The following is a 57,671-nucleotide window of genomic DNA, read 5'->3' as shown; positions in this document are numbered from 1 at the left end:
CCCGTCATGGTCCAGGATGCGTTTGCGGCCCAGCACCGAGAGCACCGAATCGAGCAAGGTCGACGGCGAGACGGGCTTGATCAGGAAACCGTCCACGCCCGCTTGCTCGGCCAGCCGGAACACATCTTCGCGGCCATAGGCGGTGACCATGACCACCTTGGGCGCGAAGGCGATGCGGCTGTCGGCGCGCATATTGCGGATCACTTCGTCGCCGTTCATGCCGGGCATGCGCCAATCCATCATGACCAGGTCGAACGGCTGGTCGTTCGAGGCGGCCAGCGTGGCCAGCGCCCGCACCCCGCTGGCGGCCACGGTCACGTCAAGCTGGAGGAAGCGCAGCATGTCGGCCATGATCTCGCGCGCCGATTCGCTGTCGTCCACCACCAGCGCCCGGATTCCCTTGAGCAGGGGGCCGACCGGATCGACCAGCGCCTGCGCTGCCTGCGCATCGGGCGCGGGCCGCGCCAGGGTGAGTTCGAAGCACAAGGTGCTGCCCTGGCCCGGCGCCGAGTACCCAATCCAGATGCGCCCGCCCATCAGTTCGACCAGCTCCTTGCTGATGGCCAGGCCCAGTCCGGTGCCGCCGAAACGGCGCGTGGTGCTCTGGTCGGCCTGGGTGAACTTGGCGAACAAGGTCTGCTGCACGTGCGGCGACATGCCGATGCCAGTGTCGCGCACCGCCATCTCGATGGTGACATCGCTGTCGCTGGCGGCCACCGCACGAAAGCTCAGTTCGACTTCGCCCTGCTCGGTAAACTTGATCGCGTTGCCGCACAGGTTCAGCAGGATTTGGCCCAGGCGCATCGGGTCGCCCACCAGCTCGGCCGGCATGGCCGGGTCGTAGCGGATCAGGAATTCCACCCCCTTTTGCTCGGCTTGGTACGCGACCGCGTCGGTCAGTTGTTGCAGGACGGCGTCGAGGGTGAACGGGATGTTTTCGATGTCGAGCTTGCCCGCTTCGATCTTGGCGAAATCGAGGATATCGTTAATGATGCCCAGCAGCGACAACGCGGCGCTCTGGGCCTTGCCCAGGTAATTCTGGAGCGCCGGCGCCGGCTCGGTTTTCAGGGCCAGGTACAGCATGCCCAGCACCGCGTTCATGGGGGTGCGGATTTCATGGCTCATATTGGCCAGGAATTGTCCCTTGGCCAGGTTGGCTGCCTCGGCGGCATCCTTGGCTTGCTGCAATTCGCAAGTGCGTTCGGCCACGCTGGCTTCGAGGTTCTGGTTGATATCCTTCAGTTGTTGCAGCGATTCATAAAGCTGCGCATGGCTATCGTTGAGCGCGCCCACTAGCTGGCCGAGTTCGTCATGGTAGGGGTAAGACAGTTCCCCGCCCGTGCTCTCGCCGCGCAAGCTACGCCAGTGCGCCACCCCACGCGCCACCTCGGTCACGCTGTGCGACAGGCGGTAGCTGATGGTCCAGGAAACGATCAGCCACAAGAAAGTGCTGCCGAGTACGGAATTGAGCAGCACCACAAAGAAGCTGGACTTGATGCGGTCCCACAACACATCTCCGTTGGCATACAGTTCGAGGTAGCCGATCAGGCGCTGCTTGTTGTCGCGTTCCGTGTAGTGCAGGGCCACCGTATCCTGCTGGTACTGGCGCGATGCCTGGGCTGTCGGACTGGAGCGAAGGCCGGGAAGGTCGCCGTCGCCGACCAGCTCGTCGTCATCCGCGTTGGTGATGCGCACGCCGGTGACGATGGCATTCTGGCGCACACCGCGCGCCACGGCCGCCAGGCGGGCGGTATCGAGTTCCCACAGCGCCTGCGCCGCGCCCGGTTCCACGGTGCGGCCCAGCGAGGCCAGGTCATCGGCGATGGCGCGGCTGACCGCGACATACTGTATTCCTAACTGCAACAACGTCATGCTGACCGACAGCAGCAAATACCACGGCAGCATGGTGTAGAGAAGACGGCTGGCAAGCGTTTGCGTGCTGAACATCGACCCTCCGGTCAAGGGAAATCAGGCTCCGGCATGCCCATGCGGCCGCAGTTCCTTGCGATTGCGCAGCATCTTGCCCGGCGCGCCATGTTAGCGCCCTGACATTCATTCTAGTCGGATGGGATGCCTGCATGCAAGCGCCGGTTGCCACTGTACGTTCGCGCAAAAAGTTGCGCTGATCGGACAATCGCGGCAACGGCGCCAGCACCAGCATGGGCGGCCCGGTCGACATCCCGCGTAGAGGAATCATTCGAAGATGACAACAAAGTGGCCGAGATTGCCACATTCTCTTGAAAAAGTTCCCGGCTCAGCTGGAATTCGTTGCCGCAAACAACATTAGAGAGAAAAATTGCACTCCGAGAAACGTTAACTGGCTGTGTTTCCTGACGCAGAGGATAATTGCCCGCCAGAATTATTAACTTCTCAACTGTCAGGAAAACACCATGTTCCCCAACGTCCGCATCGGATCCCGCCTTGCGATCGGTTTCGCCATCGTGCTGGTCCTGTCCATCCTGCCCTGATCGCCCGCAGCACCGACGACACGCTCTCGACCACGTTCGCGGTAACCATTGCCGACAGCGTCAAACGCAGCACGGAGCTGATCAGGCAGATCGAGCCGCTCCTCACCAGCGACGAAGAAAAGGCGACGATGCAGGCCATCCTGGCCCAGCGCGCGACCTACCAGGCGGCCAAGGAAAACGTCATGGCCGCCAAGAAGGCGGGCGACAGCGCCGCCACCGGCCTGGCCTTCAACGCGACCTTCCTGCCCGCCGCCAGCGCCTACCAGAACAGCATCCAGGCCATGCTGGCGATGCAGCGCAAGAGCATCGACGACACCGCCATCGCCATCGAACAAGCCAACAGCCGCACTGTCGGCCTACTCCTGCTGCTCGGTACCCTGGCCGTGCTGACCGGCGCCGTGTGCGCCTTGCTGATCACGCGCTCCATCACCGGCCCGCTCAAGGCCGCCGTGGCGGTGGCCGGCACGGTGGCCAGCGGCGACCTGAGCACCGAGTTCGGTCACGCCGCGCGCGATGAAATCGGCGATTTGATGCGCGCCCTGCAGGCGATGAACGACGCGCTCACGCGCGTGGTGTCGCAAGTCCAGAGCGGCACCAAGGCGATTGCCATCGGCTCGACCGAAATCGCAGCCGGCAACCTGGACCTGTCGGCCCGCACCGAGCAGCAAGCCAGCTCGCTCGAAGAAACCGCCGCCTCGATGGAAGAACTGACCTCCACCGTGCGCCAGAACGCCGACAATGCGCACCAGGCCAACCAGCTCGCGCTGGCCGCGTCCCAGGTGGCGCGCAAGGGTGGCGTGATCGTCAGCCAGGTGGTCGACACCATGGGTTCGATCGAAGCGTCGGCGCGCAAGATCGTCGACATCATCGGCGTCATCGACGGCATCGCGTTCCAGACCAATATTCTCGCGCTCAATGCGGCCGTGGAAGCGGCGCGCGCCGGAGAACAGGGGCGCGGTTTTGCGGTTGTCGCCGCCGAAGTGCGCACCCTGGCCCAGCGCTCGGCCGGCGCGGCGAAGGAAATCAAGGGGCTGATCGGCGACTCGGTGGCCCAGGTCAGCAACGGCACCCGCCTGGTACGGGAAGCCGGCACCACCATTGGCGACGTGGTCGACAGCGTGGCGCGCGTGACCGACATCATGTCCGAGATCACCGCCGCTAGTCACGAGCAGCGCGTGGGGATCGACCAGGTCAACGAAGCGATTGCGCAGATGGACCAGGTCACGCAGCAGAATGCGGCGCTGGTGGAAGAAGCGGCAGCGGCAGCCGGGAGCCTGGAACAACAGGCGGCGCGGCTGGCCGCTGTGGCGGACGGGTTCACGCTGGCGGCCACGTCGACTGGCCGGCGGCAGCGGGTGGTGGGCAAGATGCCGCTGGAATTGGCGGCCTAGGCTCCATCCCATCGCCGTCGTTCCCACTGCCCCCGTCGTTCCCATTACCTCTGTCGTTCCCGCGCAGGCGGGAATGCATGCGTTCCCCCCCAAGTTCGTTAATCCGCTACTGGCTACGGTACGAAATTGGGTTCCCGCCTGCGCGGGAACGACGGGGCTGGGTGGAACGACGCAGCTTACGCCGACAAAAACATCTCCTGCAAATCATTCAAAAAGCGCTGCCCCAACTCCGTCGGCCGGATGATCTTGTGGTCGCGGTAAATCAAGCCCTTGGCTTCGGCCGCATTGAGCGTCTGCTCGATCGCGTTGATCCCCATGCCGGTGCGTTCGCCGAACAAATTCGGTGAAAACCCTTCGGTCAGGCGCAAGGTATTGAGCATGAACTCGAACCCCATATCCGCGCGCCCGATCTCGCGTTCTTCCTGCACCGGATTGCCGGCCCGCGCCGCCTCGATAAACGCCTTGGGCTGCTTGTAGCGCGCCTGGCGCAGCACCCGGTGCGGGAACGAGATCTTCGAGTGCGCACCCGCGCCGATCCCGAGATAGTCGCCAAACTCCCAGTAATTCACATTGTGCTTGGCACGCCGTCCCGGCTGCGCATACGCCGACACTTCGTAATGCCCATACCCGGCCGCCGCCGTCTCCAGCGCGATCATGTCCTGCATGTCGGCGCTGGCATCGTCGTCCGGCAGTGCCGGCGGATACTTGGCGAACAGCGTGTTCGGCTCCATCGTCAGGTGGTACAGCGACAAATGCGGCGGCGCGAACGACAGCGCCGTTTCCAGGTCGTGGCGCGCTTCTTCCAGGGTCTGCGACGGCAAGGCGTACATCAGGTCGAGATTGAAATTGTCGAAGTTCGCATGCGCGATCTCGACCGCCCGGCGCGCCTCGTTGTCGTCGTGGATCCGGCCCAGCGCCTTGAGGTGCTTGCCGCTGAAACTCTGGATCCCGATCGACAGGCGGTTGATGCCGCTGGCGCGGAACGATTTGAACTTCTCGGCCTCGAACGTGCCCGGATTGGCTTCCATCGTCACTTCGGCATCCACGTCCAGCGGCAGCAGGGTGCGCACGTCCGACATCAGGCGGTCCAGCCCCTTGGCCGACATCAGGCTCGGGGTGCCGCCGCCGATGAAGATGGTGTAGATCTTGCGGCCCCAGATCAGGGGCAGCGACTGCTCCAGGTCGAGCCGCAGCGCGTCCAGGTATGCCTCTTCCGGCAGTTCGCCGCGTGCCTCGTGCGAATTGAAGTCGCAATAAGGGCACTTCTTCACGCACCACGGATAATGGATGTACAGCGACAGCGGCGGCAGCGCGGCCAGGTTCAACGCGCCCGGTTGCAGGTATTGCAGGGCGCTGGCGGCCGGCGAGCGCGGCTCGGTCTTGACGGCGCTGCCGGCGACTTTGATCGGAATCATTTCAGTTTCTCTACCAGCGCGCGCAGGGCCTGGCCGCGATGCGACAGCCCGTTCTTTTCAAGCGGCGTCAATTCGGCGGTGCATTTGCCCAGCGACGGAATCCAGAAATGCGGATCGTAGCCGAAACCGCCCGTGCCGCGCGCCTGCGCGACGATTTCGCCGTGCCAGCGGCCGTCGGCGATGACCGGCTGCGGGTCGTCGGCGTGGCGCACGAACACCAGCACGCAGTAGTAGTATGCCGACTTGTCGGTGTGGGCGGCCAGGTCGGCGATGAGCTTCTCGTTGTTGCGCGCGTCCGATTTGGGTTCGCCGGCAAAGCGTGCCGACCATACGCCAGGCGCGCCGCCCAGGGCGTTGACGCACACGCCCGAATCGTCGGCCAGCGCCGGCAAACCGGTCAGGCGCGATGCGTGACGCGCCTTTTCGAGCGCGTTTTCAACAAACGTGGCAAACGGCTCGTCGGCTTCGGGCACGTCGAATTCGCCCTGCGCATGCAGGGTAAAGCCGATCGGGCCGAGGATTTCGCCAAACTCCCTGAGTTTGCCGGCGTTGTTGGAAGCGAGGATGAGGCGTTGGGTCATAAGAGTCTGGTCTGGCGGGTGATGGATGCCAGCGGCATCCGCAAGTGCGTATTTTAGCGCCATTGGCCGCCCGGCTGGCGCGAGCGGCGCTTTCGCGGGATTTTGCGGGGCAAACACTGTACTATATCGGCATCCTGAATTGACGGAGGAAACCCGATGGCGACAGCAGCACAATCCGACTATGACGCAAGCATGCGCCCCGGGGGCTGCCTTGCTTGATATCGACAAGGTCGAAGTGAGCTACGGTTCCGATCCTTCGGGGCTGGTGTGGGGCTATCTGTTCGGTGTCAGTCCGGAAGCGCTGGCTATCGATTCGGCGGCGGCGCTGGCCTGGATGCGCGACCACGCGGCCAACAATCCATCGCAATTCATCTGGCTGCACTTCAACCTGTCCAACGCCGCCAGCGAAAAGTGGCTGACTACGCACGCCAACCTGGCCGATGAATTCTACGAAACGCTGCACACCGGCTCGCGCTCGACCCGCATCGAACTGGCCGAAGACACCCTGATCGCGGTGGTCAACGATGTGCTGCACAATTTTTCGTTCGAAGAGTCGGACATTTCGACCCTGTGGGTCAGCGTGGCACGCAATGTCGTCGTCAGCGCGCGCAGGAAGCCCTTGCAGTCGATCGAACGCGTGCGCCAGGCCGTGCGCCAAGGGGAGCCGGTACGCTCCTCGGTCGAACTGCTGATCCACCTGCTGCGCGACCAGGCCGACGTACTGGTCAAGATCGTGCGCGACGCCGTCGAACGGGTCGACGATATCGAAGACAAGCTGCTGGCCGACCGCCCTACCGCCAGGCGCGAAGACCTCGGCGCCATGCGGCGCGTGCTGGTGCGCCTGCAACGCCTGCTGGCGCCCGAGCCGGCCGCCCTGTTCCGACTCCTGCAACGCCCGCCCTCGTGGATGGCCGACCTGGACACCCAGGAACTGCGCGAGGCGACCGAGGAATTCTCGGTGGTGCTGAGCGATATGTCGTCGCTGCAGGAACGTATCAAGCTGCTGCAGGAAGAAATCGCCGCGCGCGTCAGCGAAGAGACGGGCCGCAGCCTGTTCATCCTGACCATCGTGACTGTGCTGGCCCTGCCGATCAACATCATCGCCGGCATGCTGGGCATGAACGTGGGCGGCATTCCGCTGTCGCACCACCCGGCCGGTTTCTGGATCATCGCGGCCGTCATCGCCACCTTCACGGTGGTGGCGGGCTGGCTCGTCACGCGCGCGGCACGGCGCCTGCGTTAGCCTCTATCATGGCGTTTTTGACAAACGCAGCGGAGAACAGTATGAGCAAACACCGGGAACCGGCCAGCGCAACCCTGATCGCGGACGCGCTGCACGCCAAACTGGAAGATCATTTCGTTTATCGCGGCATGTGCGATGCCTCGGCCGCCGCCGCGCTCGGGGAAGACCTGTTCGTGGTCGCCAACGACGAACGCAACCAGCTGAAGATCTACCAGCGCGGCGTAGCCGATGCGGTGGACGTGGTCGACCTGTCGGAGTTCTTGGGCACCAAGAAGAACAAGGAGTCGGACCTGGAAGGCGCGGCTACCATCGGCGAGCGGATTTACTGGATTACCTCGCACGGGCGCAACAAGAAGGGCGAGGTGCAGGAACGCCGCTTCCGCTTCTTTGCGACCGAGGCGGGCAAGGCGAATGGCAAAGGAAAAGCGCGCCTGGAACCGGTCGGCAAGGCCTACAGCGGCCTGCTGGACGATATGATCGAGTCCGAACAGCTGAAAAAATATCCGATTGCGCAGGCGTCCGGAAAGACGCCGGAAGCCGATGGCGCTTTCAACATCGAAGGACTGGCGGCCACGCCGGAAGGGACCTTGCTGATCGGGTTGCGCAATCCCGCTCCGGAAGGCAAGGCGCTGGTGGTGCATTTGCTGAACCCGCAGAAGGTGATCGAGGGCGAGCGGGCCGAGTTTGGCGAGGCGTTCGAGCTCGATCTGGGCGGCCTGGCGATCCGCAGCATGGAGCTGGTGGGGCTGGCGTACATGATCGTGGCCGGGCCGCCGGCCGATCATGGGGAGTTTGCGCTGTATCGCTGGTCAGGCAAGAAGGACGATGCGCCGGAACAGCTGGTGCATGAGGATCTTGACGATGTGCGGCCGGAGGCGCTGTTTGCGATTCCGGGGACGCGCAAGGTGCAGATCTTGAGCGATGACGGCGGATCGCATGTGAAGGAGATGCCGGAGGAGGAGCAAACGTTCCGGAGTATTACGGTGGCGCTGTAAGTACTCGTAAATTTGAAACCGTCGTCCCCGGCCTTGGCGGCCCCCTTGGCGGGAACCCAAGGCCGGGAACGACAGGTGGAGGATAACGGGGGAGCGATTAAAGTCCCAGCGCTTTCTTCTGCAACGCGATAATGTCCGCAATCCCCGCCTGCGCCAGATCCAGCAAACGGTTCATCCCCGCGCGGTCGAACGCGGCGCCTTCGGCCGTGCCCTGCACTTCGATAAAGTGTCCGGCTTCGGTCATCACCACATTCATATCCGTGTCGCAGCCCGAATCTTCGACGTAATCGAGGTCCAGCACCGGCATGCCCTTGTACACGCCGACCGAAATCGCCGCCACAAAACTCTTCACCGGCACTGCCGGAATCGCGCCGCTGGCCACCAGTTTGCTGAACGCGTCATACGCCGCCACCATCGCACCGGTGATCGACGCCGTGCGCGTGCCGCCATCGGCCTGGATCACGTCGCAATCGAGGTTCAGGGTACGCTCGCCGAACGCTTCCAGGTCGAACGCTGCGCGCAGCGAGCGCCCGATCAGGCGCTGGATCTCCTGCGTGCGCCCGCTTTGCTTGCCGCGCGCCGCTTCGCGGTCCATGCGCGTGTGCGTCGAACGCGGCAGCATGCCGTATTCGGCCGTCAGCCAGCCCTGCCCTTTGCCCTTCAAAAAGCCCGGCACCTTCTCTTCGATGCTGGCCGTGCAAATGACCTTGGTGTCGCCGCACTCGATCAAGACCGATCCTTCGGCATGCTTGGTGTACTGGCGCGTCAATACGATGTCGCGCAGCTGGTCGACGGCGCGGCCGCTCGGACGTGATTCAAATGTCATGATTACCTTGTAAAAGCAGGCCTTACTTAAGAACCTGGGATGATTTTTCGATGGCGTCGCGGATCTCGGCGATCGCCTTTTCGATCTCGTCGTCGTTGAAGGCGTCGATTTCGAGCGGCTGCTCCGGCTCCGGGGCGCTCAGGATCGTGGTGCTGACCAGGTTCTCGGGCAGCATCATGGTCGAAATGACCGCCGCGCTGCCGTCCGTGTTCACGCCCGCCGTCTCCACTTCGGGCGAACCTTGCCACATGATCGCCAGCGCGGTCGTGTTGTCGCACGTCTCGCCGCCGATGGTGATCGCGGTGCTGATCATGTCGGGAATGGCGCGCACGATGGTCTGGGTCGACAGGCGATGGACGATTTCCTCGTCCGGCAGCATCGACCACAAGCCGTCGGAGCACAGCATGACCACGTCGCCGGTCAGCAGGCTGACCTGGCGCGACACTTCGATCTTCGGCAGGGAGCTCGCGCCGATGCAGTTATACAGCTTGTTGCGGTCCGGGTGGGTCGCGCGTTCGGCCGGATCGGCCAGGCCCTGGGCGATCAAATGCTCGATGTGCGAGTGGTCGCGCGTGCGTCCCAAAATCTGCCCGCGCCGCAGCCAGTACAGGCGCGAATCGCCGCAGTGGGCCCAGATCGCCGTGTTGTGCTGGATCAGGCAAGCCACCACCGTGGTGCGCGGCGTGTCCGGCATGTTGTTGGCGATGCGGTAGCGGTGGATCTCGTCGTGCGCTTCGAGGAACGCCTCTTCGAGGAAGCGTTCGGGCTTTCTCACATACGGCGTGGCATGCTGCTGGAACATGCTCGACATGGTTTGCAGGGTGATGGCCGCGGCCATTTCGCCGCGTAGATGGCCGCCCATGCCGTCGGCCAGGACCAGCAGCAGCGCATCGCGCGTGAAGCTGTATCCCATCCGGTCCTGGTTGACCTTGCGGCCGCCGAGCTGGCTTTCCTGATAAACGGAAAATTGCATAGATATCTTTCTGGATCAGGTGTTTTTATCGTTGACTTTTTTGCGGCCGAGACTACCCAAACGGTCGACCAGGCCGCGGACCTGGCCGCCGAGCTTTTCCAGACCGCGCGGCGCTTCCGACTTCTTCGGTGGCGGCAGCGCCAGTTCCTTTTGCAGCGCGAACAGGCTTTGCGGCCGCGCCAGCGGGTCCATGTCGAGGCAGTTCTTGACCATGCTGATCAAGGCCGGCGAAAAACTGCCTTCGAGCTTGGCGTAATAGCCCGGCATCTTGTCTTCGGTCTTGCGCTGGTCGGCCGGCTGCGGCGGCGCCCCCGCCATGCAGGCGAAGATGGTGGCGCCGATGCTGTAAATATCCGACCATGGTCCCAGCGCCGCCGTTTTCGAGTACAAATCCGGCGGGGCGAAGCCCGGCGTGTACATCGGCGTGAGCTTCGGGATATCGGCGTTGATGGTCTGGCGCGCGGCGCCGAAGTCGAGCAGGATCGGCGAACCATCGGTGCGCAGGTAGATATTGGCGGGCTTGAGGTCCAGGTGCAGCAGCTTGTTGGCGTGCACCTCGCGCAGGCCGCCGCACACGCCCAGGAAAATCTGGCGGATGAAGGCTTCGGACAAGCGGCTGCCCTTGCTGCCGAGCCGGGCGATGTGTTCCTGCAGCGAGTGGCCCGATTCATAGCCCATCACCATGTACACCGTATCGTTGGCGCGGAAGAAGTTCAGCACCCGCACCACGTTCGGGTGGGAGATCAGCGCGAGCGCCCGTCCCTCCTCGAAAAAGCACTTCAAGCCGATGCGGAACACCGGCAGATTGGGCGGTGAAATCACCGGAACGAGCTCGCCAGGTTGCCGCAAAGCGAGGGAGCTCGGCAGGTACTCTTTAATGGCGACCGCGTTCCCCTCGGCGTCATAAGCGAGATATACAATACTGAACCCACCGGACGCAATTTTCTTTACAATGCGATATCCGGCAATTTCAAGACCATCGGGCAGGGGAGCGTTATTTTGTGCAGCCATCTGTGTGTTCCTTGCTTAACACGGCGATTGTGTGGATAAATCACGGCTTTGTAAAGAAAAGATAAAAATACCGGGGACTCCATTGAGCATTTCTAGCATGACAGGTTACGCGGTGGCCACCAGCGAAGGCGCGGCGGGCACCCTTACAATTGAAATCAAGAGCGTTAATTCGCGCTTTCTGGACCTGCAGTTCCGCATCAACGATGAGCTGCGCGCACTCGAACCGGACTTGCGCGCCGCGATCATGGCCGCCATCACGCGCGGCAAGGTCGAGGCACGCCTGAGTTTCGGACGCAAGGTCGCCGGCGGTTCGCAGGCCCTGAATGCGTCCTTGCTGGCCGATCTGGCCCGTTTGCAGACCGAAGTGACCAAGCATTTCGTCTCGGCGCCGTTGATGACGGTGGCCGAGTTGCTGCGTTGGCCCGGCGTGATCGAGGAAGCCCAGGTTGGCCAGGAGTCGCTGCAGGCCGACGTGGCCGCGCTCACGGCCACCACCGTGGCGGCGTTTGTCGACAGCCGCCGGCGCGAAGGCGCGGCCCTGGAGGCAATGCTGGTATCGCGCATCGATGCGATGGACGTGATTGTCAAGCGCATCACGCCGCTGATTCCGCAAGTGATCGCGCAATTCCAGCAAAAGGCGGTCGAGCGCATGCAGGATGCATTGGGGTTGGCCGGGCACGGCACGCCGTCGACCCTGACGCGCCAGGAAGCGTTCGAGCGGATTCGCCAGGAAGTGACCTTGTACGGGATCCGAATCGACGTGTCGGAGGAGCTGTCGCGCCTGTCCGCGCACCTGACCGAGACCCGGCATATCCTCAAAAAGGGTGGCCAGGTCGGCAAGCGCCTCGATTTCATGATGCAGGAACTGAACCGCGAAGCCAACACCCTGGGCGCCAAGGCGTCGGTGAAGGAACTGGCCGATGCGTCGATGGAATTGAAGCTGCTGATCGAACAGATGCGGGAGCAGGTGCAGAATCTGGAGTAGTTTTTAGCCGACACCCTCACCGCCGCCCGCTAGCCCGTCGTTCCAGCTAGCCCGTCGTTCCCGCGCAGGCGGGAACCCAAGTTCGTCACGTAGCCATTGGCTGCGCAATCAACTTGGGTTCCCGCCTTCGCGGGAACGACGCTTTGGGGGTGGCGCAACGAGCAGGCGCAACCTGTATTTTTATCGTTTTTAACCGCAATAACGCACCAACACGTATCCGAGAAAGACACCCATGCCCACTCCTACCTTCGGTTTTTCAGGCAGCCTGTTCGTCGTCGCCGCGCCTTCCGGTGCCGGCAAGTCGACCCTGGTCAACGCCCTGCTCGCGCAGGAACCTGGCATCAAGCTGTCGATCTCGACCACCACGCGCCCGCCCCGCCCCGGCGAGCAGGACGGCCGCGAGTACCATTTCACCACCGCCGCGGACTTCGTCGAGCGCGCCGGCCGCGGGGAATTCCTCGAATGGGCCGAAGTGCACGGCAATTACTACGGCACCTCGCGCCTGATGGTCGAAAAGGAAATGAAAGCGGGCACCGACATCCTGCTCGAGATCGACTGGCAGGGCGCGCGCCAGGTGCGCAAGCAGTTTCCACAGGCCGCCGGGATCTTCATTTTGCCGCCCTCGATCGCGGCCTTGTCCGAGCGCCTGAACAAACGCGGCCAGGACGAACCGCACATCATCGAACGGCGCCTGCTGGCCGCCGGCGGCGAGATCGCTCACGCTCCGGAGTTCGAGTATGTTATTATCAATGAAGAGTTCAACGTCGCCTTGTCAGAGATGAGCGCGATTGTCAGAGCGACACGCAGCCGATTTGCCCAACAAGCTGCGCGTAACGCCTCGCTATTTGCCCAACTGGGTATCCATGCGCAACAATCGTGACACGGCACACACCGTCATATTGAGGAAATTACATGGCCCGCATTACCATTGAAGATTGCTTGAAGCACATCCCTAACCGCTTTCAGCTGACCCTGGCCGCGACCTATCGCGCGCGTCAGTTGTTGCAAGGCCACACTCCGAAGGTGGAAGCCAAAGACAAGCCAACCGTCGTCGCCCTGCGTGAAATCGCAGCCGGCAAGGTCGGTATCGAGATGCTGAAAAAGGTTCCGATGTAAGTGTTTTTCGTGCCCGAACGGTGTCAACAAGCCATCCTGATTTTCTTTTTTCACATTTCGGCTGATTGACTTTGCGTATGAATCTGACTCCTCCGGATACGACACTCTCAGGCACACCCAAGACCCGGTCTTCGCGCGCCGCCACCAAGGCGCAAGAGGCCGCAGTCCCTGCCGCTCCCGCACCGGGCGTGGCATCGGTCTCCCAGCTGTCGGCCAAGCTGACCGAGTACCTCACTCCCTCCGAACTCAAGAAGGTCAAGGAAGCGTATCGTTTTTCCGACGAGATGCACCTTGGACAAGTCCGCAAGTCGGGCGAACCGTATATTTCCCATCCCATCGCCGTGGCTGAAATCTGCGCCGACTGGAAGCTCGACGCCCAGGCCATCATGGCCGCGCTGCTGCACGATGTGATGGAAGACCAGGATGTCAAGAAGGATGAGCTGATCGAGCGCTTCGGCGCCCCCGTCGCCAGCCTCGTCGACGGCCTGTCGAAGCTCGAAAAAATCGAATTCCAGACCCTGATCGAAGCGCAGGCGGAAAACTTCCGCAAGATGCTGCTGGCCATGGCGTCGGACGTGCGCGTCATTCTCATCAAGCTGGCCGACCGCCTGCACAATATGCGCACCTTGGAGCACATGACGCCGGCCAAGAAGCGCCGCATCGCATCCGAAACCATGGAAGTGTACGTGCCGATCGCGCACCGCCTGGGCCTGAACAATATTTACCGCGAATTGCAGGACCTGGCGTTTTCGCACCTGTATCCGGTGCGTTACCGCACCCTGTCCAAGGCCGTCAAGGCGGCGCGCGGCAACCGCCGCGAAGTGGTCAAGAAGATCCTCGAATCGGTCAAGAACACGCTCGCCATCGCCGAGCTGCCGGCCGAAGTCTACGGGCGCGAAAAAACCCTGTACGGCATCTATAAAAAGATGCGCAGCAAGCATCTGTCGTTCTCGCAGGTGCTCGATGTGTACGGCTTCCGGGTCGTGGTCGACAGCTTCGCCAATTGCTACGTGGCGCTGGGGACCCTGCACGGCCTGTACAAGCCGATGCCGGGCAAGTTCAAGGATTACATCGCGATTCGCAAGCTCAACGGCTACCAGTCGCTGCACACGACCCTGATCGGCCCGTACGGCACGCCGGTCGAGTTCCAGATCCGCACCCAGGAAATGCACCGCACCGCCGAGTCCGGCGTGGCTGCGCACTGGCTGTACAAGAATGGCGAGTCGAACCTGTCGGACTTGCAGCAAAAGACCCACGCCTGGTTGCAGTCGCTGCTCGACATCCAGCAGCAGACCGGCGACTCGGCCGAGTTTTTGGAGCACGTCAAGGTCGACCTGTTCCCCGACTCGGTGTACGTGTTCACCCCCAAGTCGAAGATCATCGCCCTGCCGCGTGGCGCCACGGCGCTCGATTTCGCGTACACGATTCACACCGGCATCGGCGACCATACGGTATCGGTCAAGATCAACAACGAAGCGGCATCGCTGCGCACCGAGCTGCGCAATGGCGACATTGTCGAGATCGTTACCAATCCGGATTCGCGGCCGAGCCCGACGTGGCTGGCGTTCGTACGCACCGGCAAGGCACGTTCGGCGATCCGCCACCATTTGCGCACCATCAACCTGAACGAATCGGTCGAGCTGGGACGCGAGTTGCTGGCGCAAGCATTGACGGCACTGAATATCCAGCCGGATTTACCCGAGCCCACGGTCGAGAAGCTGCTCAATGAATCGTCGGCCAAGTCGATGGATGAGCTGTATGCGGACATCGGCATCGGCAAGCGCATGGCGGCGCTGGTGGCGCGGCATATTTTCGGCCTGGTCGATGACGATCTGGTGAGCCTGCCGGCCAATCCGAATGCGACGCCGGGCGAACTCGATCCGGTCACGATTTATGGCAGCGAAGGCGTGTCGGTGCAGTTGGCGCCATGCTGTCTGCCGATTCCGGGCGACCAGATCATTGGGCAACTGCGGCGCGACCAGGGCTTGATCGTGCATACCAGCGATTGCGTCGGCGCCAAGCGGCTGCGCGGCAAGGAACCGGATCGCTGGATCGCCGTGCAGTGGGGCGGGGAATTGAACCGCCGCTTTGACTGCCGGATCAGGCTGCTGATCAATAATGAAAAAGGCATCCTGGCGCGCGTGGCGGCCGAGATTGGCGAATCGGATGCGAACATTTCGTATGTGGGCATGGACGAGGATGAAGAACACGTCATGACGCAGCTGCGGTTTACGATCCAGATCAAGGACCGCGTGCATCTGGCGCATCTGATCAGGAATCTGCGGCGCGTGGTGGGCGTAACCAGGGTGGAACGCGAGCGCAATTAGTTTGCTTCGTTTGCGCTGACCTTTTCGCTATCCCCCAAACCGTCATTCCCGCCGAGTGCCGCCTTGCTGCGGGAATGACGATACTGCCCCTACCTCATCGCCAAAATCCGGTCGAACGCATCGCAAGCCCCTCTGCACGCCTCGGCAATCTCCCCTTCGCTTTTCACGCCCTCCCGCAGCGCCAGCATGAAGCTGCGCCAGCGCGGACCCGGCCCCTGCGCCCCACTGCGCAGATAACGCAGCGGATGCGGCGCCAGCGGCCCCGCCAGGCGCTGATACAGCACCGCCCCGCCCAGTTGCGAGCCTTCGATCACATACGTCACGCCCCAGCGGTACGCCGCGCTGGCGGCACTCGGCCACACGGTGTCGTCGTCAGGGCGCGGATCGGCACGCACCCCGCCCAGCGCCGGATCGGCCAGATCGGCATCGATCAGCGCAACCCGCGCCACCGCCGGCAAGCTGGCCTCGCCTTGCGGACCATCGCTGTAAGGCGCCAGCCAGGCTTCCAGGGGAGACAACCAGCGGCGCAGCATGTGCAAATGGTCGCTGTAGTGCTGCAAGCCGGCGTCCGGCTGGGCCAGCGGCATGCCGGCGTCGAGCACGGCATGACGGTCGGCCGTGGCGATGCGCAACGCGCTCAGTGCGTCGGCATGCGCGCGGTTGGGATGTTGATTGATAGATTCTTCCTGTTCTGTAAGGCATGTTCATCACAGTCTATCAGTCTTGTTGCTGCGCACGCCTCAAAATGAGGAACTCAGCGTCAGCCGGAACGAGCGCGCTTCGGTCGGGTGGAAATGGATGTCCTCGACCGCCCCGGGCTCGCCTTGCAGGCGCGATGCGTAGAAATAATCGATCGCCGAACTGCGCCGCTTGGCCAGGTTGAAGCCTTCCAGTTCGAGCTTGAGGCGCTTGCCCCGCTTGTAGCCGATGCGCCCGTTCAGGGTCGTGGCCGGCTGCGAGCGCACACTGTTGTCTTCGATCAACGGACGCGGGCCGACATAACGCAGCTGCAACGCCCCGGACCACGGCCCCAGCTTGTCGAGCGCCAGCGCCAGCGAGGCCACGCGCGCCGGGGAATCTGGTCGCTGGCGTTCCAGCGCCCCCGGTAAGCCATGGCCGTGAGGTCGAAACGGGTGGCGGCGTCGCCCTGGCTGAACCGCAGCACGCCGTTGAGCTTGTTGTAATCGTCGCCGCGCGTAAACGGCCCATCGTGATGGAACGATTCGAGCGCCTACAGCAGCTTGCCCTTGCCGAGCACGGGCGAATCGGCCAGCAGCGCGCGCCGGTAGCCATTCTGGCCCAAGCCCAGGCTGGCGATGCCTTCCGGCAGCGTGTCGGCGTAGCGCACCGCCAGCGCGCCGGCGGCGGCGAAGTCGCCTTCGTCGGCGTAGTACGGCCCCGTGCGGTAGTCGAGCCGGTTGGCCAGTTCGGGAATCAGGAAGTTCAGGTCGGTCCAGCCCTGGCCGTGGGCGTGGCTGCGCTGGTTGACCAGCATGCCGTCGACCGTGGTGCGCAGGCCGGTGCCATGGTCGAGGTTAAAGCCGCGCAGGTAAAACTGCTTGGCCTTGCCTTCGCCGCTGTGCTGGCTGACGATCAGGCCGGGCGTCGCTTCCAGCAGTTCGCCGGGACGGTACGCCGAGCGCGCCGCCAGTTGCTGCTGGGTGAGCACGCCGGCATTGGCGGAATCGCCCCCCCAACTGGCTCATGCGCGAGGCGGCCACCACCACGTGCGGCAAGGCTTGCAGCGGCTCGCCGGCGTGGACCACGGCCGCGGCGCCCAGCAGCAAGGCGCTCAAAGGATGGCGTACGAGTCGGTAGTCGTGCATGGGCAGGCCTGTCGTGAAAAAGCGAGAGGCGCATAGACAAAATCGCGGCGCATTCCTTCATCGGCGGCTGCATGATTTCGGATTCAACTTCGCTTCAGAAAATTTCAAATAATCAACATTAATATTTTATTCATCGGCGCGCGCGTGTTAACATCACGCCCGGATCCAGCACCAGTACCTGCCCTTACCACCTCTCAGGAAGCACTTCATGGGATATCGCCGTTTTGCGAACACGCTCCCCTTCTGCCTTGCCGTTGCGTTCATGGGGAACGCCAGTGCCGTCGAGCGCACCGAAACCGTCGAATGCGAGCTGGCCGATGGCAGCGCCTTCGTCCTCCAGGCCAAACATAGCTGGATCCCGCTGGCGGTGTTCGCGCGCCATGCCAACGCGCGCGAGGACCAGGATGACTTCAAGGTGTACTACCGCGCGCGCGGCGCCGCAGAACTGGTGGACGCGGGCGCGAAAATGGAACATCAGCATCTGGAGCAAGGCGCCAATATGGAAGTCCTGTGCGCCCGCCTGGGCCTGTACGAAGGCCAGCCGGGCACCGGTGCTTCCCTGCGCATGCCGGGAGAAAAACGCTTCTGGGTACCGGCGCCCCGCGTCATAGGCAAGCGCGACGAGGTTCAACAGCAGCGCGTCGATGCGCAGTTGAAGCAGCGCGGCTTGCACGTGATGGATGAAAACAGCGCCATGGCCATCCGCCAGGGCAAGCTGGTGCGGGAACTGCCCTTGTACGCGGCCAAGGCGCCGGCCTGCGCCGAACGCAACGGCCAGCAGTGCCCGGTGAGCGCCGTGCTGCGCACGACCTCAAGCGATCGTGGCGAAACCTGGCAGCCGGCCAGCATCGAAACGGCGCCCTATTTCTTCAAGACCGGCATGGCGCTCGCGCGGCAAGCCGGCGTGGCCCACCCTTCCGCGCGCAGCCTGCGCAATTACCGTCACCGCGACGAGAACGGCGCCAAACCGCTTGAGCAGCCATGTCCGAAGGAATGCACCGAATGAAAACTACGCTGGTGACCGCAATGGTGCTGAGCCTGCACGCCCAGTCCGGCTTTGCCCAGGACCGCCTGGAATGCCTGCTGCCCCAGGGCGGCCGGATCGTGATGGAGGGCAGCTGCGAAGCCCCCTACGGCAATCGTCCGGAAACCTGCGATACGCGCTACGCCACGCGCTACCTGGGACCGGACGGCGCCGCGCAGGTCGATCTGGGCATCACCTCGCTGCGCCGCACCGACGACTCCGGCACGCCGGCCGAGATGTGCGCCCATTTTTATGTCAAGGGTGACACCGTGCATGCGCCCGGCACCGACTCGGAGCATTTCCGGATGCTCGCCAAGGGACAAGTCGCAACGATTACCGCCAAGCCCCGTTACGATAAAGCCGTCGAAGCCGAGGCCAACCGCGAATCGGCGCGCCACGCGCTGAGCGATCCCGGCTATACGCGCATGGCGGTGCAAGGCAGCACCTGGGTGCTCGAAGAAGCGCTGACGCGCTGGCACTGGGGCCACTATGCCGATGCCAATTTTTACCGGCAGCCGGTCTCGCAGGTGTCGCAAACGCTGTCCACCGACCAGGGCAAGAGCTGGAGCGCGCCGCTCATCACCAGCGCGTCCCGCTTGTTCACCATCGGCACCTCGGCACTGGACCAGCCGGACGCCGCCAGGCCCGGCGCCGTCAGCATCGCCGACAAGCGCCTGGAACGGCGCGCGCTGATGGCACGGGGCAAGCAACTGGTACTGCGTTGCCGCCTGCCCGATCAATCCGAGTTTGTGCTTTCCGGCATGCTGCCGAACGAGGAAGACCTCCAGCGTCAATCCGCCGGCGAACTGCCGCCCTTCGTGCCGCTCGTCTCGATCAGCTATGTCGGCGCGCCGGGCCGGGCCGCCATCGACGTCGATGGCGACATGGCCATGCTCACGGGCTTGCCGACGAGCGCCGCAGGTCCCCTGCAGGATCAGGTCTGCAACAGCGCCGGCCTGGCCAACGGCGTTCCCTACATCGGCATCACCATGCTCGACCAGGATGGCAAGCGCTTCACCCGATTCGCGTATCCGGACAAGATCTGGTTTCCGAGCCACCCGCCGCGCCAGCTCGGCGAATTGCTGATGCGTCAGGACCTGATTATGGGCTACAACGTTGCGCTCAGCCGTCGCGGCAAGCTGATCGGGCTGGAATACCCGCTCGTATCGCGGCAATGCGCCAGCGCTGGCCGGGTCGACAAGGCTCCCGTCTGTCCGGTTGGCGGCGTGCTGCGCAGCGAATCGCAGGACAACGGGGCCAGCTGGTCCGATCTCGCCTTCTCGAGAGCATCCTGGATCTTCACGCCCGGCAAGCCACTGGAGCAGCAGCCCGGACGCGCCACGCTGCAACGCCGCTAAGCCCGCCCTCCTCCATCACCTTTCCGGAAGCAACTCCATGCGACATCGCCGTTTTCTGCACACGCTCTCCTTCTGCCTTGCCGCCGCCTTCATGGGCAAGGCCTGCGCCGTCGAGCTCACCGAAACCGTCGAATGCGAACTGGCCGACGGCAGCGCTTTCATCCTGCAGGCACAACATGACTGGGCGTTTCCGAATGAGCTCACGCGCCGTCGCGCCAACCGCGCTGACCAGCAAGATTTCAAGGTGTACTACCGCGCGCGCGGCACCGGCAATCTGGCATACACGGGCGCCAGCCTGGCATACCTGAATTTGCAGCAACGGCCGAACCTGGAAGTCCTGTGCTCCCGCCTGGGCCACCACCTGGGCCAGCCGGGTACCGGCCTGTCCCTGCGCATGCCGGGAGAAAAACGCTTCTGGGTGCCTGCGCGCACCGGCAAGGACAATCTCGACAAACAGGAACAGCGCCGTATCGATGCACTGTTAACGCAGCGCGGCTTGCGCGTGATGGGGAAAAACAGCGCCCTGGCCATCCACCAGGGCAAGCTGGTGCAGGAGCTGCCCTTGTACGCGGCCGACGCTCCCGCCTGCGCCGAACCCGACGCCCAGCAATGCCCAGTAAGCGCCGTGCTGCGCATGACCTCAAGCGACCGGGGCGACACCTGGCAGCCGGCCAGCATCGAAACCGCGCCCTACTTTTTCGACACCGGCATCGCGCTCGCGCGGCAAACCGGCATCGCCCACCCTTCCGCGCGCAGCCTGCGCAATTACCGCAACCGCGACGAGCAGCCATGCCAGACCAAATGCACCGAATGAACATCGCCTTTGTGACCGTGCTGGTGCTGGGCCTGCATGCCCGGTCCGGCTTTGCCCGCGACAGCCTGGAATGCGTGCTGCCCCAGGGCGGCCGCATTGTGATGGAGGCACACTGCAAGGCGCCGGCCGGCGTGAGTGGGGACTGCGATTCCCGATACGACACACGCTACCTTGCACCCGGCGGCGGCGCACCGGTCGAGCTGGGCGAGACATCGCTGGACAAGCCCGACGACTCGGCTACGCCAGCAGCAATGTGCGCCCGGTTTTATGCCAGGGGCAACAGCGTCCATGCCCCCGCCTCCGACGATGGGCAGTACCGGAGCATCGCCAGGGGCCAGGTCGCCTCCGTGCAAGCGCATCGCCCAGACAATGAAGAGGTGGAAACACAGGCCAATCGCCAATCCCCGCGCGAGGCCCTGAACTATAGCGGCTACAGCCGCATGGTGGAGCTCGGCGGCACATGGGTGCTTGAAGAAGCGTTCACGCGCCGCTACCGGGGCCACTACGCCGATGCCGATGTTCACCGCGCGCCACTGTCGCACGTGCTGCAAATGCAATCGAGCGACCAGGGGGATACATGGAGCGCGCCAGTTCTCACCAGCGCGTCCAGATTGTTCACCATCGGCAAACCGGCGCTGGACCAGCCGGACGCCGCCAGGCCACGCTTTGCGCCCGCCGAAGACAAACGCCGCGACCGGCGCAATGTGCTGGCGCAGGGCAAGCCGCTGACGATGCGTTGCCGCCTGCCCGATCACTCCGAATTCATTCTCTCCGGCAAGCAGCCGAGTGACGAAGAACTCAAGCGCGAATGGGGCGGCGAAAGGTCGGTTTTCGTGCAGCTGGTCTCGATTGCCTATGTCGCCGCGCCCGGCCGGGCCGCCATCGACGTGGAACCCGAACTGTCCAGGCTCAGGTTCCTGGCGGATGTGCCGCGTCCCAAGCTCGACGAGGTCTGCGGGACCGCCGGCCTTGCGAATGGCGTTCCCTACATCGGCATCACCATGCTCGACCGGGACCGCAAGCGCTTCACCCAATTGACGTATCCGGACAAGATCTGGTATCCGGGCGAGTTGCCGCGCCAAATCAACGAGTCGCTCAAGGGCCAGGACCTGACCTGGGGCGAGCAAACCGAACCGCCTGCCGCAGTGACCCGGCGCAACAACGTGCTTGCGCTGGAATATCCGGTCGTACCGGAGGGCTGCGGCGGCAGCGACCCGCGCCACATCAGGCCGCCCGTCTGCACGGTCAGCGCCGTGCTGCGCAGCGAGTCGCGCGACAACGGCATGAGCTGGTCGGACCTGGCCTTTTCCACCACGTCCTGGATCTTCGCCCCAGGCAAGCCAGTCGACCAGCAGCCGGGCCGCGCCACACTCAAGACCGAATAGCCTGGCGGCTCACATGGTGATGCATGCGGCGCAACCCCAGCCAGACAATGGCGAGCATCACCGGCATGGCGGCGCCGGTCACCATGTCCGGATTGATCGGCACGCCAGCCGCCTTCATGGCCTTGCCCGCATACGCGATCAGCCCGATCGAATAGTAGGAAATGGCCACCACCGACAGCCCCTCGACCGCCTGCTGCAAGCGCAGCTGCTGGGCCGCGCGCGCGTTGAGCGACTCCAGGATGCGCCGGTTTTGCTGTTCCTGCACGATGCCCACGCGCGTGCGCAGCAAGTCATTGGTGCGGCCGATGCGCTCGGCCAGCGCTTCCTGGCGCCGCACGGTCGACTCGCACGTGTTCATGGCCGGGGCCAGGCGCCGGTCCATGAATTCGCGGATGGTCGGCACGCCCGGAATGCGCGCTTCGCGCAACTCCTCGATGCGCGCCTGCACCAGCCGGTAATAGGCTTTTGAAGCGGCGAAACGGTAACTGTTTTCCAGCGCCAGCTTTTCCATGCGCGCGGCCAGCACCGTGATTTTTTGCAGCAAGACTTGCTCGCCGTCGGGCGCATCCGGCGTATCGGGAATCGCATCGCTCGCATCGGTCATGCCGGCCGAGAGGCGCGCCAGGTCGGCCTCGATGCCGTTGAGCACGGGCGCGGCCAGCTGCGCTTGCGGCAAGCCCAGCAGCGCCATCATGCGGTAGGTTTCGATTTCCAGCACCCGCTGCACCAGGCGCCCGGCCTGCTGGTACTGCATGCCCAGGTCCTGGATCACGACCCTGCCGAAACCATCGGGCGCGATCGCGAAATCGGTCCAGACCTTGGCAAAATTCTGGCTGTCGCAGCCAACCAGCAGATTGCCGCCAAACACGTGGCGCATCTCGGTCAGCGACGCGCTCACCTGCTGCAAGGTCACGTGGGTGGCGGCCATCACCTTGCCTTCCAGGCTCAGCAGCCACTCATCGGGAACATGGCGCAGCGGCACCTGCTCGAACGCGTGCTCGGCCGCGACAGGCTGGGCGCGCTGTTCGGCGAAAGTGTAGGTGGAAAACTCGGTATGCGACTCCCATTGCAGGCGAAAATTGCCGAAATCGTGGAAAAAATAGCGCGCTTCCGGGTGCGGCGGCGCCACCCCGAAATAGCGGCACAGCCCGGCCAGCAACTGGTTCTGGCACGCCAGCTGATGCGCATCGGCATCACCCTCGTCGCGCGCGTAGACCGCCAGGTGGGTCAGCGTTTCGGGGCCGTTCAGGCGCAGCGACGGGCGCGAATGGACTTCGGCCGCCAGCGGTATGCGCAAGGCGTGGTTGAAAGTGGCATGGGAAATCGACATCGCTAACTCGCTAAAATGGAAAATCAATCCGCGGCCGGGGCCGGATAGTGCACGCTGAGCACTTCCAGCTCATCCGGGCCGAGTGGCGTCTGCAAGGTGATCAGATCGCCTTCCCTGGCCTTGGTCAGGGCGCGCGCCACCGGCGAGACCCAGCTGATCTTGCCGTTCAGCGGGTCCAGCTCGTCGATGCCGACGATGGTGACGGTGTGTTCCTCGCCCGCGCTGTTGGCATAGGTGACGGTGGCGCCGAAGAAAATCTGGTCGTTGCCATGCTGGACGCTGGGATCGACCACGGCGGCCGAATCCATGCGCTTGGTCAGGAAGCGGATGCGCCCGTCGATCTGGCGCAGGCGCCGCTTGCCGTAGATATAGTCGCCGTTTTCGGAACGGTCGCCGTTCGAGGCCGCCCAGTGCACCACCTTGACCACCTCGGGCCGCTCGACATCGATCAGTTGCAGCAGCTCATCCTTGATGCGCTGGTAGCCGGCCGGCGTGATGTAATTCTTGGCGCCCGCGGGAATGGCTTGCGCCAGCGCGATGGCTTCCTCGTCGTCGTTATCGGCTTCTTTGACAAATGCTTTATTCATGCGTCTCATTGTAATGGCGCGCGCGCTTCCTGTCCGGGCGATACCCGATTTAAGCGGCGCCGGGGTTTTCACGTATCATGAAACCAAAGGGAGGACCATGACACAAGCCAAGCGACGCCGCTATCGACTGCTCGCCCCGCTGGTGTACCTGGCGGCGCTGATCCTGCTGCTGGAAGAATGGCTGTGGGATATCGGCACCCGCGTCGGCGCCGTGATTGCGCGCTGGCCGCCGGTGCGCGAGTTCGATGCGCGCATCCGGGCGCTGCCGCCCTATTGGGCGCTGGGCGCGTTCGCCCTGCCCGCTGTGCTGCTGTTTCCGGTCAAGCTGCTGGCCCTGATCGCAATTGCCAACGGGCATCCTGTGACGGGCGTGATGGTGATCCTGCTGGCCAAGATCGGCGGCGCGGCGGCGGTCACGCGCCTGTACTCGCTGACCCTGCCCAGCCTGCTGACCCTGGCGTGGTTCGCCCGCTGGCATGCCGTGTTCATGGCGTTCAAGGACAAGTGGGTAGGCAAGCTCAAGGGCACCCTGGCTTACCAGCGCACCAGCCGCACGGCGCTCGCGTTGCGCGGCCGCCTGCGCAGGGCGGTCAAGGCGTTCCGGCGGCGCGGACGGGGCGGCCGCCACAGCATGCGCCCGACCCGCATCCTGCGCCGTTTCGCGGCCATGTGGCGCGCCCGCCGCCGTTGAGGCCTGGCCTGCGCAGACAGGCGCTGTTTAAAACCGGCTGAAGAAATCACGCGCAGCAACTTCGCACGCGACGTTCGCCATGAATCCATGATAATTGTCGACCGTCGTGGGGTCGTCGCCGCTATCGATCACCGCTTGCCTGATTGTCGCGAAGATGGTTTTCGAGCGCGCATACGGATCGTTCTGCGTGACAGGCGAATCGACGTCGAGCAGCTGCGCCGCGCCGCCGTGGGCTAGAAAATAGGCCTGCGTCAGGCGCGCATGAGCGAAACCGACTTCGGGATCGCCATTGCCGCCGCACAGCAACATCGGGGCACTTGGCACCCAGGTGCGCAAGTCGTTTTTCAACCATGCGGCGCGCATCGGATGGGCCGGCGCGCAGGCCAGCGGCGCCTCGGGCGAGCTCACCGGGCAGGGATGGGCGGCGATATCGGCCAGCAAGCGGCCCAGGTAGCCTGCATTCATCAGGCTGTGCGCGGGCGTGCCGAAGTAGGCCTGTTGAGTGGCGCTCAGTGCGGCGTAATTGGCCATGTCCTGGCTCAGGAAATACATCGGGAATTTTCCCTCGGCCATCAGCGTAGTCAATGGCGTGGTGGTCGGCAACAGGGTTTCCATCGCACCGGCGTAGCTGCCGGAATAGACTTCCGATGGTGTCGCATACAGATTGCCATACGCTTTCTGCCACGCCGTTATCTGCATCACGAGCTGGAGCTGGGTCGACAGCGAAAAAGCGCGCGGGTCGTCAAACGCGCCGCTGCTGCCCAGGGCCTCGTAGTCCAGGCTCTCCGCATAACTGCCGCTTTGCGGCGCCGACGCCGTCACCTTGATGCCTGCCGCCTGCATGGCGCGGTGGGTGGCCATCGCGACATAGCCGCCTTCCGAATATCCAGTGATAAACAGCTTGCCGTTCTCGCCGGCCGGATGCGCCAGCCCCGCAAGCGCGGTGCGCGCGGCAGCGAGCGCGTCGATCATGTCTTTCGATTGCTGATCGGCGATATGGTGCGGATGGTAGTTCAAACGCGAGGTGTCGTAACCGGCATAATTGGGCGCGACGACAATATAGCCCTGGGCGGCATACATGGCGGCCGGCGTGCCGACCCTGCCCGCTCCTTCGTTCGTGACATCGCTGATGTCGGCCATGTTCAGCTTGCGCTGGAACGAACTGCCATGCCCGTACAACAGGACCGGGCGCTTGCCGCCACAGGCCGGAATGGCGCCGGTCGGGACCAGCAGTGCGGCGGATGCCGTCGTCGGTTCGCCCGCCGCGCCGACCGTGTTGTACTCGACATGATGAAAGTTGATACCGCACTTGGGCGCGCCGGCGACCACCAGCAACTGGGTGCCGAATTTGTTCAATTGCGTGCCGACGCCGGCCGCGTCGAGCGACAACAGGCGCGTCGGCGAATTGCGCAGCAGCGCGCCGCGCCCGGCCGCTGTATCGGCCGGGCCCTGGCTGGCTGGCGAACCGCCGCAGCCGGTCAATAGAACGGCCAGCGCGGCGCCGAGAGTCAGGAATCGGATAGATGGGATTGCGTTTGGCATGAGGCCTCCGGTGGATGATCACAATTGCTGGCCTGCCGATTGCCGGGCGGGAGCAGCATCGGCATTATGCAAACGCCAAGCTTCGGGTTTGCCAAAGACCGACGCCGCGGCCTTTGGCTGGCCTTAAGAATCGGCTCGGTATAATCGGGCGATGCACCTACTACTCATTGAAGATGACCTCGATTTCGGGCGCGCCTTGCAAGGCGCCCTCAAGGCCGAAGGCATCAGCAGCGAATGGCTGCGCCGCGCCGGCGACGCACCGCAGGGTTTTCACGACACGCCATTTGACTGCGTGCTGCTCGACCTGTCGCTGCCCGATGGCTGCGGTTTCGACTTGCTGGCGCGCTGGCGGCGCGGCGCCAGCACGGTGCCGGTAATCGTGATGACGGCACGCTCCGCACTCCAGGACCGGCTCACTGGCCTGGACGGCGGCGCCGACGATTTTCTCGTGAAGCCGTTCGCGACCGAGGAACTGATGTCGCGCATCCGCGCGGTACTGCGGCGCTATGCGCGCCAGGCCAGCGAGCAATGGGTGATCGGCGCCTTGACGATCGAGCCGCGCCGTCATCTGGCGCGGCTGGGCGATGACACGCTCAAGCTGTCGCCGCGTGAATTCCAGCTCTTGCTGGAACTGGCACGCGAACCCGGTGCGGTGGTCGCCAAGGGCACCCTCTCGCAACGACTCGATCCGCTCGGTGAACCGGTCGATTTCGCCACGATCGAAGTCCATATGTCGAATTTGCGCCGCAAGATCGGGGCCGAACGCATTCACACCGCGCGCGGCATCGGCTACGTGCTGGTGCCATGAGGCCATGGCGGCGGCCGACACTGGTGCGGCGCGTCATGGCCGCGCTCGGCATGGCCTTCCTTTTGGTGTGGGGCATGCTGCTCGGGTATGAATACATCCAGTTCAAACACGAATCGGACCAGAATTCAGGCATGCAAAAAATCGGTGCGGCCTTGTATGCGGCGCTCATCCGGCTCGAGCGCCCGGAGCAGGTACAAACGGCCGTCGCCACCACGGCGATCTGGCTCAATCAAGTGCGTCACGATGCGAACAAATTGCCTGACGATCTAGTGTTCGAGCTACGCGACCGCGCGGGCCACCTGGTGTATTCGTCGAGCGCAGCGGGCAGTCGTCCTCCGGCAAGGTTGGCGCGCCAGGCCGGCCACGGCGCTTACTGGATATACCAGCGCGACGCGCCCGATTGGTCGTTGCGCATCGCCGAACCCAAGCCGGAACGCTCGGACACCCTGGGCGGGCTGGGACGCGGACTGATTCCCTATCTGCTCATTTCCCTGCCCTGCGTGGTGCTGCCCTTGTGGCTCGCCGTGCACCAGGGATTGCGGCCATTGCGGCTGCTGGCCGAACGCATCGCGGCGCGCCAGCATGACGACCTGTCACCGATCGGGATGGATCCGAAATATAGCGAATTGCGGCCGCTGGTGGCGGCCTTCGAGGATCTGCTTGCCAAGTTGCGCAGCAAGGCGCAGCGCGAACGCGCGTTCATTCAGGATGCGGCGCACGAATTGCGAACCCCGATGGCGGTGATATCGACACAAGCCCATGTCATTGCGCGGGCCGCCGATCCGGCCCAGCGCCAGCAGGCGCAAGAGCATCTCAACCTGGCCATTGCGCGCGCCTCGCACCTGACCCGCCAGCTGCTTGAGCTTGCAACGCTCGATGAAATGGAGCCCGCCACATTCGCGACCGTCGACGTCGCCGACATCGTGCGCCAGCTATTGGCGCAACAGGTGCCCGGGGTACTGGCGCGCCGCATGGACCTGTCGCTCGATGCACCCGACACATTGCGCTGGCCTGTGGAAGTGGCCGCTTTTCAATCGATCGTCACGAATTTGCTCGACAACAGCCTGCGCTACGTGCCGCTGGGCGGCTGCGTGCTGGTCCGCCTGCGTAGCGACGAGACGGCCTTGATATTGTCGTTCGCCGACGACGGCCCCGGCATTCCGGAAGACCAGCGCGAGCACATCTTCGAGCGCTTTTACCGGGGACGCGGGCACGATACCCCCGGCTCTGGCCTGGGCCTGGCGATCGTCAGGCAAGCCGCCGCGCGCGCGGGCGGAAGCGTGCGGATCATCTCTGGCCTGCATGGGAAGGGATGCGGTGTCGAGGTGCGCCTGCGGTCGTTCCGGTAGGCAGTGAAGTGACATCCGGAACAATCCTGTTGCTTTATATGGCATATTGACTAAATGAAATGTATTCTAGTCAACGATCTGTCGATAGGCGACGGTCAACTTTCCATAAGGCATATATGCACGCGCACTTTCCCAGATTTTCTCTCTGCGCACTGACTTTGCTGGCGGCCGCGTGGGCGCCCGCCCATGCAGCGACCAGTACAGCGACAGCCGCGATCGCGCATTTCCGCTACGAGCTCATCGACTTGAACTTGTCCGATGGTATTACGCCATCCCTCACCTTTACCGAGCAGGCCTGGTCGAACGACACCCAGGGAGCGGGGCAACGCCAGACCCTCGACGAAGCCGGAACCACCTTGTTGGAGAACGTATTCGGGTCGGCCCGCGGCACGCTGTCCGACACCACAATGGTGTCCGCGGCCAGCCTCGATCATTCCGTGCCGCTTGATAACAGCTACCAGTCTTTCAAAAATGAAAACTTTCGCACCGCCGCGTTCACGCTCAGCCCGCATACCCTGTTGATTTTTACCGGCGTCGGCACGGTCTCGCAGGAGCGCGCAGGCTATTTCCGCCAGGCATCCAGTTTTATCGGCATGGACGGGTATATGTGGGGCGAGCCGGGGGGATACACCCAGCAATTCAGGTCCGAGTACCGCACCCAGGCAGGCTCGACCAGCATGAACCTGTACGGGCAATTGCGTACCGATGAACGGGCGGGACAGGGCCATCTCTCGCTGCACACCTACGCGATTCTTGCGGAGCCGCTCACCAGCCCCGTTCCCGAACCGTCTACCTACGGCATGCTGCTTGCGGGCACGTTCCTGGTAGGCGCCGTTGCGCGCCGTCAACGCCGGGCAGTTGCCCGTCAAGCGGCATGAACGCCGCCTCCACTGCGCTTCCCCACCCGCTCGCCACGCCCGGACACAGCCACCATCACCGAAAGACTTCCATGCCCGTCCTTCCATCCAAGCTTGTCGCCGGCCTGCTTGCAGCCGGCATGCTGGCGTGCGCCCCGGCCCAAGCCGCTTATAGCCATGCATCGGCCAACCTGAACAACTTCCAGTTTCAGCTGATCGACCTGGACCTGACTGACAATATCACCCCGAGCATCACGTTCAACTTCACGCAATTCGACGGCTACCTCACCTTCCTTTCCGGCAAGCAGGGTGGCACGCGCTACTTGCCGGATTACGGGACGATCAGCGGCGCTTACGCGACTGGCAGCGCCAGCGCGACCAGTGCGCCCACCGGCTTGCATGTGGAAGCGCATGTGAATTCGGTCCCGTCGAGCCTTTCGGTGCAGGTCCACACGGCGCAAAGCCTCTCCTTCACCCTGTCGCCTTCGACCAGGCTGATGTTCTCGGCACAAGCCGATGCTTTCCTGGACCAGAAGGGGATCGATCGGGCATCGTCGACTGCCCGTATGAGCGGCAGCTTGTATTCGACTATCAACGGGGTGGATGGATTCAGCGATTTTCACACGGCCCTCGATAGCAAGGAGGGAAAGGGCAGCCGCTTATTGGAAGGCGCGCTCAGTTCGGGAGCGGGCGTCGCCAGAGGAACACTTTCCGCCAGCACCACGATCAGCTTGGTCCACTCTGGCGCCACCTCGCCGGTACCTGAACCGGCAACGTACGGCTTGCTGGCGGCCGGCCTGCTGGTCATCGGCGCGGCGCGCAGGAAAGCGCGCAAGGCCTGATGCAGGCAGGCGCCAAGGCAGGCGCCAGCGCCTGCCTTGGCGCGGGGCCGGTTCCACCACGCCCAGGATCGGCCCCAGGGGCGGGCCGAAGCCGGCGCACCCCAGTTGGGTCGAGACCAGGCTCGATATCGAGCCGTCCAGATACAGTGCGTTCTTGCAATGGAGCGTCTCGCGGAAGCAGGCGGCGACATCTTGAACAGATTATTGCTTTACATGGCATATTAACCAAATGTCATGTATTCTAGTCAATAGTCTGTCCATACGCGACAGTCAACCTCCCAAAGGCACAAATGTACCCGCACCTGAACAAATTTTCTCTTTGCGCACTGGCGCTGGCCGCCGCGTGGGCGCCCGCCCAGGCGGCGAGCAGCACGGTGGCCGCCAGCATCGACCACTTCCAGTACCAGCTCGTCGACCTCGACCTGGCCGACGGCATTTCCCCATCGATCATCTTCGCCGACGAGCGCTGGTCGAGCGAGACCTACGGGGCGGGCCAGCACCAGAGCCTCGCTGCGCCCGGAACCACCTCGATCGTGACCGCATTCGGCACCTCCGGCAGCACGCTCTCGCGCGGCACCATGTCGTCCACGGCAAGCGTCAACTTCCCCGTTCCCGCCGATGGCGTCAAGCACAAGTACGGGAACAGCAACGCTTATTCCGCCTCGTTCACCCTCAGCCCCAATACCCGGCTGATACTTACCGGTGTGGCCAGGCTGTCCGAACAACTCGTGCAGAAGTTTGATTACTCTGACAGTCGTATCAAAATGCAAGGCACGCTGGGGGTCGAAGCTGATTGGACGAGTACGTTCGAGAAGTCCTACCATACCAACTACGGGGCAGGCACCATCAACCTGTACGGGATGCTGATGTCGGACGCCCAGGCGCGCCAGGGCCAATTCTCCCTGGAGACCGCCGTTTCTCTTTCCGCGCCGATCACGCCGATCCCCTCCGTTCCCGAACCGTCGAGCTACGCAATGCTGTTGGCCGGAACATGTTTAGTGGGCGCGCTGGCGCGCCGCCGACGCCAGGCAGTCGCCCGCCAAGCGGCATGAACACCGCCGCCACTGCGCATCCACGTCCGGTCGGCACGACCGCGAACCACCATCCTGATCGAAAGTCCACCATGCTCCACCCATTGAAGATCGTCGCCGGCCTGTTTGCAGCCGGCATCCTGGCCTGCGCCCCGGCCCATGCGGGTCATGCCAAGGCCACCGCTAGCCTGAGCAATATCGAGTTCGTCCTGACCGACCTGGACTTGACTGACAATATCAGCCCGAGCATTACTTTCACCTACCAGGTGATCGGCGGCGCCTTCTACTACTCCGCTTTGGGTGAACCAAGTCCCGTGGATCATATAGCGAGCTACGGGGCAATCAGCCGGACCGTCCCCAGTGGTGGCGTCAGCCTGAGCAACGCAGCCACCAGCATGTACGCCGAAGCGCACGCGGACACGCTGCCCGATCCCCTTGGAGTCAGTTCCCACACATACCAGTACTCGAACTTTACCTTGTCGCCATCGACCCGGCTAACGTTCTCGGCCCGGGCCGATACGTTCATGGACCAGGACGGGCTCACGAAGGCACTGTCGATCGCCGGCATCAGCGGCGATTTAACGACCTACATCAATGGGGTGTCGGGTCGCGACGCGTTTACCATGAACCTGACCAACACGCATGGACAGCGCAGCCAACTGCTGCAAGGCGTGCTCGAGACGGGAAGGGCGGTCGGCAGGGGCAGGCTCAGTGCCGATGCCTCGGTCCAGTTGTCCTACTTTTCCGGCACCCCGACCTCGCCGGTACCTGAACCGGCAACATACGGCATGCTGGCGGCCGGCCTGCTGGTGATCGGCGCGGCGCGCAGGAAAGCGCGCCAGGCCTGACGCAGGCAGGCGCCGGGGCAGGCGCCAGCGCCTGCCTTAGCGCGGGGCCGGCTCCACCACGCCCAGGATCGGGCCCAGGGGCGGGCCGAAGTCGGCGCGCCCCAGGTCGGTCGAGAACAGGCTCGATATCGAGCCGTCCAGATACAGTGCGTTCTTGCAATGGAGCGTATCGCGGAAGTAGGCGGCGAATTCGTGCAAGGTGACCGGCACGTTGCTGATCACAAAAATCGCCTTGCCGTCGAGCACGCCGACGCCATTGCGCACGTGGCGCGAGCGCGAGTCGGCCTCGAAGCGCGAATGCATCCTGCCATCGATGACCAGCATGGGGCCGGACTGGGTTGCCAGCCGCACCTCGGCCGCCTGCGCCGCGTAAGCCGTCGACTCGAGCACCTGCGGCCCGCTCTTGCTCACGAAGAAAACGCCATTCGGCTTGAGGAAGAAATTACCCTGGCCATCATCCAGGTTCAGTGGCGCCAGTTGCTTGCCATTTTCCACATGCAAACCCACCGGTGCGAAACCCGGATGGTACATGCCGGCGTTGACGGCAAACACCAGCCGCTGCTTGCGCTCCAGCAGCCAATCCTGCAGGCGGCCAAAGCTCTTGAAGGGCTGGCCCGTCTCGTCATTGAGAAACAGGCGCAGCTCCTGGCGCGCAGGGTCGACCGTCACCACCGTGAAACGGGTGTCGGCCGCCTGGCACAAGGTGGCACACAGGAAAACAAACAGGGAGAACAGGAGTTTTTTCATCGCTCCAGTGTAAGGCAATTCCCCCTGCCGCAGGGCGCCGCTTAGTACAGCAGCGGCGAACCGTCGGCCAGCGCGCTGCCGGCCAGCAGCGTTTGCACGCCGTTGGCAAAGCTCGCGCTGCCGATGATGGCCAGCCCGGCGTTGGTGCCCACTGCCGACAGGTCGCCATCGAGCGCGTAGTGGTAAGCGAGGTCGCCGCCGATGGCCGCAGTATCGCTGCCGCCGCGCGCAAACGCCGCCAGCGATGCCGCCATGCTCCAGCTGGTCAAGGATGGGTCGGCGACGCGCGCCTGGTCGAACTTGCCGACCAGGCCGGCAAAGTCGAACAGCTCGACCTTGTTGTCGTTGATCACGCTGGCCGAACCGGGCACGTAATCGGCCCCGCCCGCGCTCACCACCTGCAAGGTCTTCACGCTGCCGCCGCCGGAACCGTACCAGTTGGCGAAGGTGATCTGGTCGCTCGCGCCCATCGTCAGCACCAGCGCGGCGCCGACTTTTTCCAGCGCCAGATCGGCATACGCGATGCCGTGGCCGAGCGAGAGCGTGTCGTCGTTGCCGCCGGTCGCCAGCACCCGGTCCTGGCCATCGCCCTTGTTGAAGGCAAGCACGTCGACCCCGGTCCCGACCTCGATATTGTCGTTGCCCGTAGCGCCGATAAACAGTTCGCTGGCACCCCCGCCGGACAGGTTGTCGTTACCCGCTCCGGCATGCAACAGGTTCGATTCCTTCGACGTGTCGATGAGCCGGTCGTTGCCTGCGCCGCCCAGCAGGATGTCGTAGCCCAGGGTGCCGTTCAGGGTATTGTCCGCGCCATTGCCCTTGATCAGGTTATTACCCTGGTTGCCCGTGCCGTTGATGGCTTGCGTGCCGGTCAGGATCAGCACTTCCACGTTTTGCCCCAGCGTCTTGGTCACCGAACTGAACAGCTGGTCGAAGCCGTTGCCGGCCCATTCGGTAATCATGTCGCCCACGTGGTCGGCATAATACGTATCGTTGCCGCCGTTGCCGGCCAGGGTGTCGGCGCCCGCGCCACCGTCGAGCACGTTGGCGACGGCATTGCCCGCGATCGCATTGTTCAGCGCATTGCCGGTGCCATTGATCACGGCGGCGCCGGTCAGGGTCAGGTTTTCCACGTTGGCCGGCAGCACGTAGCTGATGCCGGTCGTCACGCTGTCGGTGCCCGCCCCCGCCTCTTCGGTCACCACGTCGCCCGCGTGGCCGACCACGTAGCTATCGTTGCCGTTGCCGCCGGCCATGGTGTCGGCACCATGGCCGCCGTCGAGACGGTCGTTGCCGTCCAGGCCGAACAAGGTATCGTTGTTGGTCTTGCCGGTCAGGATGTCGTCGCCGGCCGTACCGGTCAGGGTCACGCTCGGGACCGGGGTGATCGTCAGCGCCAGGGTCGCCGTCGCCGCCAGGCCGCAGGCATCGGTGTAGCGCACGATGACGCTGCTGCTGCCGGCGTCGGCAGGCGCCGGGGTACCGCTGAAGGTGCGCGTTTGCGCATTGAACGACAGCCACGCCGGCAGCGCGCTGGCGCTGTAGCTGCCGGTGTCACCCGCGTCGGGATCGGCAAAGGTCCCCGCCGGCACGCTGTAGCTGAAGGCGACGCCGTCGGCCAGCGTCTTGGCCGGCAGTGGCGTTGCCAGCACCGGTGCGCGGTTGGTATTGGCGACATTGATGCTGAACAGGCTCGATGCGGACAGGCCGCCCTTGTCGGTCGCGACCGCCTTGAGCGCATAGCTGCCGCTATCGTTGTAGCCGGCCGTGCCGTTGATGGTGAGCTTCGCCGGGCTGTACGCCATCCATGCCGGCAGCGCGCTGCCGTCGGCGCGCGTGACGACGATGCTGAGCACGTCGTTCGGATTGGCGTCCTGGAAAACCGGTGCGGACACCGAGAATGCCTTGCCTTCGGCCACGCTGCCGCCATTGCCCGGTGCGGAGACGCTTGGCGCCACATTGACGTCGGCCACCGTCAGGCGCAACACGTCGCTTGCCGCCATGGCGCCCTTGTCGGTGGCGCTCACGGCAATGTCGAGCACGCCGCTATCGGCGTGGCCGGGCGTGCCGCTGAAGGTGGCGCTGGCGGCGTCGAACTTGAGCCATGAGGGCAGCGCCGCGCCGCCGGCCAGCGTGGCCGTCAGCGCCAGCGCATCCCCCTGGTCCGGGTCGGTGAAGCTGCCGGCGGGGATGGCCAGCGCAAAGGCCGTGCCGGCGCTCGCGGCCGCGTCCGGCAGCGTCTTGGCCAGCATGGGGGCGCGGTTGACGTCGCTCACGATCACGTCAAACGTGCTGACGGCGAGCAGGCCGCCCGGGTAGGTTGCCGTGACCCGGATGCCGTAGGTGCCGGCCGTGTCGTAGCCGGCGCTGCCCCAGAAGCCATACTGGGCGACATCGAACCCCATCCATGTCGGCAGGGCGCTGCCGTCCGCGCTGGAGAGCGCAGTGTTCAGCACGTGGCCCGGATTGGCATCCTTGAAGTCCGGCAAGCGCTGGTGAAAAGCCTCCCCTTCCCGGAGCGTGACATTACCCGACCAGACGACCGTCGGGGCCACGTTGGCGGCGCCGACCGTCACGCGGAAGGTGTCGGTGGTCGAGCGCGCCGTACTATCGGTGGCGGTGACGATCACCTCGAAGCTGCCCACGTCGGTGCTGAGCGGCATGCCGACAAAGATGGCGTTGGCCGCGTCGAAATGCAGCCAGAACGGCAAAGCGCCGCCGCCCACGCGCTCGGCCCGGTAGGTGAGCACGTCACCCGCACCCGCATCGGCATCGGTAAAGATGCCCGGCTTAATTTCCATGATGAACGGGTTGCCGGTGAGGACATCAGCATCGTTCAGCGGGGTCTGCAGCACCGGCGCGTGTCCGTTCAGCGCGTCGATGGTGGTCGACGTGCCGTCGGCAAAGTCGATGCGGTTAAAACCCACGCCGTAATTGGCCAGCCTGATCAGCCCGGCCGCGCCGTAAAAGATGTGCTGTTCGCTGCCCGCCGCGACAAAGTCCAGGTCGGCGGCCGTGATGCCGGCGCCGAACTGCAGCACATTGCCCTGCCCGCCGTTGTGGGACATTTCGTCGAGCAGCGCCATCCCATCGCCGAGGGCGAAGACATACGTATCCTCGCCGGCGCCGCCGGCCATGACATTGCCGCCCGCGCCGGCGCGCAAAAGATCGTTACCGTCGCCGCCGAACAGCATGTCGTCGCCCGCGCCACCGTCGAGGGTATCGTTGCCATCGTCGCCGTCGAGGCGATCGTTGCCGTCGCCCCCGGCGAGCAGGTCGTCGCCGCTCCGGCCGACGATCCAGTCGTCGCCACCCTTGCCGTCGATCCGGTCGTTGCGCTCGGCGTAACCCGCCAGCGTGTTATTGCCGTCGTCGCCGGTCCGAGTCAGGCTCATCTCGATCAGCCTGGCGCTGTCCCAGCGGGTGCCGTCGGCGAACTGCAACTGCGCCATCAAGCGCCACTCCTCCGGTCCGGACGGGACGGGTTGGACTAACAGGTTCATTTGCAGGGTCGCATCGCTGCCGGCAATACGCAGCAGCACCAGATAAGGGCTTGAGGAAGACACGCTGACATCGGCCGGACGCACATCGGCCGCCATCAATACCGTGTTGAGGGTATCGACGGACAAGCCGGGCAGCATGACCGTCTGGCCATTGTCGCGCCCGAACAAAATCATGTTGCTGCCGTCCCCCGGGATGAGCTCGTCGAAGCCGGGGCCGGGAATCAGGGTGTCGTCGCCGGGGCCGCCGATCAGGACATCGTTGCCATTTCCGCCAATCAGGACATCGTGGCCATCCATGCCATACAGGGAGTCGTCGCCGTCGCCGCCGGACAGCATGTCGCTCTCCCAGCTGCCATACAGCGTGTCCCGCGCGCTGCTGCCGACCACCTCGGGCATGATGGAGCGTATGCTTGCCTGCTCGATCTGTTCGGAACTCCATAGCGTGCCGTCGGCAAAGGTGATGGTGGTGGCGCCGCGGTTCGAGAAAAAGCCGGCCACGGTCAGGCTGTCGCCGCCGCCCCTGAGGGTGATCAGCAAATCGTCGCCCGTGCCTTGTGCGGAACGTACCAGCGCAACGCCGCCCCGCAGCACGTCGGCCAGCACGATGTTGTGGCGGGCCTGCTCCCCGCTCTGTGGCGTCGCCACTTGCAGGCGATCCTCACCCCAGCCGCGACTGAACAGATAGGTATTGTTGCCGGCGCCGCCGTCCAGGCTATCGTTGCCGCTGCCGCCGTCGAGGATATCGTCGCTGGGGCCGGCCTGGATCCGGTCGTTGCCGGAGCCGCCCAGCAGCGCCGCGCCATTCGGGCCGCCGATGTTGGTCAGGACATCATCGCCCGCGCCGCCGGCCATATAGGCGGCGTGGCCGTCCACCGTGTCGTTGCCGGCGCCGGCGTCGACGTTCATACTTGCGTAAAAACGGTCGTCCAGCTCGCCCAGGGTCGTCAGCGGCATGCTGTCGAGCGCAAGGCGGGTCAGGATGGTTTCACGGCTCCACTGCATGCCGTCGGCGAACGCGATCTGCTCGATGGCGCCCTGTTGCGCCGGCACGCCGTTACTCTGGGGAAAGTCGAAGAAACGCTCGACCAGGATGCGGTCCATGCTGCCGCGGATTTCAACGGACAGGCCGGTGCCGAGGCGCTGCAGGTAGATGTCGGCCGGGGCGATGCCGTCACCGAACACGAGCCGGTCGTGCATGCCGGGCAAGTTGAAGTATGTACGCACGGTATCCTGGCCGTCGCCCCGGTTGAACACGACGGTATCGCTGCCCACGCCGCTGTCGATGGTGTCGTCGCCGGTGCCGCCGATCAGGGTATCGTTGCCATTGATGCCACGCAGCATGTCAGCGCCGCCCTTGCCGTCCAGGACGTCGTCACCCGGGCTACCAATCAAGAAATTGTTTCCATTATCGCCGACCACCGAATTTGCCATGAACTTGATCCTGTAAATTATGTAATACATTGTTTTATAGAAATAATTACCAATCGTCAAGTTTAATTCTTATATTAGTTGCAAAAAGATTTAATCAGCTTGTCGGCATTGAAACGAGCCCGGGCCGGTCGCGCGATCCCGGCGCAAGGGGACAGCAGACCTCGATGGTTTTCCCGTATGATTCCAAGCATGACTCTTCCGCCGCCCCTTGATGAGCCCAGTTCCACCCACCATTGCCCACGCCATGAAGACGTTCGTCAGCAACACTCCGGCAATAGTCAAATTTAGTTGCTGTCAATGTTGTTAAGTTGATTTTTGGAGAGCTCGACAAACCGGCCCGCAAGGGCCGGCGCGCGAAGCGCGAAGGCGCCAGGATGGCCGTGCGGGGCCATGCCGTGGCGGGCCGGCCCCGGTTTCGGGTTGATTTCAGTTGTGGGAAGCGGGACGGACTGTCGCCCGTCCCTGGTGGTACTGCGCGGCAGGCGCGAGCGTGCCCGGGCGCCGGGCGGTGCCTGACGCGACGGCGTTCGCCCGGGCCGCTGCCGCTGCCCGGTTAGAACAGCAGCGGCGTACCGTCGGCCAGCGCACCGGCGGCCAGCAAGGTTTGCGTGGCGCTGGCAAAGCTCGCGCTGCCGATGATGGCCAGCGCCGCATTCATGCCCACTGCCGACAGGTCGCCATCGACCGCGTAGTGGTAAGCCAGGTCGCCGCCGATGGCCGCGCTGTCGCTGCCGCCGCGCGAAAATGCCGCCAGCGATTGCGCCATGTTCCAGCTGGTCAAGGCCGGGTTGGCGAGGCGCGCCTGATTGAACTGGCCGACCAGGCCGGCAAAGTCGAACAGCTCGACCTTGTTATCATTGATGATGCTGGCCGAACCGGGCTGGTAATCGCTGCCGCCGGCGGTGACCACCTGCAAGGTCGATACGCTGCCGCCGCCGCTGCCGTACCAGTTCTTGAACGTGATCTGGTCGCCCGCGCCCGTCGTCAGGATCAGCTCGGCGCCGACCTTTTTCAGGGCCAGGTCGGCGAACACGATGCCGTGGCCCAGCGAGACCGTGTCGTCGTTGCCGCCGAAGGCCGTCACCACGTCCTGGCCATCGCCACGGTTGAAGGCATGGAGATCCACGCCACCCTGCACATTGACGCTGTCGTTGCCCACCCCACCGATGAACAACTCGTTGGCGGCGCCGCCGGTCAGCGAATCGGCACCGCTGCCGCCACTGAACAGATTAGCCTCGGTCGAGTTGTCGGACAGCGCATCGTTACCGGCGCCGCCGAACAGCAGGTCGAAGCCGGCCAGCCCGTTCAGGGCGTTCGCCACGCTGTTGCCTTGGATCAGGTTATTGCCGCTATTGCCGCTGCCGTTGACCGCCAGCGTGCCCGTCAAGGTCAGCACTTCGAGGTTGGCGGACAGGGTCCTGTTCACCGAACTGAACAACTGATCGACGCCGCCGTTCGCGGATTCGGTCACCACGTCGCTGGTACTGTCGACGTAATAGATATCGTCGCCGCCGTTGCCGATCATGACGTCGCCGCCCGCACCCCCATTGAGCACGTTGGCGCCGGCATTGCCGGTCAGCGTGTTGTTGAGCGTGTTGCCGGTGGCATTCAGGGCGGCGCCGCCGCTCAGGGTCAGGTGTTCGACGTTCAGGGGCAGGCTGTAGCTCACGCTGCTGTGGACGGTATCGGTGCCGGCGGCAGCGCTTTCGGTCACCACGTCGCCTACTTGATCGACCACGTAGCTGTCGTTGCCGGCGCCGCCGACCAGGGTGTCGGCGCCCAGGCCGCCGTCGAGCTTGTCGTCACCGCCCAGGCCGTACAAGGTGTCATTGTTCGACTTGCCGGTGAGGATGTCGGCAGCGGCGCTGCCGGTCAGGGTCAGGCTCGGGGTCTGGGTGACGGTCAGCGCCAGGATCGCGGTCGCCGCCAGGCCGCCGGCGTCGGTGTAGCGCACGACGACGTTGCTGCTGCCGGCATCGCTGAGGGCCGGGGTACCGCTGAAGGTGCGCGTCTGCGCATTGAACGACAGCCATGCCTGCAGCGCGCTGGCGCTGTAGCTGCCGCTGTCGCCGGCGTCGGGATCGGCAAAGGTTCCCGCCGCCACGCTGTAGGAGAAGGCCACGCCGTCGACCAGGGTCTTGGCCGCCAATGGCGTCGCCAGCACCGGCGCGCGGTTGGTATTGGCGACGGTGATATTGAACAGGCTCGATGCCGACAGGCCGCCCTTGTCGGTCGCGACCGCCTTGAGCGCATAGCTGCCGCTATCGTCGTAGCCAGCCGTGCCGCTGATGCTGGCCGTCGCCGCGCTGTACGCCATCCAGGCCGGCAGCGGGCTGCCGTCGGCGCGCGTGAGCACCACGCTGAGCACATCGTTCGGGTTGGCATCCACGAACAGCGGTGCGTTGACCACGAATGGCTTGCCTTCCGCCACGCTGGTGCCATTCGCGGGCGCCGCGACGGTCGGCGCCACGTTGACTGCGGCCACCGTCAACTTGAAGGTGTCGGTGGCCGACAGGGCCGTGCGGTCGGTGGCGGTGACGCGCACCTCGACGCTGCCGCTGTCGGCGTGGCCCGGGGTGCCGCTGAAGGTGGCGCTGGCCATGTCGAAATGCAGCCAGGAAGGCAAGGCGCCGCCATCGGCGCGCGCGGCCTGGTAGCTGAGCACGTCGCCCGCGTCGGCATCGGTGAAAATGCCCGGCTTGACCTGCATCGTGAACGCTGTGCCGGGGCTGGCGTCGGCGTCGTTGAGCGGGGTTTGCAGCACCGGGGCGTGCGGGCTCATCTGGCTGAGGCTGGCGACGCTGCCATCGGCAAATTCGATGCGCTCGAAGCCGGCACCGCCGCCGAACAGCTTGATCTGGCCGGTCGCGCCGTAATAGATGTGCTGTTCGCTGCCCGCCGTGACCACGCGCAGGTCCGCGGCCGCGATGCCGGCGCCGAAGCGCAGCACATTGCCCGGTCCGCCGTTGTAGGCAAGTTCGTCGACAATCGCCACGCCGTCGCCGAGGGCGAAGACATAGGTATCGTTGCCGGCGCCGCCGAACAGATAATCGTTGCCCGAGCCGGCGCGCAGCAGATCGTTGCCGGCGCCGCCGAACAGCAGGTCGTCGCCCGCGCCGCCGTCGAGGCTATCGTTGCCGTCGCCGCCGTCGAGCTGATCGTTGCCGTTGCCGCCGCTGAGCAGGTCGTCGCCGCTCCAGCCGTTGAGGATATCGTCGCCGCCCTTGCCGTCGAGGCGGTCGTTGCGCTCGGGGTAGCCCTGCAGCACGTTATTGCCCTCGTCACCGTTCTGGGTCAGGCTCAGCGCGATCAGCTTGTCGCTATCCCAGCGCGTGCCGTCGCTGAACTGGATCTGGGCCGGCAAGCGCAACTGACCGGGTCCGGTCGGGAGGGGTTCCGGAAGAAGGTCCATTTGCAGGGTCGCGGCGCTGCCGGCGATGCGTACCTGTATCTGGTACGGGTTTTGCGCCGACAGGCTCACATCGGCCGGACGCACATCGGCCGCCATCATGATCGTGTTGTGGGCATCGTTGATGGGACCGGGCAGCATGACCGTCATGCCATTGTCGCGCCCGAACAGGATCATGTTGTTGCCCGCGCCGGGTTCGAGATGGTCGAAACCGGCACCGGGAATCAGGGTGTCGTCGCCATTGCCGCCGGCCAGGAAGTCGTCGCCGTTGCCGCCGATCAAGACATCGTTGCCATCCATGCCCTGCAAGTGGTCGTTGCCGTCGCCGCCGGACAGCATGTCGCTTTCCGGGCTGCCGTACAGGCTGTCCGATGCGCTCGTGCCGAGCATGTCGGGCATCACCGGGCGCACGCTTTCCTGCTCGATCTGCTGGACGTTCCAGACGGTGCCGTCGGCAAAGGTGATGGAGGTGCCGCCACGGTTCGGGAAATAGTCGGCCACGGTCAGGCTGTCGCTGGCGCCGCGCAGCGTGATCAGCAAATCGTTGCCCGTGCCTTGCGCGGAACGCGTCAGTGCGATGCCGCCGGGCAGCACGTCGCTCAGCACGATATCGTGGCGGCTTGGCTCCCAGCCCTGGGACGGCGCCAATTGCAGGCGGTCCTGGCCCCAGCCGCGGCTGAACAGATAGGTATTGTTGCCGGCGCCGCCATCGAGGCTATCGTTGCCGCTGCCGCCGTCGATGATGTCGTCGCTGGGGCCGGCCTGGATGCGGTCGTTGCCGGCGCCGCCCAGCAGCGCGCCATTCGGGCCGCTCATGCTGGTCAGGACATCGTCGCCGGCGCCGCCGGCCATGTAGGCGGCGTAGCCATCGACCGTGTCGTTGCCGGCGCCCGCGTCCACATTGGTGCTGGCAAAAAAGCGGTCGTCCTGCTCGCCCAGGGTGACCAGCGGCATCGTATCGAGCGCCAGCCGGGTCAGGATGGCTTCGCGGTTCCACTGCATGCCGTCGGCGAACACGATCTGCTCGATGGCGCCCTGCTGCACCAGCATGCCGTTATTGTCCAGCGGGCGATCGAAGAAGCGCTCGACCAGGATGCGGTCCATGCTGCCGCGCAGCTCGATGTAGAGGCTGCCGCCGAGACGCTGCAGATAGATGTCGGCCGGCGCGATGCCGTCGCCGAACAGCAGCCGGTCGTGCATGCCGGGCATGGTGCCGAAGGCACGCAGGGTATCCTGGCCGTCGCCCCGGTTGAACACTGCGGTATCGCTGCCCACGCCGCCATCGATGGTGTCGTCGCCAGTGCCGCCGACCAGGGTATCGTTGCCCTCACTGCCGAACAGCACGTCAGCGCCGCCCTTGCCCTCCATGAAATCATCACCCCAGGTACCAGGCAAGTTATTGTTACCGTTATCGCCGACGATCGAATTTGCCATGAAACTTTCCTATAAAATTTGTCAATACATTGTTTTATAGAAATAATTATGGGGCGTCAAGTTTGATGCTTACATTTAGTTATAAAAGTATCTATTCCGTTTGACGGCAGCGCGGCACCTGCCCGGGGCCGTGGTCCCGGGGCACGCAAAGGGACCGCAGAGCGCGCCGTTTTTCCCGTATGATTCCAGGCATTATTCCTCCGCCGACCTGTGATGAGCCCAGTTCCACCCACCATCGCCCACACCATGAAGCCGTTCGTCAGCAACACGCCGGCGCTGGTGTACCAGTTCGAGCTGCATGCGGACGGCCGGGTGGCCTTTCCCTACCTGAGCGAGGGTTGCGCCGCCCTGCTCGGCCTGTCCGCCGCCGAACTGCAGGCCGAACCCGGGCGCTTCATCGAACTGATCCTGCCGGAAGACCGCAAGAGCTACCTCGACGCCATGCACGCCTCGGCCGCCAGCCTGTCCGGCTGGAACTGGGAAGGCCGGGTCTGGATCCACGAGTACAAGGACCAGAAATGGATCAACCTGCGTTCCACCCCGCGCGCCATGCCCGACCACCCGGGCAGCGTGCACTGGGAAGGCTTGATGACCAATATCACGGCCAGCAAGCTCGAACAGCTGGAAGTGACCCGCTCGCGCGCCCGCCTGGCCGAACTGGCGGCCCACATGGAACACGTCAAGGAACAGGAACGCACCCGCATCGCGCGCGAAATCCACGATGACCTGGGCGGTAACCTGACCGCCATCAAGATGGCCCTGATGATGCTGACCCAGCGCCTGCCGCCCGACCAGCCCCAGCTGGCCGAGCGCGCCGCCTATGTCGATGCGCTGGTCGACCGCACCATCGACGCGGTGCACCGCATTTCGCTCGACCTGCGCCCCTCGATGCTCGACTTCGGCATCGTCGCCGCGCTCGAATGGCAGGTCAAGGAATTCGAGAAGCAGAATGGCATCGCCTGCAGCTTCGCCTGTCCGGACAAGGACATCGACCTGCACCTGGACCATGCGACGGCGCTGTTCCGCATCTTCCAGGAAGCGCTGACCAATATCGCCAAGCATGCGCACGCCAGCCGGGTCGGGGTGCGCCTGCAATTGCTGCGCCAGCACATCGTCTTGACGATTGCCGACAATGGCGCCGGCATCGCCCTGGCCGACCGCCAGAAGCCGCAATCGTTCGGCTTGCGCGGCATGAGCGAACGGGCCCAGGCGCTGGGCGGCACCATGGCCCTGGCCGACGCCCCCGGCGGCGGCACGGTGGTGAGCATCAAAATTAAACTCAGTTCCGCCAGAGCGAGGATAATGGCGGATGAAACACACGAGCATGACAGCGCAGGACCGCACACGCCGGCCCCGCTTGCCCCCCGGCGCCCGGCGCCAACCGAAACGAGTAAGAAGCAGCAATGACCGACAAAGCCATCATCCGGGTCTTCATCGCCGACGATCATGCGATCGTGCGCGAAGGCTTGAAACAAATCCTGGCCGAGTCGCCCGACATCATCGTCGCTGGCGAAGCCGAAGACGGGATCGAGGCGATCAAGCAGGTGCGCAAGGCCAGGTGCCACGTCATGCTGCTCGACATCTCCCTGCCCGACCGCAGCGGCATCGAGGTGCTCAAGCTGGTCAAGAAGGAGCATCCCGAGCTGGCTGTGCTGATGCTGTCGATGCACCGCGAAGACCAGTACGCGATCCGCTCGCTCAAGGCTGGCGCGGCCGGCTACCTGACCAAGCAGAGCGCGCCGCGCGAACTGGTGACCGCCATCCGCCAGGTGGCCGCCGGGCAAAAATATGTGAGCGCGGCGCTGGCCCAGGAACTGGCCAGCGCGGTCGGCGAAAACCACGATACGCCGCTGCACGACACCCTGTCGGACCGCGAATACCAGACCCTGACCATGATCGCTTCCGGCAAGACGGTGGGGGCGATCGCCAAGGAATTGTCGCTGTCGGTGAAGACGATCAGCGAATACCGCTCGCGCCTGCTTGTCAAGATGAAACTGAAGAACAGTGCCGAATTGACGCACTATGCGATCAAAAACCAGTTGATCGAATAAGTTTTTCGCGCGCCGCGCGCCAGGTTAATGCTCTGGAGTAAGATGCTTTACCTGCCTCTTTTCTAGAGATGGCAGGAAACAAACTCGCTTATCATTGGCACATCAACGCCAAACCTGACTGAGGCACTGTTTTACCATGTCCACAACGCCCAACCCCGCCGCCCAGAATCCCGCCGAGATCGCGCGCGAGGCGTTCCGGCGCCTGGCCACGCGCCGCATCGCGCCAACCCCGGAAGCGTACCGCGAGATCTATAACGAGATCGCCGGCATCGCCGCCACGCCGCCCGCGCCCGAGGCGGCGCCGGCCGCGCCCGAGGCGGCTCCTGACACGGGCGCCGAAAACGTGCTGGGCGACTTCGCGGCCAAGCTGAGCGAAACGCCGGGCGAGCTGGCCGACTTCGGCCGCCGTTTCGCGCGCGCGCTCAAGATGCGCGACTGGGATGGCTACGCGCGCAACCTGACCCAGCTGGTCGAGAAACATGTCCGCAAAAGCGGCGGGATCGAACTGTCGGCGCTGTCGGCCATGTCCGACGAGCCGGACGCCAAGATCCTGCGCGACCTGCTCAGCCGCACCCTGAGCGTCGCGGTCGCCTCCCTGCTGGCCGATGCGCCCGCCCTGATGGCCGAGGCCGAAGCGCTGGGCGCGGCCGTCAAGGTCGCCGCCAGCGAGGAAGCCCTGAACGAGGTCAGCGTGCGCCTCAAGCAGTTGTGTTACCAGATCGACATTAAAAGCGGCGACGTCGGCGAACAGCAGGAATTGCTGCTGCGCCTGTTCAAGCTGCTGCTGGAAAACGTCACCGAACTGCTCGACGACGATAGCTGGCTGCGCGGCCAGATCGATTCGGTGCAGGAACTGATCGCCGGCCCGATCAACCAGCGCGCCCTGGAAGACGCCACCCGCAGCCTGAAGGAAGTGATCTACAAGCAGGGCCAGCTCAAGCACAGCCTGTCGGACGTCAAGCTGACGGTGAAGAACATGATGCTCACCTTCATCGACCGCCTCAGTTCCGTGGCGACCACGACCGGCGACTTCCACGAAAAAATCGGCAGCTTTTCCGAAAAGATCAGCCACACCGACAATATCGCCGAATTGAACGTGATCCTCGACGACGTGCTGCGTGAAACCCGCCTGGTGCAGACCGAAGCGCTCAAGTCGCGCGACCGCATGGTGCTGGCGCGCCAGGAAGTGCAGGAAGCCGAGCAGCGCATCCACACCCTGGAGGCCAAGCTCCAGCATATGAGCGAACTGGTGCGCGAAGACCAGCTCACGGGCAGCCTGAACCGGCGCGGCCTGGACGATGTGTTCGAGCGCGAAACGGCCCGCTCCGACCGCCGCGGCACGCCCCTGTGCATCGCCATGCTCGACCTGGACGATTTCAAGCGCCTCAACGATACCTATGGCCACCAGGCGGGCGACAACGCCCTCAAGCACCTGGTCAAGATTGTCAAGGAAACCATCCGCTCGATGGATGTGATCGCCCGCTTTGGCGGCGAGGAATTCTTGATCTTGCTGCCGGAAACCAACGTCGAAGCGGCGTCGCAAACCATGACGCGCCTGCAGCGCGACCTGACCAAGCATTTTTTCCTGCACGATAACGAGAAAGTGTTGATCACCTTCTCGGCCGGAGTGGCCCTGCGCGCGCCCAACGAAGACCAGGCCAGCCTGGTGCGGCGCGCCGACAAAGCCATGTACCAGGCCAAGCAAACCGGCAAGAACCGCGTCGTGGTGGCCGACTGAGCACCTTCCCTTACCCAGGATGACTGACCGCGCCCCATGAAAAAACCCGCTTCCTACGCCCCGCCCTCCCCCCTGGATATCGCCATGCAGCATCACCGGGCGGGACGGCTGGACCAGGCGGAAGCGCTGTACCGCAAACTCGATGGCAGGGCCGATGCCCTCCACCTGCTCGGCCTGCTCCACCAGCAGCGCGGACGCCACCAGGAAGCCATCGACGCCCTCGGGCGCGCGATCGACAAGGCCCCGGCCAACCCCGCCTATTATTTCGCGCTCGACGCCAGCTGCCGCGCCCTGCACATGCTGCCCGAGCTGCAAGCGAGCTACGAGCGCCTGCTGAAACTGGCGCCGGAGAATGCCGAAGCCCACCTGCAACTCGGCCACGCCCTGCGCGACGGCGGCCAGTTGCCGAATGCCCTGGGCAGCTACCTGGCCGTGCTGGCCCTGCAACCGGACCACGCCGAGGCCTACAGCAACCTGGGCGACACCCTGAAACTGATGGGCAACCTGGACGAAGCCCAGGTCTGCTACGCCAGGGCGCTCGAATTGCAGCCCGGCTTTGCCGAAGTGCACAACAACCTGGGCGAGCTGTACCAGCAGCAAGAACAGTGGACCTTGTCGGCCGATCATTTCGAGGCCGCCGTCGGCCAGCGGCCTGAGCTGGCCGCGGCCCACTACAACCTCGGCGTCACGCGCCAGGCCCAGGGCGCGCTGGACGACGCCGTGGCCTGCTACCGGCGCGCGCTGGCCATCGACCCGCGCTTTGTCCTGCCGTACAACAATATGGGCATCGCCCTCAAGGAACTCGGCCGCCTCGACGAGGCGCTTGCCGCCTACCAGGCCGCGCTGGCGCTGGCGCCCGATTTTGCCGAAGCGCTCAACAACCTCGGCGGCGCCCTGCTGGAACAGAAGCAGGTCGAGACGGCGATCCAGCACTTCCAGCACGCCGTCACGGTGCGCCCGGACTATGCCGAGGCCTACTGCAACCTCGGCATCGCCTACAAGGCCAGCTACCGGCTCGAGGAAGCGCTGATCTGCTTCGAGAACGCGGTGCACCTGAAACCCGGCTACGCCGACCCGTACGCCATGCTGGCGCTCACCAACGCCGACCTGCAACGGCACGTGCAAGCGCTGGCCTGGTGCGAAAAGACCCTGGCCATGTGGCCCGACAGCGCCGCCGCCCACTTCAACCTGGGCGTGGCGTTCGCCAACATGAACCGCCTGAACGAGGCGATCGCCTCGTTCGAGGAGGCGATTTCGCGCAAGCCCGAGTTTGCCGACGCCTGGAACAACCTCGGCGTGGCCTACAAGGAACAGGGCCGCTACGACGAAGCGGTCGCCTGCTTCGAGCAAGCCATCGCCCTGCGCCCCGGCTTTGCCGAAGCCTTCAACAACCTGGGCAGCGCGCTGAAAGACCAGGGCAAGCCGGACGCCTCGCGCCAGATGTACGAGCAAGCCATCGCGCTGGCGCCCGACTATGCGGCGGCCCACAACAACCTGCTGCTGTCGATGCAGTACGCGGCCGGCATCACCCAGGAACAATTATTCGCGCTGCACCTGCGCTTCGCCGCCCAGTTCGAGCCCGCCCTGGCGGCCCAGCGTTTCCGGCACGCGCCCGGCCTCGATCCGGGCCGGCGCCTGAAAATCGGCTATGTCTCGCCCGACTTCCGGCGCCACGCGGTCGCGTTTTTCATCGAACCGATCCTGGCGCAGCACGACAAGGCGCAGGTCGAGGTGTACTGCTACTACAGCCACGTGATCGAGGATGAATTCACGGCCCGCATCCGCGCAGATAGCGACCATTGGATTGCCTGCCGGGGCATGTCCGACCAGCAGCTGGCTGAACGTATCCACGCCGACGGCATCGACATCCTGGTCGACCTGGCCGGCCACACGGCCGGCAACCGCCTGCTGGCGTTCGCGCGCAAACCCGCGCCGGTGCAGCTGACCTACATCGGCTACCCGTCCACCACGGGCTTGAGCAGCATGGATTACCGCCTCACCGACGCCTTTGCCGAACCGCCGGGCTTGAGCGAACACTTCAACGTGGAAACCCTGTGGCGCTTGCCGGAAGTATTTTGCTGCTACGCCGCGCATCCGAACAGCCCGGCCGTGATCGACCATCCGCCGCACGAGGATAATGGCTACATCACCTTCGGCTGCTTCAACAATTACGCCAAGGTGAGCGACCCGACCATCGTGCTGTGGGCCGCGATCTTGCGCGAGGTGCCGGACTCGCGCCTGATGCTGGAAATCCTCGGCCTGGACAACCCCGGCATGCGCGATGGCGTCGAAGCGCGCTTCGCGCGCCTTGGCATCGACCCGGCGCGCCTGATCCTGATCGCCAACGACCGCAAGAACCAGTTCGTGCTGTACAACCGCATCGACATCGCGCTCGACCCCTTCCCCTGCAACGGCGGCACCACCAGCTTCGACACCCTGTGGATGGGCGTGCCCTTCGTCACCCTGGCCGGCAGCAATTTCATTTCGCGCCTGGGCGTGACGATCCTGCACAACGGCGGGCTCGACGAGCTGATCGCCGCCGACGGCGAAGCCTACATCCGCATCGCCGCCGGCCTGGCGCTCGACCCGGCCCGCCTGCGCCAGCTGCGCACCGGCTTGCGCGAGCGCACCCGCGCCAGTCCGCTGATGGACATGGCGCGCTTCACGCGCCACCTGGAACAGGCGTACCGGGGCATGTGGGAACAGTGGTGCAAAACCAGCAATCAAGGAGCGCTGCCATGAAAGCCGTCATCCTGGCCGGGGGCCTGGGCACCCGCATTCTCGAAGAAAGCCATCTGAAGCCGAAACCGATGATTGAAATCGGCGGCAAACCGATGCTCTGGCACATCATGAAAGTCTTTTCGCACCACGGCGTGAACGAATTCATCATCTGCGTCGGCTACAAGGGTTACCTGATCAAGGAATTCTTTTCCAACTACTTCCTGCACATGTCGGACGTCACCTTCGACATGCAGAACAACCGCATGGAAGTGCATGAACGCCACGCCGAACCGTGGCGCGTGACCCTGGTCGATACCGGCGCCGACACCCTCACCGGCGGGCGCCTGAAACGCGTGCGCGAATACCTGGAACCGGGCAAGCCATTCTGCTTCACCTATGGCGATGGGGTGGCCGACATCGACATCGCGGCCGAAATCGCCTTCCACCGCGCCCACGGGCGCCTGGCCACGGTGGCCGCCGTGCAGCCGCCCGGGCGCTACGGCGCGCTGGTGCGCCAGGGCGATGCCGTGACCGCCTTCATGGAAAAGCCGCAGGGCGATGGCGGCTGGATCAATGGCGGCTTTTTCGTGCTGCAACCGGACGTGGTCGACCTGATCGACGGCGACGATTGCAGCTGGGAAGTGGAACCCATGCAAGCGCTGGCGGCACAGAATCAGTTGATGGCGTACGAACACGCCGGCTTCTGGCAACCGATGGATACCCTGCGCGAAAAGAACATGCTCGAAGAAATGTGGCAATCGGGCACGGCGCCGTGGAAGGTGTGGGCGTGAGCGGCATGGATGCGCTCGCGCACGCCTTCAAGGGGCGGCGCGTGTTCGTCACCGGTCACACCGGCTTCAAGGGCGCGTGGCTGTGCCTGTTCCTGGCGCGGCTGGGAGCGCGCGTGACCGGCTATTCCCTGGCCCCGTCCGGCACGCCCACCATGTTCGAGCTGGCGCGGGTGAGCGACACCCTGGAGCGCCACCACATCGCCGACGTGCGCGACCAGGCCGCGCTGACGCGCGCCATGGCCGATGCCGCGCCCGAGCTGGTACTGCACCTGGCGGCCCAGGCGCTGGTACGCCACGGCTACGCCGATCCGGTGACCACCTGGTCGACCAATGTGATGGGCACCGTGCACGTACTCGAAGCGCTGCGCGCCTGCCCCGATGCACGGGCGGCGCTGGTGGTGACCACCGACAAATGCTACGAAAACCAGCACTGGCCGTGGGGCTACCGTGAAAACGACCGCCTCGGCGGACACGATCCGTACAGCGCCAGCAAAGCCGGCGCCGAACTGGTCGCACACAGCTACCGCAGCAGTTTTTTTGCCGCCGGCGGCCCGCTGCTTGCCACCGCGCGCGCGGGCAATGTCATCGGCGGCGGCGACTGGAGTCTTGATCGCCTGATTCCCGACGCCGTGCGCGCCATGCAACAGGGCAACGCGCTGCCAGTGAGGAGTCCACACGCCACCCGCCCCTGGCAGCACGTGCTCGAACCGCTGCACGGCTACCTGCTGCTGGCGGCGCGCCTGCTCGCTGGCGACACGGCCTGCGCCGGCGCCTACAATTTCGGCCCGGACGCCGCCGACAACCTGTCGGTCGCCACCTTGCTGGGCGGCTTGCAGGCGCACTGGCCGCAACTGGCCTGGCGCCTCGATGGCGAACAGCACGCCGCCAAGGAAGCCGCCCTGCTCTACCTCGATTCGAGCAAGGCGCGCCAGGAGCTCGACTGGCAAGTGCGCTGGCCGCTGGCGACCGGCATCGAACAGACGGCCGCCTGGTACGCCGCGGCCGCGCGCGACCCGGGCGGCGCGCGCGCCTTTACCGAACAGCAACTGGAACATTTCTGCGCATGAACAGCCCCGCCCGCTCCTGCCGCGCCTGTGGCGCCGCTCTTCACCACAGCTTTGCCGACCTGGGCCTGTCGCCTGTATCGAACGCCTTTGTCGAGCCGGACCAGGCGGCCGAGGGCGAGATGTTCTATCCCCTGCACGCCATGGTCTGCGCCCAGTGCTGGCTGGTGCAACTGGCCGACGCCACCCGCGCCGAGCTGCACTTCCACGCCAACTACGTGTATTTTTCCTCGTTTTCCAGCAGCTGGCTGGCCCACGCGCGCGCCTACGTGGAACAGATGACGGCGCGCCTCGGCCTGAACCAATCGAGCCGCGTGATGGAAATCGCCAGCAACGATGGCTATCTCTTGCAGTATTTCCAGCAGGCCGGCATTGCCTGCCTGGGCATCGAACCGAGCGGCAACACGGCGGCGGCGGCGCGCGCACGCGGCATCGACACGCGCGAACTGTTCTTCAACCGCGCCACCGCCGCCACGCTCGCGGCCCAGGGCGAACAGGTCGACCTTTTACTGGGCAATAACGTGCTGGCCCACGTGCCCGACCTCAACGATTTTCTGGGCGCCATGCCGGCCGTGCTGAAACCGGAGGCGGTGGTGACCCTGGAATTTCCCCACCTGCTGCGCCTGATCGCCGACCAGCAGTTCGATACGATTTACCACGAACACTATTCCTACCTGTCCCTGCTGGCCCTGATGCCCGTGTTCGTGCGCGCCGGCCTGCGCGTGTTCGACATCGAGCATCTTCCGACCCACGGCGGCAGCCTGCGCGTGTACGCCTGCCTGCAAACGGCGGCGCACCGCACCACGGCGCAGGTGGAAGCTTGCCTGGCCCTGGAACAGGAAGCCGGCCTGGCGCGCCTGGACACCTACGCCGGCTTCGGCGAACGCATGCGCGCCACCAAACGCGCGCTGCAGCGTTTCCTGATCGACGTCAAGGATCAAGGCAAGACGATTGCCGCCTACGGCGCCGCCGCCAAGGGCAACACCCTGCTCAACTACTGCGGCATCGGCGCCGACATCATCGATTACGTGGTCGACAGCAATCCCGCCAAGCAAGGCCGGCTGCTGCCCGGCAGCCGCATTCCCGTGCGTGCGCCCGCAGCCGTGTTCGAAACGCGTCCCGACTACCTCTTGATCCTGCCGTGGAACATCAAGGAAGAATTGATGACCCAGATGGCCGGCATCCGCGACTGGGGCGGGCAATTCCTGCTGGCCAACCCGCACATTCACGTGGTGGCCTGATGAAATTGACCCCCACCTCGCTGGCCGGCGCCTTCCTGATCGATATCGAGCCGGTGGAGGATGAGCGCGGCCTGTTCGCCCGCACCGTCTGCGAGGAAGAGTTCGCGCGGCACGGCCTGGCGGGCCGGTTTGTGCAGCAAAGCGTATCCTGGAATCCGCACCCGGGCACCCTGCGCGGGCTGCATTTCCAGAGCGCGCCCGACCAGGAAGTCAAGCTGGTGCGGGTAACGCGCGGCGCCATCTTCGACGCCATCGTCGACCTGCGGCCGGGCTCTGCGAGCTACGGCAAGGCATTCCATACCGAACTGTCGGCGGGGAACCGGCGCCAGTTGTATATTCCCGCCGGCATGGCGCATGGCTTCCAGAGCCTGGAAGCGGACACCGAAGTCCTGTACCAGATGAGTACGCCGTTCCGCCCCGCCTCCGCACGCGGCCTGCGCTGGGACGATCCGGCGCTGAACATTCCCTGGCCCGCGTGCGCAGCGCGCAAGATCTCCGCCAATGACCGGGCATGGCCGACCCTGGCCGCGCGCACCCTCGCCCTGACCCTGAACCTTTAACCAGCTTTGTGAAGGACTGCCATGATCCCCGTATTTAAGCCGCTGATCGAAAAAGAAGAAATCGACGCCAGCCGCGAATCGCTCGAAATGGGCTGGCTCGGCATGGGCAGCTACGTGTCCGGTTTTGAAAACAAGGTCAAGGAAATCCTGGGCACGGAAGAGCGCTACGTGGCCGCCTTGAGTACCGGTACCGCCGGGCTGCACGTGGCCTTGCTCATCGCCGGGGTCGGTCCGGGCGATGAAGTCATCGTGTCTTCCTTTAACTGCTCGGCCGACTTCCAGGCCATTTCCTGGGTGGGCGCCGAGATTGTCTTCTGCGACTGCCTCGACGACACCCTGGCGATCGACATGAAGCAGGCGGCCAAGCTCGTCACGCCGAAGACAAAAGCCATCATCGTCATGGATTACGATTGCATCCTTTGCGATCATGATGAGATCGCCGAATTTGCCGCCACCCACCAGCTGCGCGTGATCCACGATGCCGCGCATTCCTTCGGGTCCAGATACAAGGGCAAGCCGGTCGGCAGCTTTTCCGACATCTGCGTGTTCAGCCACGATCCGGTGAAAACCATCACCTGCCTCGACGGCGGCACGATTGTGGTGAAAACCAGGGAAGAACTGGCCATGGTGCACGAACTGCGCCTGCTCGGCATGCAGCAGCCGGCCGCGGTCATGTACCAGAACCAGCGTGCCTGGACGTTTGACGTCGAACGCGTCGGCTACCGCTACCACATGCTCAATATGCACGCCGCCATCGGGCTGGCGCAGCTGTCCAAGCTGGCGCTGATCGCCAGCAGCCGGCGCGACGCCTGCATCAAATACAACGCGCTGCTGGCCGGCGTGACGCAGGTGCGTACCCCGCTGACCGACTTCGCCGATGTGAATCCGTTCCTGTACTACATCCGCGTGCCGGCCGAGGACCGCGATGCGCTGCGCAAGTTCTTGAAGGAAAACGGCGTCGACACCGGCATCCACTGGCAGCCGGGGCACTGGTTTTCGCTCTGGAAAAACTGCCGCGCGGGCGACCTGAGCGTGACCGACCGGGTCGGCAATGAAATCCTGTCCCTGCCGCTGCACTCGCGCATGGACCTGGCACTGGTCGATGAAGTGTGCCGCCAGATCGGCCTGTACTTCGCCGGGACGCCGGCCGCCGGGACGCCGGCCGCCGGGAAAGCCGTCGCGGGGATACCGGCATGAGCCAGCAAGCCATGTTCGCCGCCTACAAGCAGGCGGCCGGCGCCGGGTCCGACCTGGTGATCCCGGTGGGCCAGCCGGTCGAAGCCCTGCTGCGTCCGATCGCCACGGCCAGCGCCCACATCAACCTGGACGACGCGCGCCTGCTCAGCGAGTGGCGCAACCGCTTCGTCAAATCCTTCCTGACCGAATTCGACTCGCATGAAACGCGCACCGCCAACTGGCTGGCGACTGCGGTGGCGCGCGATAACGGCAAGATCCTGTTCATGGTCGACACCCTCGACGGCCGCTCGGTCGGCCACGTGGGGCTGGGATTCATCGACTGGGACAAGGGCTATGTGGAAGCGGACGCCATTGTGCGGGGCGGCGACTGCCGCAAGGGCTTGATGACGCTCGCGCTGCAGGCCTTGCTGCACTGGGCGCGCGTGGGCCTGGGGCTGGACGACGCCTGGGTGCGGGTGCGTTCGGACAACCCGGCGCTGGCGTTTTATCAGAAGGCGGGCTTTGGCGAGGTCAAACGCGTGCCACTGGCCAGCAGCAGCGCGGATGGCCAGGTCACCTGGGTGGAAGATCCGGCGGCTGGCAGCGATGCGCCGGCGCTGGTGTACATGCGCTACCAGGCAGCGGCGTAGGCGCGCATGGCCCACGAACACTTGATCGCTTACACGTGCCGGCAGGTCACGACGTTTTTCCCGGGGATGGAAGCGGCCGTGCTGCAGCGCGTTATCGCAACGCATTGGGACACCGCGATGGCACGGCTGCAAGCTTGCATCGACAAGGTGACGATGTGGCCGCGGGGGCAATTCAACTATCTCAATTCAAGCCAGTATTGCCAGTATTTATATTTCCTGTCGAATACGATATGGCGCGAAGACCGCAGCGAGGAAGCGCTGGGCGTGGCGACGCGCCTGTTCCTGCTCAACAAGGCGCTCAACGGCATCGATGTGTTTTACGAGATCGCATTGCCGGAGGTGTTTTTCATCGGGCACTCGGTGGGCATCGTGCTGGCCAAGGCGACGTATGGGAACTACCTGGTGCTGTATCAGAATTCCACGGTCGGCAAGAACCACGGCGTGGCGCCGGTGCTGGGGGAAGGCGTGATCCTGTACCCCAACAGCGCCATCATCGGCCGTTGCCGGATTGGCGACAACACCACGGTCTCGCAGGGCACCGGCGTGATCAACCGCGACACGCCGGGCAACTGCATGGTGTTCGCAGGCACGGCGGGCGAACTGGCCGTCAAGCCATCGAAACGGCGCCTGACCGAGGATTTCTTCCGGCTCTAAAAGACTGCTTAACCGGGGTCTGACCTCTGACTCGAAACATGTCTTAATCGAATTTCTTAACCGGGGTCTGACCTCTGACTCGTTAACCGGGGTCTGACCTCTGACTCGAAACATGTCTTAATCGGGGTCATGTCTTAATCGGGGTCAGAGCTCTGACTCGAAACATGTCAGTCCCGCAAACTGCGGCCGTCGTCATTTTGCGAGCTTGACCACGGTGTCAGTGCAGCCCAGCCGATACGGTCGTGGTCGCCTCACTCCTGATACGTTGGCGGTGGGCCTTGTATTTCTCAATCACCGCCGCTTCCCGCGTTCCTGCATCGTCCAGTACTGCGGACAGCCGGCGGTAGGTGGCAAGATCGGCATCGCTGGAAAAGAGCAGCGTCTGTTGGTGAAGCTGCATGTTGCCAAGCCGGGACTGGGCGAAATCGAGCACCCCGCCCATGCCGTCGATCAGCTCCTTCTGCACCGCAGACAACTCCGCGTTGAGTTCAAGCGTCTTCTCGCCAATCCGCACCACGTTGCTCATTTGCATATTGCTGTAGCGTCCCGGGATGCGCGCCGTACGCAGATATTCCCGGCCATCCTCGATGGACGCCTTGGCCAACGCGTCGCGCTGCTCGATGAGTTGCCTGAATCGCGACATCTGCACCCGCGCAGCGTCAATACCCTTGCGCGACGTCACGCTTTCCGGCGTCAGCGCGTTCAGGGCAAGCTTTCCGAACTCCTTGTCCAAGCGTTCGTTGTCGACCATCTGGCGCTTGAGCACTGTGCCAAGCCCATCCAGGAACGCAACCAGCGCGCGCGCATCTTCGCTGGCAGCGACGGGCGCCGGCACGCTGCCTTGCTCCCCCGTCTGGTTCATAATCGCAAGCAGTTGCCGCTGGCAGAGTGGATTGCCGCCTCGTCCTTGTGCATTCCCACGATATTGCCCACGCCAGCCAGCAACAACAGAGACGCCACCACGAACTTGGCCTTGACCATCTGGCGCGCAGGGCGCCTTCTCAGGAACAACCGGAGTGCGCCCAGCACAATGGCGGCCGCCAGCACGAGGCCAAACAATTGCCCGGCCATTTGCGCGTGATTTTGCCCGCCGGGGCTGGCCAGGCGCGGCAGGAAAATCGCAGCCGCAAGCGTCAGGTTGGCAACGCTGTTGACGATGCGCTCCGGCGTTTCCGGCGCCTTGTCATCGATATGCATATTGAATTGTTGAAATTGATAAGTGAAACGCCACGCATGGCGGCGATGAGCGCATCCAGCCTGCGCGCGGAAAGCACTCGGCACGCAAATGAACGCGCCTAGGTAGTTTTCTGAACGTCATATGACTTTTGCATGATGCCGGCGGTGCCGCTGCCCGGGGCGGCCCGAGATTTAACAATGTTTCTAATCAGAGCTCTGACCCCGGTGGTAGGAGGTCTGAGCCAGGGCCTTCGATTGTCCGACCATGTTATTCGGAATCAACGCTGGTGCCGGGCGCCTTAGCGCTTGGCGGGCGCCAGCTGGCGGGTGGCGTCTTTCTTGGTTTTTTCCACATGCGCGTTGAATCTGTCGACCACCGCCGATTCCCGCAGGCCGATCTCTTCCATCTCCCTGGACAGGGCGCGAAAGGTGGCGACGTCGCGCTCGCTGGCAAACATCAGCTTGCCGTTCTGGAACTTGGCTTTGCCGAGTTGCGACTGGGCGAAGTCGAGCACGTCTCCGACGCTCTTGATGAATTCCTTCCCGACCGCCGTCAATTGCGCATTGAGCTTGAGCGTCTCTTCAGCCACCCGCGCGCCGGCACCCAGTTCGCTGCCGCGATAGTGTTCCGGCACGTTCGCCGTGCGCACGTAGGCGCGTCCTTCTTCGACGGAGGCGATGATCATCTTGTCGCGCTGGTCGACCAGCTCGCTGTAGCGCGCCATCTTCGCGCGCGATGCGGCAATCGCCTTGCGCGAGGTGAGCGTCTCCGGCGTCAGCAAGGTGCTCATGTCGAGCGTCTCGAATTGCTTGTCCAGCAACTCGCGCTCGGCCACCTGGCGTTTCAGCAGCGCGCCGGCGCCATTCACGAAGGCCACCACCTGGCGCGCTTCTTCACTGGCGGCCGGAGCCGCCGCCGGGCCGGCCGCATCGCCCTTCTCGTTCATGGTCGCCACCAATTGCTGGCCGGCCGCGCGGATCGCGCCGATGTCGCGCTTCATCGCGCCCACCTTGCCCAGCGATAGCAGTATCAGGACGATCCCGACCGCCAGCTTGGCGCACGCCATGCGCAGCGGCGGGTGGGTCTTCAAGATGCCTTTGAGCAGCGCCAGGATGATGAACACCGCCAACACGCTGCCACCGATGAAACGCCCGGCCGCGTAGGCGTCGCCGCTGCCGCTCATGGCCGCCCACAGGGGCAGGAGCAAACCTGCAGCCAATGCAATATTGGCAAGAAGGTCCAGGCGCGCGACCGTCTGGTCCGGCGGATTGTCGCTGTAATCCATTGAGTATTCCGAAATTGGTAATGTTGTATGGCAATGTCAGGCGGGATTTTACCCGTTCCCCATAAATACAATGTTGTATGGAAATAGCATTTTATCCAGAACAGATCGGCCGGGGCCGGTCCGCCCCCGCGTCGCGCCGTGAAAACAGGGGTGAAAACTCTTTTTTTGCCCCTCAAGTTTCGGCCGCGGCGGTCGTCAAGCGCCGCGAGCGGAGCCGGCTTGAGGGGCGAGATCGACAATATACTTGCCTAATTTCATTAAATTTTCCGCGAGGTAACCCGTTACATAGAAGGACTGCGGTGTGATTGTCCCGGACCGAAGGGGCAGACCAAAGCGAAGGCACGTTGCCAACATGAATAGGTAGTATCAGCAAGGAGTAATATCATGAGCGTCATCAACACCAACACCGCGTCGCT

General features: G+C 64.3%; 47 protein-coding genes (1 of these 47 running past the window's edge). 29 read left to right on the top strand and 18 right to left on the bottom strand.

The annotated features are described in order from the left end of the window. Positions 1-1,947: the 5' portion of a response regulator gene (locus tag F2P44_RS20020; RefSeq protein WP_167088809.1), read on the bottom strand. The gene continues 1,140 nt to the left of window position 1, outside the view; the window shows 1,947 of its 3,087 coding nt (coding positions 1-1,947); the start codon lies at positions 1,945-1,947; its stop codon lies off the left edge, out of view. A 376-nt stretch (positions 1,948-2,323) separates the two neighbouring features. Between F2P44_RS20020 and F2P44_RS20015 the strand changes: the two genes are divergently transcribed. After that, positions 2,324-3,859: a methyl-accepting chemotaxis protein gene (locus F2P44_RS20015; RefSeq protein WP_370662726.1), complete on the top strand. Its 1,536-nt coding sequence runs from the start codon at positions 2,324-2,326 to the stop codon at positions 3,857-3,859. 176 nt (positions 3,860-4,035) lie between these two features. Here the strand turns inward: F2P44_RS20015 and hemW are convergent, their stop codons facing one another. Both hemW and rdgB read right to left on the bottom strand, forming a co-directional pair. Next, the gene (hemW, locus tag F2P44_RS20010) at positions 4,036-5,274 is read right to left on the bottom strand and encodes a radical SAM family heme chaperone HemW (protein ID WP_167088808.1); all 1,239 of its coding nucleotides are present in this window, start codon (positions 5,272-5,274) and stop codon (positions 4,036-4,038) included. Beyond that, positions 5,271-5,855, bottom strand: a complete 585-nt coding sequence (rdgB, locus tag F2P44_RS20005; protein ID WP_167088807.1) for an RdgB/HAM1 family non-canonical purine NTP pyrophosphatase — start codon at positions 5,853-5,855, stop codon at positions 5,271-5,273. The genes hemW and rdgB overlap by 4 nt, the downstream gene beginning before the upstream one ends. Before the next feature lie 181 nt (positions 5,856-6,036). Here rdgB and F2P44_RS20000 point away from each other — a divergent pair, with 181 nt between their 5' ends. Then, entirely contained in the window at positions 6,037-7,098 is a 1,062-nt protein-coding gene (locus F2P44_RS20000) for a transporter (RefSeq protein ID WP_167088806.1), read from the top strand. A gap of 41 nt (positions 7,099-7,139) precedes the next feature. After that, positions 7,140-8,093, top strand: a complete 954-nt coding sequence (locus F2P44_RS19995) for a DUF3616 domain-containing protein (protein WP_167088805.1) — start codon at positions 7,140-7,142, stop codon at positions 8,091-8,093. A 97-nt stretch (positions 8,094-8,190) separates the two neighbouring features. Here the strand turns inward: F2P44_RS19995 and rph are convergent, their stop codons facing one another. Genes rph through F2P44_RS19980 form a run of 3 tightly spaced genes read right to left on the bottom strand, consistent with a single transcriptional unit; the run spans position 8,191 to position 10,903 of the window. Next, a complete protein-coding gene (gene rph / locus F2P44_RS19990; RefSeq protein WP_167088804.1) occupies positions 8,191-8,919 on the bottom strand; it encodes a ribonuclease PH in 729 nt (242 codons plus the stop codon). Between the two features lie 22 nt (positions 8,920-8,941). After that, a complete protein-coding gene (locus F2P44_RS19985) occupies positions 8,942-9,892 on the bottom strand; it encodes a PP2C family protein-serine/threonine phosphatase (protein ID WP_054264091.1) in 951 nt (316 codons plus the stop codon). 15 nt (positions 9,893-9,907) lie between these two features. Next, positions 9,908-10,903 (bottom strand): serine/threonine protein kinase, encoded by a 996-nt coding sequence (locus F2P44_RS19980; protein ID WP_167088803.1) that lies wholly within the window; start codon positions 10,901-10,903, stop codon positions 9,908-9,910. A gap of 97 nt (positions 10,904-11,000) precedes the next feature. On the opposite strand from F2P44_RS19980, the gene F2P44_RS19975 reads away from it, so the two are divergent. From F2P44_RS19975 to F2P44_RS19960, 4 genes are all read left to right on the top strand, one after another. Continuing rightward, the gene (locus F2P44_RS19975; protein ID WP_167088802.1) at positions 11,001-11,888 is read left to right on the top strand and encodes a YicC/YloC family endoribonuclease; all 888 of its coding nucleotides are present in this window, start codon (positions 11,001-11,003) and stop codon (positions 11,886-11,888) included. 232 nt (positions 11,889-12,120) lie between these two features. Beyond that, a complete protein-coding gene (gene gmk, locus F2P44_RS19970; RefSeq protein ID WP_167088801.1) occupies positions 12,121-12,768 on the top strand; it encodes a guanylate kinase in 648 nt (215 codons plus the stop codon). A gap of 32 nt (positions 12,769-12,800) precedes the next feature. Then, entirely contained in the window at positions 12,801-13,004 is a 204-nt protein-coding gene (rpoZ, locus tag F2P44_RS19965) for a DNA-directed RNA polymerase subunit omega (RefSeq protein WP_054264095.1), read from the top strand. A gap of 77 nt (positions 13,005-13,081) precedes the next feature. After that, positions 13,082-15,331 carry a RelA/SpoT family protein gene (locus tag F2P44_RS19960; protein WP_167088800.1) on the top strand — a complete coding sequence of 750 codons (2,250 nt, stop codon included), beginning with the start codon at positions 13,082-13,084 and terminating at the stop codon, positions 15,329-15,331. 89 nt (positions 15,332-15,420) lie between these two features. Here the strand turns inward: F2P44_RS19960 and F2P44_RS19955 are convergent, their stop codons facing one another. The 3 genes from F2P44_RS19955 to F2P44_RS35655 all read right to left on the bottom strand — a co-directional run bounded on the left by F2P44_RS19955 (position 15,421) and on the right by F2P44_RS35655 (position 17,000). Then, entirely contained in the window at positions 15,421-15,963 is a 543-nt protein-coding gene (locus tag F2P44_RS19955) for a biliverdin-producing heme oxygenase (protein ID WP_229423640.1), read from the bottom strand. Positions 15,964-16,071: 108 nt separating this feature from the next. Continuing rightward, positions 16,072-16,395, bottom strand: coding sequence for a hypothetical protein (locus F2P44_RS35660; protein ID WP_370662725.1), 324 nt, complete (start codon positions 16,393-16,395; stop codon positions 16,072-16,074). A gap of 167 nt (positions 16,396-16,562) precedes the next feature. Continuing rightward, a complete protein-coding gene (locus tag F2P44_RS35655; protein ID WP_370662724.1) occupies positions 16,563-17,000 on the bottom strand; it encodes a TonB-dependent receptor plug domain-containing protein in 438 nt (145 codons plus the stop codon). 365 nt (positions 17,001-17,365) lie between these two features. On the opposite strand from F2P44_RS35655, the gene F2P44_RS19945 reads away from it, so the two are divergent. The 4 genes from F2P44_RS19945 to F2P44_RS19930 are packed head-to-tail and all read left to right on the top strand — an operon-like array spanning position 17,366 to position 21,738. Continuing rightward, complete coding sequence (locus F2P44_RS19945; protein ID WP_167088799.1) at positions 17,366-18,163, top strand: hypothetical protein; 798 nt, start codon at positions 17,366-17,368, stop codon at positions 18,161-18,163. Further along, positions 18,160-19,539 carry a hypothetical protein gene (locus F2P44_RS19940; protein WP_167088798.1) on the top strand — a complete coding sequence of 460 codons (1,380 nt, stop codon included), beginning with the start codon at positions 18,160-18,162 and terminating at the stop codon, positions 19,537-19,539. Before F2P44_RS19945 ends, F2P44_RS19940 begins: the two co-directional genes overlap by 4 nt. Positions 19,540-19,576: 37 nt before the next feature. Beyond that, complete coding sequence (locus tag F2P44_RS19935; protein WP_167088797.1) at positions 19,577-20,353, top strand: hypothetical protein; 777 nt, start codon at positions 19,577-19,579, stop codon at positions 20,351-20,353. Next, positions 20,350-21,738, top strand: a complete 1,389-nt coding sequence (locus F2P44_RS19930) for a hypothetical protein (RefSeq protein ID WP_167088796.1) — start codon at positions 20,350-20,352, stop codon at positions 21,736-21,738. Before F2P44_RS19935 ends, F2P44_RS19930 begins: the two co-directional genes overlap by 4 nt. Here F2P44_RS19930 and F2P44_RS19925 read toward each other — a convergent pair. Next, complete coding sequence (locus tag F2P44_RS19925; RefSeq protein WP_167088795.1) at positions 21,725-23,068, bottom strand: DUF3422 family protein; 1,344 nt, start codon at positions 23,066-23,068, stop codon at positions 21,725-21,727. The genes F2P44_RS19930 and F2P44_RS19925 overlap by 14 nt on opposite strands. Positions 23,069-23,091: 23 nt before the next feature. Beyond that, positions 23,092-23,655, bottom strand: a complete 564-nt coding sequence (greB, locus tag F2P44_RS19920) for a transcription elongation factor GreB (RefSeq protein WP_167088794.1) — start codon at positions 23,653-23,655, stop codon at positions 23,092-23,094. Positions 23,656-23,752: 97 nt separating this feature from the next. Between greB and F2P44_RS19915 the strand changes: the two genes are divergently transcribed. After that, positions 23,753-24,346, top strand: a complete 594-nt coding sequence (locus F2P44_RS19915; protein ID WP_167088793.1) for a hypothetical protein — start codon at positions 23,753-23,755, stop codon at positions 24,344-24,346. Between the two features lie 27 nt (positions 24,347-24,373). On the opposite strand, the gene F2P44_RS19910 is transcribed toward F2P44_RS19915, so the two are convergent. After that, positions 24,374-25,888 (bottom strand): alpha/beta hydrolase family protein, encoded by a 1,515-nt coding sequence (locus tag F2P44_RS19910; protein ID WP_167088792.1) that lies wholly within the window; start codon positions 25,886-25,888, stop codon positions 24,374-24,376. Positions 25,889-26,039: 151 nt separating this feature from the next. Between F2P44_RS19910 and F2P44_RS19905 the strand changes: the two genes are divergently transcribed. The 6 genes from F2P44_RS19905 (at position 26,040) to F2P44_RS35135 (ending at position 31,623) form a co-directional block, all read left to right on the top strand. Then, the gene (locus F2P44_RS19905) at positions 26,040-26,696 is read left to right on the top strand and encodes a response regulator (RefSeq protein WP_167088791.1); all 657 of its coding nucleotides are present in this window, start codon (positions 26,040-26,042) and stop codon (positions 26,694-26,696) included. After that, positions 26,693-28,045 carry an ATP-binding protein gene (locus F2P44_RS19900; protein ID WP_167088790.1) on the top strand — a complete coding sequence of 451 codons (1,353 nt, stop codon included), beginning with the start codon at positions 26,693-26,695 and terminating at the stop codon, positions 28,043-28,045. Before F2P44_RS19905 ends, F2P44_RS19900 begins: the two co-directional genes overlap by 4 nt. 116 nt (positions 28,046-28,161) lie before the next feature. After that, positions 28,162-28,923, top strand: coding sequence for a PEP-CTERM sorting domain-containing protein (locus F2P44_RS35650; RefSeq protein ID WP_229423639.1), 762 nt, complete (start codon positions 28,162-28,164; stop codon positions 28,921-28,923). Positions 28,924-28,994: 71 nt separating this feature from the next. Then, positions 28,995-29,744, top strand: a complete 750-nt coding sequence (locus F2P44_RS19890; protein WP_167088788.1) for a PEP-CTERM sorting domain-containing protein — start codon at positions 28,995-28,997, stop codon at positions 29,742-29,744. Positions 29,745-30,034: 290 nt separating this feature from the next. Then, complete coding sequence (locus F2P44_RS35140) at positions 30,035-30,796, top strand: PEP-CTERM sorting domain-containing protein (RefSeq protein WP_223165071.1); 762 nt, start codon at positions 30,035-30,037, stop codon at positions 30,794-30,796. Positions 30,797-30,867: 71 nt separating this feature from the next. Beyond that, positions 30,868-31,623 (top strand): PEP-CTERM sorting domain-containing protein, encoded by a 756-nt coding sequence (locus F2P44_RS35135; protein WP_223165070.1) that lies wholly within the window; start codon positions 30,868-30,870, stop codon positions 31,621-31,623. A 36-nt stretch (positions 31,624-31,659) separates the two neighbouring features. Here F2P44_RS35135 and F2P44_RS19875 read toward each other — a convergent pair whose 3' ends face one another. From F2P44_RS19875 to F2P44_RS19865, 3 genes are all read right to left on the bottom strand, one after another. Further along, complete coding sequence (locus F2P44_RS19875; RefSeq protein WP_167088787.1) at positions 31,660-32,370, bottom strand: phosphodiester glycosidase family protein; 711 nt, start codon at positions 32,368-32,370, stop codon at positions 31,660-31,662. Positions 32,371-32,411: 41 nt separating this feature from the next. Further along, positions 32,412-37,304: a putative Ig domain-containing protein gene (locus F2P44_RS19870; protein WP_167088786.1), complete on the bottom strand. Its 4,893-nt coding sequence runs from the start codon at positions 37,302-37,304 to the stop codon at positions 32,412-32,414. A 553-nt stretch (positions 37,305-37,857) separates the two neighbouring features. Beyond that, positions 37,858-42,147, bottom strand: a complete 4,290-nt coding sequence (locus F2P44_RS19865; RefSeq protein ID WP_167088785.1) for a putative Ig domain-containing protein — start codon at positions 42,145-42,147, stop codon at positions 37,858-37,860. 213 nt (positions 42,148-42,360) lie between these two features. Here F2P44_RS19865 and F2P44_RS19860 point away from each other — a divergent pair, with 213 nt between their 5' ends. The 11 genes from F2P44_RS19860 (at position 42,361) to F2P44_RS19810 (ending at position 54,793) form a co-directional block, all read left to right on the top strand. Beyond that, on the top strand, positions 42,361-43,554 hold the full coding sequence (locus F2P44_RS19860) for a sensor histidine kinase (protein ID WP_229423638.1): 1,194 nt from the start codon (positions 42,361-42,363) through the stop codon (positions 43,552-43,554). Continuing rightward, the gene (locus tag F2P44_RS19855) at positions 43,551-44,198 is read left to right on the top strand and encodes a response regulator (RefSeq protein ID WP_167088784.1); all 648 of its coding nucleotides are present in this window, start codon (positions 43,551-43,553) and stop codon (positions 44,196-44,198) included. Before F2P44_RS19860 ends, F2P44_RS19855 begins: the two co-directional genes overlap by 4 nt. A 136-nt stretch (positions 44,199-44,334) precedes the next feature. Next, positions 44,335-45,936, top strand: coding sequence for a GGDEF domain-containing protein (locus F2P44_RS19850; RefSeq protein ID WP_167088783.1), 1,602 nt, complete (start codon positions 44,335-44,337; stop codon positions 45,934-45,936). A 36-nt stretch (positions 45,937-45,972) separates the two neighbouring features. Further along, positions 45,973-48,678: a tetratricopeptide repeat protein gene (locus tag F2P44_RS19845; RefSeq protein ID WP_167088782.1), complete on the top strand. Its 2,706-nt coding sequence runs from the start codon at positions 45,973-45,975 to the stop codon at positions 48,676-48,678. Further along, positions 48,675-49,448 carry a glucose-1-phosphate cytidylyltransferase gene (gene rfbF, locus F2P44_RS19840; RefSeq protein WP_166895905.1) on the top strand — a complete coding sequence of 258 codons (774 nt, stop codon included), beginning with the start codon at positions 48,675-48,677 and terminating at the stop codon, positions 49,446-49,448. Before F2P44_RS19845 ends, rfbF begins: the two co-directional genes overlap by 4 nt. Before the next feature lie 5 nt (positions 49,449-49,453). After that, positions 49,454-50,515: a CDP-glucose 4,6-dehydratase gene (rfbG, locus tag F2P44_RS19835; RefSeq protein ID WP_167088857.1), complete on the top strand. Its 1,062-nt coding sequence runs from the start codon at positions 49,454-49,456 to the stop codon at positions 50,513-50,515. Further along, the gene (locus F2P44_RS19830; RefSeq protein ID WP_167088781.1) at positions 50,512-51,753 is read left to right on the top strand and encodes a class I SAM-dependent methyltransferase; all 1,242 of its coding nucleotides are present in this window, start codon (positions 50,512-50,514) and stop codon (positions 51,751-51,753) included. Before rfbG ends, F2P44_RS19830 begins: the two co-directional genes overlap by 4 nt. Next, the gene (rfbC, locus tag F2P44_RS19825) at positions 51,753-52,313 is read left to right on the top strand and encodes a dTDP-4-dehydrorhamnose 3,5-epimerase (protein WP_167088780.1); all 561 of its coding nucleotides are present in this window, start codon (positions 51,753-51,755) and stop codon (positions 52,311-52,313) included. Before F2P44_RS19830 ends, rfbC begins: the two co-directional genes overlap by 1 nt. A gap of 21 nt (positions 52,314-52,334) precedes the next feature. Next, positions 52,335-53,510, top strand: a complete 1,176-nt coding sequence (locus F2P44_RS19820; RefSeq protein ID WP_167088779.1) for a DegT/DnrJ/EryC1/StrS family aminotransferase — start codon at positions 52,335-52,337, stop codon at positions 53,508-53,510. After that, entirely contained in the window at positions 53,507-54,139 is a 633-nt protein-coding gene (locus tag F2P44_RS19815; protein WP_167088778.1) for a GNAT family N-acetyltransferase, read from the top strand. Before F2P44_RS19820 ends, F2P44_RS19815 begins: the two co-directional genes overlap by 4 nt. Before the next feature lie 6 nt (positions 54,140-54,145). Beyond that, complete coding sequence (locus tag F2P44_RS19810) at positions 54,146-54,793, top strand: LbetaH domain-containing protein (protein WP_167088777.1); 648 nt, start codon at positions 54,146-54,148, stop codon at positions 54,791-54,793. 217 nt (positions 54,794-55,010) lie between these two features. On the opposite strand, the gene F2P44_RS19805 is transcribed toward F2P44_RS19810, so the two are convergent. The 3 genes from F2P44_RS19805 to F2P44_RS19795 form a co-directional block, all read right to left on the bottom strand. Beyond that, positions 55,011-55,655, bottom strand: a complete 645-nt coding sequence (locus F2P44_RS19805) for a hypothetical protein (protein WP_167088776.1) — start codon at positions 55,653-55,655, stop codon at positions 55,011-55,013. After that, positions 55,652-55,990 carry a hypothetical protein gene (locus tag F2P44_RS19800; RefSeq protein ID WP_167088775.1) on the bottom strand — a complete coding sequence of 113 codons (339 nt, stop codon included), beginning with the start codon at positions 55,988-55,990 and terminating at the stop codon, positions 55,652-55,654. Before F2P44_RS19800 ends, F2P44_RS19805 begins: the two co-directional genes overlap by 4 nt. 278 nt (positions 55,991-56,268) lie before the next feature. Then, positions 56,269-57,255 carry a hypothetical protein gene (locus F2P44_RS19795; protein ID WP_167088774.1) on the bottom strand — a complete coding sequence of 329 codons (987 nt, stop codon included), beginning with the start codon at positions 57,253-57,255 and terminating at the stop codon, positions 56,269-56,271. Positions 57,256-57,671: the final 416 nt, after the last annotated feature.

Source organism: Massilia frigida (assembly GCF_011682175.1).
Lineage (GTDB): Bacteria > Pseudomonadota > Gammaproteobacteria > Burkholderiales > Burkholderiaceae_D > Telluria_A > Telluria_A frigida.
This window is presented reverse-complemented; position numbering and strand designations above follow the sequence as displayed.

Coding starts and splice junctions, on each gene's coding strand:
- hemW (WP_167088808.1), bottom strand. CDS start 5,274: ATGATTCCGATCAAAGTCGCCGGCAGCGCCGTCAAGACCGAGCCGCGC.
- rdgB (WP_167088807.1), bottom strand. CDS start 5,855: ATGACCCAACGCCTCATCCTCGCTTCCAACAACGCCGGCAAACTCAGG.
- F2P44_RS20000 (WP_167088806.1), top strand. CDS start 6,037: ATGACGCAAGCATGCGCCCCGGGGGCTGCCTTGCTTGATATCGACAAG.
- F2P44_RS19995 (WP_167088805.1), top strand. CDS start 7,140: ATGAGCAAACACCGGGAACCGGCCAGCGCAACCCTGATCGCGGACGCG.
- rph (WP_167088804.1), bottom strand. CDS start 8,919: ATGACATTTGAATCACGTCCGAGCGGCCGCGCCGTCGACCAGCTGCGC.
- F2P44_RS19985 (WP_054264091.1), bottom strand. CDS start 9,892: ATGCAATTTTCCGTTTATCAGGAAAGCCAGCTCGGCGGCCGCAAGGTC.
- F2P44_RS19980 (WP_167088803.1), bottom strand. CDS start 10,903: ATGGCTGCACAAAATAACGCTCCCCTGCCCGATGGTCTTGAAATTGCC.
- F2P44_RS19975 (WP_167088802.1), top strand. CDS start 11,001: ATGACAGGTTACGCGGTGGCCACCAGCGAAGGCGCGGCGGGCACCCTT.
- gmk (WP_167088801.1), top strand. CDS start 12,121: ATGCCCACTCCTACCTTCGGTTTTTCAGGCAGCCTGTTCGTCGTCGCC.
- rpoZ (WP_054264095.1), top strand. CDS start 12,801: ATGGCCCGCATTACCATTGAAGATTGCTTGAAGCACATCCCTAACCGC.
- F2P44_RS19960 (WP_167088800.1), top strand. CDS start 13,082: ATGAATCTGACTCCTCCGGATACGACACTCTCAGGCACACCCAAGACC.
- F2P44_RS19945 (WP_167088799.1), top strand. CDS start 17,366: ATGGGATATCGCCGTTTTGCGAACACGCTCCCCTTCTGCCTTGCCGTT.
- F2P44_RS19940 (WP_167088798.1), top strand. CDS start 18,160: ATGAAAACTACGCTGGTGACCGCAATGGTGCTGAGCCTGCACGCCCAG.
- F2P44_RS19935 (WP_167088797.1), top strand. CDS start 19,577: ATGCGACATCGCCGTTTTCTGCACACGCTCTCCTTCTGCCTTGCCGCC.
- F2P44_RS19930 (WP_167088796.1), top strand. CDS start 20,350: ATGAACATCGCCTTTGTGACCGTGCTGGTGCTGGGCCTGCATGCCCGG.
- F2P44_RS19925 (WP_167088795.1), bottom strand. CDS start 23,068: ATGTCGATTTCCCATGCCACTTTCAACCACGCCTTGCGCATACCGCTG.
- greB (WP_167088794.1), bottom strand. CDS start 23,655: ATGAATAAAGCATTTGTCAAAGAAGCCGATAACGACGACGAGGAAGCC.
- F2P44_RS19915 (WP_167088793.1), top strand. CDS start 23,753: ATGACACAAGCCAAGCGACGCCGCTATCGACTGCTCGCCCCGCTGGTG.
- F2P44_RS19910 (WP_167088792.1), bottom strand. CDS start 25,888: ATGCCAAACGCAATCCCATCTATCCGATTCCTGACTCTCGGCGCCGCG.
- F2P44_RS19905 (WP_167088791.1), top strand. CDS start 26,040: ATGCACCTACTACTCATTGAAGATGACCTCGATTTCGGGCGCGCCTTG.
- F2P44_RS19900 (WP_167088790.1), top strand. CDS start 26,693: ATGAGGCCATGGCGGCGGCCGACACTGGTGCGGCGCGTCATGGCCGCG.
- F2P44_RS35650 (WP_229423639.1), top strand. CDS start 28,162: ATGCACGCGCACTTTCCCAGATTTTCTCTCTGCGCACTGACTTTGCTG.
- F2P44_RS19890 (WP_167088788.1), top strand. CDS start 28,995: ATGCCCGTCCTTCCATCCAAGCTTGTCGCCGGCCTGCTTGCAGCCGGC.
- F2P44_RS35140 (WP_223165071.1), top strand. CDS start 30,035: ATGTACCCGCACCTGAACAAATTTTCTCTTTGCGCACTGGCGCTGGCC.
- F2P44_RS35135 (WP_223165070.1), top strand. CDS start 30,868: ATGCTCCACCCATTGAAGATCGTCGCCGGCCTGTTTGCAGCCGGCATC.
- F2P44_RS19875 (WP_167088787.1), bottom strand. CDS start 32,370: ATGAAAAAACTCCTGTTCTCCCTGTTTGTTTTCCTGTGTGCCACCTTG.
- F2P44_RS19870 (WP_167088786.1), bottom strand. CDS start 37,304: ATGGCAAATTCGGTGGTCGGCGATAATGGAAACAATTTCTTGATTGGT.
- F2P44_RS19865 (WP_167088785.1), bottom strand. CDS start 42,147: ATGGCAAATTCGATCGTCGGCGATAACGGTAACAATAACTTGCCTGGT.
- F2P44_RS19860 (WP_229423638.1), top strand. CDS start 42,361: ATGAGCCCAGTTCCACCCACCATCGCCCACACCATGAAGCCGTTCGTC.
- F2P44_RS19855 (WP_167088784.1), top strand. CDS start 43,551: ATGACCGACAAAGCCATCATCCGGGTCTTCATCGCCGACGATCATGCG.
- F2P44_RS19850 (WP_167088783.1), top strand. CDS start 44,335: ATGTCCACAACGCCCAACCCCGCCGCCCAGAATCCCGCCGAGATCGCG.
- F2P44_RS19845 (WP_167088782.1), top strand. CDS start 45,973: ATGAAAAAACCCGCTTCCTACGCCCCGCCCTCCCCCCTGGATATCGCC.
- rfbF (WP_166895905.1), top strand. CDS start 48,675: ATGAAAGCCGTCATCCTGGCCGGGGGCCTGGGCACCCGCATTCTCGAA.
- rfbG (WP_167088857.1), top strand. CDS start 49,454: ATGGATGCGCTCGCGCACGCCTTCAAGGGGCGGCGCGTGTTCGTCACC.
- F2P44_RS19830 (WP_167088781.1), top strand. CDS start 50,512: ATGAACAGCCCCGCCCGCTCCTGCCGCGCCTGTGGCGCCGCTCTTCAC.
- rfbC (WP_167088780.1), top strand. CDS start 51,753: ATGAAATTGACCCCCACCTCGCTGGCCGGCGCCTTCCTGATCGATATC.
- F2P44_RS19820 (WP_167088779.1), top strand. CDS start 52,335: ATGATCCCCGTATTTAAGCCGCTGATCGAAAAAGAAGAAATCGACGCC.
- F2P44_RS19815 (WP_167088778.1), top strand. CDS start 53,507: ATGAGCCAGCAAGCCATGTTCGCCGCCTACAAGCAGGCGGCCGGCGCC.
- F2P44_RS19810 (WP_167088777.1), top strand. CDS start 54,146: ATGGCCCACGAACACTTGATCGCTTACACGTGCCGGCAGGTCACGACG.
- F2P44_RS19805 (WP_167088776.1), bottom strand. CDS start 55,655: ATGAACCAGACGGGGGAGCAAGGCAGCGTGCCGGCGCCCGTCGCTGCC.
- F2P44_RS19800 (WP_167088775.1), bottom strand. CDS start 55,990: ATGCATATCGATGACAAGGCGCCGGAAACGCCGGAGCGCATCGTCAAC.
- F2P44_RS19795 (WP_167088774.1), bottom strand. CDS start 57,255: ATGGATTACAGCGACAATCCGCCGGACCAGACGGTCGCGCGCCTGGAC.